This window comes from Pseudomonas sp. URMO17WK12:I6 (genome assembly GCF_003253625.1).
Lineage (GTDB): Bacteria > Pseudomonadota > Gammaproteobacteria > Pseudomonadales > Pseudomonadaceae > Aquipseudomonas.
In genome coordinates this window covers 1-57,282 of the sequence record NZ_QKYZ01000012.1, presented here as the reverse complement: position 1 = coordinate 57,282, position 57,282 = coordinate 1, and the positions used below count along the sequence as shown (strand labels likewise).

General features: G+C 58.8%; 56 protein-coding genes and 2 tRNA genes. 38 read left to right on the top strand and 20 right to left on the bottom strand.

Annotated elements, in window-relative coordinates; genetic code table 11:
- Position 1: 1 nt before the first annotated feature.
- The 4 genes from F475_RS21030 to aroC are packed head-to-tail and all read right to left on the bottom strand — an operon-like array spanning position 2 to position 3,462.
- Positions 2-547, bottom strand: a complete 546-nt coding sequence (locus F475_RS21030; protein WP_111454649.1) for an acireductone dioxygenase — start codon at positions 545-547, stop codon at positions 2-4.
- A 20-nt stretch (positions 548-567) separates the two neighbouring features.
- Entirely contained in the window at positions 568-1,194 is a 627-nt protein-coding gene (locus F475_RS21025; protein WP_018925202.1) for a methylthioribulose 1-phosphate dehydratase, read from the bottom strand.
- Positions 1,191-2,342, bottom strand: a complete 1,152-nt coding sequence (locus F475_RS21020) for an MFS transporter (protein ID WP_177431126.1) — start codon at positions 2,340-2,342, stop codon at positions 1,191-1,193. The genes F475_RS21025 and F475_RS21020 overlap by 4 nt, the downstream gene beginning before the upstream one ends.
- A gap of 28 nt (positions 2,343-2,370) precedes the next feature.
- Positions 2,371-3,462: a chorismate synthase gene (gene aroC / locus F475_RS21015; RefSeq protein ID WP_007940813.1), complete on the bottom strand. Its 1,092-nt coding sequence runs from the start codon at positions 3,460-3,462 to the stop codon at positions 2,371-2,373.
- Positions 3,463-3,547: 85 nt separating this feature from the next.
- On the opposite strand from aroC, the gene F475_RS21010 reads away from it, so the two are divergent.
- On the top strand, positions 3,548-4,546 hold the full coding sequence (locus F475_RS21010) for an alpha/beta hydrolase (RefSeq protein WP_019579707.1): 999 nt from the start codon (positions 3,548-3,550) through the stop codon (positions 4,544-4,546).
- Between the two features lie 87 nt (positions 4,547-4,633).
- Positions 4,634-5,425, top strand: a complete 792-nt coding sequence (locus F475_RS21005; RefSeq protein WP_019648220.1) for a hypothetical protein — start codon at positions 4,634-4,636, stop codon at positions 5,423-5,425.
- A 57-nt stretch (positions 5,426-5,482) separates the two neighbouring features.
- Here the strand turns inward: F475_RS21005 and prmB are convergent, their stop codons facing one another.
- Positions 5,483-6,391, bottom strand: coding sequence for a 50S ribosomal protein L3 N(5)-glutamine methyltransferase (gene prmB / locus F475_RS21000; protein WP_018925197.1), 909 nt, complete (start codon positions 6,389-6,391; stop codon positions 5,483-5,485).
- A 238-nt stretch (positions 6,392-6,629) separates the two neighbouring features.
- On the opposite strand from prmB, the gene F475_RS20995 reads away from it, so the two are divergent.
- The 5 genes from F475_RS20995 (at position 6,630) to F475_RS20975 (ending at position 9,413) form a co-directional block, all read left to right on the top strand.
- Positions 6,630-7,220: a cysteine hydrolase family protein gene (locus tag F475_RS20995; RefSeq protein ID WP_018925196.1), complete on the top strand. Its 591-nt coding sequence runs from the start codon at positions 6,630-6,632 to the stop codon at positions 7,218-7,220.
- A 131-nt stretch (positions 7,221-7,351) separates the two neighbouring features.
- Positions 7,352-7,672 carry a hypothetical protein gene (locus tag F475_RS20990; RefSeq protein WP_018925195.1) on the top strand — a complete coding sequence of 107 codons (321 nt, stop codon included), beginning with the start codon at positions 7,352-7,354 and terminating at the stop codon, positions 7,670-7,672.
- A gap of 87 nt (positions 7,673-7,759) precedes the next feature.
- Positions 7,760-8,317, top strand: a complete 558-nt coding sequence (locus F475_RS20985; RefSeq protein ID WP_008005647.1) for a Smr/MutS family protein — start codon at positions 7,760-7,762, stop codon at positions 8,315-8,317.
- A gap of 77 nt (positions 8,318-8,394) precedes the next feature.
- Positions 8,395-8,940 carry a GTP cyclohydrolase I FolE gene (gene folE, locus F475_RS20980; RefSeq protein WP_007988130.1) on the top strand — a complete coding sequence of 182 codons (546 nt, stop codon included), beginning with the start codon at positions 8,395-8,397 and terminating at the stop codon, positions 8,938-8,940.
- A 101-nt stretch (positions 8,941-9,041) separates the two neighbouring features.
- Positions 9,042-9,413, top strand: a complete 372-nt coding sequence (locus tag F475_RS20975) for a glutathione S-transferase N-terminal domain-containing protein (RefSeq protein ID WP_018925194.1) — start codon at positions 9,042-9,044, stop codon at positions 9,411-9,413.
- 100 nt (positions 9,414-9,513) lie between these two features.
- Here the strand turns inward: F475_RS20975 and F475_RS20970 are convergent, their stop codons facing one another.
- A complete protein-coding gene (locus F475_RS20970) occupies positions 9,514-10,680 on the bottom strand; it encodes a PLP-dependent aminotransferase family protein (protein ID WP_111454648.1) in 1,167 nt (388 codons plus the stop codon).
- Positions 10,681-10,762: 82 nt separating this feature from the next.
- Here F475_RS20970 and F475_RS20965 point away from each other — a divergent pair, with 82 nt between their 5' ends.
- From F475_RS20965 to F475_RS20955, 3 genes are all read left to right on the top strand, one after another.
- Positions 10,763-11,200, top strand: coding sequence for a MarR family winged helix-turn-helix transcriptional regulator (locus F475_RS20965; protein ID WP_111454647.1), 438 nt, complete (start codon positions 10,763-10,765; stop codon positions 11,198-11,200).
- Between the two features lie 377 nt (positions 11,201-11,577).
- Positions 11,578-12,927 (top strand): NCS2 family permease, encoded by a 1,350-nt coding sequence (locus F475_RS20960; RefSeq protein WP_018925191.1) that lies wholly within the window; start codon positions 11,578-11,580, stop codon positions 12,925-12,927.
- Positions 12,928-12,999: 72 nt separating this feature from the next.
- Positions 13,000-13,626, top strand: coding sequence for a LysE family translocator (locus F475_RS20955; RefSeq protein WP_096479757.1), 627 nt, complete (start codon positions 13,000-13,002; stop codon positions 13,624-13,626).
- Between the two features lie 190 nt (positions 13,627-13,816).
- Here the strand turns inward: F475_RS20955 and uraH are convergent, their stop codons facing one another.
- The gene (gene uraH, locus F475_RS20950) at positions 13,817-14,170 is read right to left on the bottom strand and encodes a hydroxyisourate hydrolase (protein ID WP_111454646.1); all 354 of its coding nucleotides are present in this window, start codon (positions 14,168-14,170) and stop codon (positions 13,817-13,819) included.
- Positions 14,171-14,605: 435 nt separating this feature from the next.
- Between uraH and puuE the strand changes: the two genes are divergently transcribed.
- The 7 genes from puuE (at position 14,606) to F475_RS20915 (ending at position 21,835) form a co-directional block, all read left to right on the top strand.
- Positions 14,606-15,532 (top strand): allantoinase PuuE, encoded by a 927-nt coding sequence (puuE, locus tag F475_RS20945; RefSeq protein ID WP_007940832.1) that lies wholly within the window; start codon positions 14,606-14,608, stop codon positions 15,530-15,532.
- Positions 15,529-16,044: a 2-oxo-4-hydroxy-4-carboxy-5-ureidoimidazoline decarboxylase gene (uraD, locus tag F475_RS20940; protein WP_111454645.1), complete on the top strand. Its 516-nt coding sequence runs from the start codon at positions 15,529-15,531 to the stop codon at positions 16,042-16,044. The genes puuE and uraD overlap by 4 nt, the downstream gene beginning before the upstream one ends.
- Positions 16,045-16,132: 88 nt before the next feature.
- Positions 16,133-17,128, top strand: coding sequence for an allantoicase (gene alc, locus F475_RS20935; protein ID WP_007940834.1), 996 nt, complete (start codon positions 16,133-16,135; stop codon positions 17,126-17,128).
- 115 nt (positions 17,129-17,243) lie between these two features.
- Positions 17,244-17,747 carry an ureidoglycolate lyase gene (locus F475_RS20930; protein ID WP_018925187.1) on the top strand — a complete coding sequence of 168 codons (504 nt, stop codon included), beginning with the start codon at positions 17,244-17,246 and terminating at the stop codon, positions 17,745-17,747.
- Between the two features lie 51 nt (positions 17,748-17,798).
- The gene (locus F475_RS20925; protein WP_111454644.1) at positions 17,799-19,100 is read left to right on the top strand and encodes a urate hydroxylase PuuD; all 1,302 of its coding nucleotides are present in this window, start codon (positions 17,799-17,801) and stop codon (positions 19,098-19,100) included.
- A 107-nt stretch (positions 19,101-19,207) separates the two neighbouring features.
- Complete coding sequence (locus F475_RS20920) at positions 19,208-20,566, top strand: nucleobase:cation symporter-2 family protein (RefSeq protein WP_018925185.1); 1,359 nt, start codon at positions 19,208-19,210, stop codon at positions 20,564-20,566.
- 483 nt (positions 20,567-21,049) lie between these two features.
- Positions 21,050-21,835, top strand: a complete 786-nt coding sequence (locus F475_RS20915; protein WP_018925184.1) for an outer membrane protein OmpK — start codon at positions 21,050-21,052, stop codon at positions 21,833-21,835.
- A gap of 51 nt (positions 21,836-21,886) precedes the next feature.
- Here F475_RS20915 and F475_RS20910 read toward each other — a convergent pair whose 3' ends face one another.
- Both F475_RS20910 and F475_RS20905 read right to left on the bottom strand, forming a co-directional pair.
- The gene (locus tag F475_RS20910; protein ID WP_111454643.1) at positions 21,887-23,059 is read right to left on the bottom strand and encodes a patatin-like phospholipase family protein; all 1,173 of its coding nucleotides are present in this window, start codon (positions 23,057-23,059) and stop codon (positions 21,887-21,889) included.
- 35 nt (positions 23,060-23,094) lie between these two features.
- Positions 23,095-24,027, bottom strand: coding sequence for a lipid A biosynthesis lauroyl acyltransferase (locus tag F475_RS20905; protein ID WP_064619271.1), 933 nt, complete (start codon positions 24,025-24,027; stop codon positions 23,095-23,097).
- A gap of 118 nt (positions 24,028-24,145) precedes the next feature.
- Here F475_RS20905 and minC point away from each other — a divergent pair, with 118 nt between their 5' ends.
- The 7 genes from minC (at position 24,146) to F475_RS20875 (ending at position 30,994) form a co-directional block, all read left to right on the top strand.
- Entirely contained in the window at positions 24,146-24,883 is a 738-nt protein-coding gene (gene minC / locus F475_RS20900) for a septum site-determining protein MinC (RefSeq protein ID WP_026331736.1), read from the top strand.
- 201 nt (positions 24,884-25,084) lie between these two features.
- On the top strand, positions 25,085-25,897 hold the full coding sequence (gene minD, locus F475_RS20895; RefSeq protein ID WP_007940844.1) for a septum site-determining protein MinD: 813 nt from the start codon (positions 25,085-25,087) through the stop codon (positions 25,895-25,897).
- Positions 25,897-26,151: a cell division topological specificity factor MinE gene (gene minE, locus F475_RS20890; RefSeq protein WP_007940845.1), complete on the top strand. Its 255-nt coding sequence runs from the start codon at positions 25,897-25,899 to the stop codon at positions 26,149-26,151. Before minD ends, minE begins: the two co-directional genes overlap by 1 nt.
- 91 nt (positions 26,152-26,242) lie before the next feature.
- Positions 26,243-26,878: an RluA family pseudouridine synthase gene (locus F475_RS20885; RefSeq protein ID WP_018925180.1), complete on the top strand. Its 636-nt coding sequence runs from the start codon at positions 26,243-26,245 to the stop codon at positions 26,876-26,878.
- Between the two features lie 273 nt (positions 26,879-27,151).
- A complete protein-coding gene (locus F475_RS20880) occupies positions 27,152-28,441 on the top strand; it encodes a M18 family aminopeptidase (protein ID WP_018925179.1) in 1,290 nt (429 codons plus the stop codon).
- A 145-nt stretch (positions 28,442-28,586) separates the two neighbouring features.
- A complete protein-coding gene (locus tag F475_RS30510) occupies positions 28,587-28,763 on the top strand; it encodes a hypothetical protein (RefSeq protein WP_008005668.1) in 177 nt (58 codons plus the stop codon).
- A gap of 77 nt (positions 28,764-28,840) precedes the next feature.
- Complete coding sequence (locus F475_RS20875; RefSeq protein WP_086945806.1) at positions 28,841-30,994, top strand: mechanosensitive ion channel family protein; 2,154 nt, start codon at positions 28,841-28,843, stop codon at positions 30,992-30,994.
- Between the two features lie 6 nt (positions 30,995-31,000).
- Here the strand turns inward: F475_RS20875 and F475_RS20870 are convergent, their stop codons facing one another.
- Complete coding sequence (locus tag F475_RS20870) at positions 31,001-31,714, bottom strand: UTRA domain-containing protein (RefSeq protein WP_007940851.1); 714 nt, start codon at positions 31,712-31,714, stop codon at positions 31,001-31,003.
- 351 nt (positions 31,715-32,065) lie between these two features.
- Between F475_RS20870 and F475_RS20865 the strand changes: the two genes are divergently transcribed.
- The 6 genes from F475_RS20865 to F475_RS20835 all read left to right on the top strand — a co-directional run bounded on the left by F475_RS20865 (position 32,066) and on the right by F475_RS20835 (position 37,474).
- The gene (locus F475_RS20865) at positions 32,066-33,133 is read left to right on the top strand and encodes an ABC transporter substrate-binding protein (protein WP_018925177.1); all 1,068 of its coding nucleotides are present in this window, start codon (positions 32,066-32,068) and stop codon (positions 33,131-33,133) included.
- Positions 33,134-33,364: 231 nt separating this feature from the next.
- A complete protein-coding gene (locus F475_RS20855) occupies positions 33,365-34,171 on the top strand; it encodes an alkaline phosphatase family protein (protein ID WP_111454641.1) in 807 nt (268 codons plus the stop codon).
- Between the two features lie 5 nt (positions 34,172-34,176).
- A complete protein-coding gene (locus F475_RS20850; RefSeq protein ID WP_167331172.1) occupies positions 34,177-35,013 on the top strand; it encodes an ABC transporter permease subunit in 837 nt (278 codons plus the stop codon).
- Complete coding sequence (locus F475_RS20845) at positions 35,000-35,800, top strand: ABC transporter permease (RefSeq protein ID WP_018925174.1); 801 nt, start codon at positions 35,000-35,002, stop codon at positions 35,798-35,800. Before F475_RS20850 ends, F475_RS20845 begins: the two co-directional genes overlap by 14 nt.
- Positions 35,797-36,786, top strand: a complete 990-nt coding sequence (locus F475_RS20840; protein ID WP_007936172.1) for an ABC transporter ATP-binding protein — start codon at positions 35,797-35,799, stop codon at positions 36,784-36,786. The genes F475_RS20845 and F475_RS20840 overlap by 4 nt, the downstream gene beginning before the upstream one ends.
- A 34-nt stretch (positions 36,787-36,820) precedes the next feature.
- Positions 36,821-37,474, top strand: a complete 654-nt coding sequence (locus tag F475_RS20835; RefSeq protein WP_018925173.1) for an HAD family phosphatase — start codon at positions 36,821-36,823, stop codon at positions 37,472-37,474.
- Between the two features lie 104 nt (positions 37,475-37,578).
- Here F475_RS20835 and F475_RS20830 read toward each other — a convergent pair whose 3' ends face one another.
- Complete coding sequence (locus F475_RS20830) at positions 37,579-38,541, bottom strand: zinc-binding dehydrogenase (protein ID WP_111454640.1); 963 nt, start codon at positions 38,539-38,541, stop codon at positions 37,579-37,581.
- 140 nt (positions 38,542-38,681) lie between these two features.
- Here F475_RS20830 and F475_RS20825 point away from each other — a divergent pair, with 140 nt between their 5' ends.
- Positions 38,682-40,763 (top strand): carboxy terminal-processing peptidase, encoded by a 2,082-nt coding sequence (locus F475_RS20825; RefSeq protein WP_177431125.1) that lies wholly within the window; start codon positions 38,682-38,684, stop codon positions 40,761-40,763.
- Positions 40,764-40,897: 134 nt separating this feature from the next.
- Positions 40,898-42,688 carry a bifunctional diguanylate cyclase/phosphodiesterase gene (locus F475_RS20820; RefSeq protein WP_111454638.1) on the top strand — a complete coding sequence of 597 codons (1,791 nt, stop codon included), beginning with the start codon at positions 40,898-40,900 and terminating at the stop codon, positions 42,686-42,688.
- Positions 42,689-42,913: 225 nt separating this feature from the next.
- Here F475_RS20820 and F475_RS20815 read toward each other — a convergent pair whose 3' ends face one another.
- Positions 42,914-43,237 carry a hypothetical protein gene (locus F475_RS20815; RefSeq protein WP_026286336.1) on the bottom strand — a complete coding sequence of 108 codons (324 nt, stop codon included), beginning with the start codon at positions 43,235-43,237 and terminating at the stop codon, positions 42,914-42,916.
- A 551-nt stretch (positions 43,238-43,788) separates the two neighbouring features.
- Positions 43,789-46,290, bottom strand: coding sequence for a DEAD/DEAH box helicase (locus tag F475_RS20810; RefSeq protein WP_111454637.1), 2,502 nt, complete (start codon positions 46,288-46,290; stop codon positions 43,789-43,791).
- 351 nt (positions 46,291-46,641) lie between these two features.
- On the opposite strand from F475_RS20810, the gene F475_RS20805 reads away from it, so the two are divergent.
- From F475_RS20805 to F475_RS20790, 4 genes are all read left to right on the top strand, one after another.
- On the top strand, positions 46,642-47,628 hold the full coding sequence (locus tag F475_RS20805; RefSeq protein WP_111454636.1) for a hypothetical protein: 987 nt from the start codon (positions 46,642-46,644) through the stop codon (positions 47,626-47,628).
- A gap of 351 nt (positions 47,629-47,979) precedes the next feature.
- Positions 47,980-48,915 (top strand): hypothetical protein, encoded by a 936-nt coding sequence (locus tag F475_RS20800; protein WP_111454635.1) that lies wholly within the window; start codon positions 47,980-47,982, stop codon positions 48,913-48,915.
- Positions 48,916-49,628: 713 nt separating this feature from the next.
- Complete coding sequence (locus F475_RS20795; RefSeq protein ID WP_256597224.1) at positions 49,629-50,072, top strand: hypothetical protein; 444 nt, start codon at positions 49,629-49,631, stop codon at positions 50,070-50,072.
- Positions 50,073-50,473: 401 nt separating this feature from the next.
- A complete protein-coding gene (locus tag F475_RS20790) occupies positions 50,474-50,788 on the top strand; it encodes a hypothetical protein (protein WP_111454634.1) in 315 nt (104 codons plus the stop codon).
- A 234-nt stretch (positions 50,789-51,022) separates the two neighbouring features.
- Here the strand turns inward: F475_RS20790 and F475_RS20785 are convergent, their stop codons facing one another.
- The 5 genes from F475_RS20785 to F475_RS20765 form a co-directional block, all read right to left on the bottom strand.
- Complete coding sequence (locus F475_RS20785; RefSeq protein WP_111454633.1) at positions 51,023-51,430, bottom strand: sel1 repeat family protein; 408 nt, start codon at positions 51,428-51,430, stop codon at positions 51,023-51,025.
- Positions 51,431-51,802, bottom strand: coding sequence for a hypothetical protein (locus F475_RS20780; RefSeq protein ID WP_007898892.1), 372 nt, complete (start codon positions 51,800-51,802; stop codon positions 51,431-51,433).
- A complete protein-coding gene (locus tag F475_RS20775; RefSeq protein WP_111454691.1) occupies positions 51,799-52,140 on the bottom strand; it encodes a helix-turn-helix domain-containing protein in 342 nt (113 codons plus the stop codon). Before F475_RS20775 ends, F475_RS20780 begins: the two co-directional genes overlap by 4 nt.
- A gap of 112 nt (positions 52,141-52,252) precedes the next feature.
- Complete coding sequence (locus tag F475_RS20770) at positions 52,253-52,708, bottom strand: YkvA family protein (RefSeq protein WP_028940036.1); 456 nt, start codon at positions 52,706-52,708, stop codon at positions 52,253-52,255.
- Between the two features lie 294 nt (positions 52,709-53,002).
- A complete protein-coding gene (locus F475_RS20765) occupies positions 53,003-53,716 on the bottom strand; it encodes an FKBP-type peptidyl-prolyl cis-trans isomerase (RefSeq protein WP_018925162.1) in 714 nt (237 codons plus the stop codon).
- Positions 53,717-53,985: 269 nt separating this feature from the next.
- On the opposite strand from F475_RS20765, the gene F475_RS30360 reads away from it, so the two are divergent.
- Together F475_RS30360 and F475_RS20755 are read left to right on the top strand one after the other, a co-directional pair.
- Positions 53,986-55,818 carry a di-heme-cytochrome C peroxidase gene (locus F475_RS30360; RefSeq protein ID WP_018925161.1) on the top strand — a complete coding sequence of 611 codons (1,833 nt, stop codon included), beginning with the start codon at positions 53,986-53,988 and terminating at the stop codon, positions 55,816-55,818.
- A gap of 3 nt (positions 55,819-55,821) precedes the next feature.
- Complete coding sequence (locus F475_RS20755) at positions 55,822-56,958, top strand: catalase family protein (protein WP_018925160.1); 1,137 nt, start codon at positions 55,822-55,824, stop codon at positions 56,956-56,958.
- 143 nt (positions 56,959-57,101) lie between these two features.
- Here the strand turns inward: F475_RS20755 and F475_RS20750 are convergent.
- Both F475_RS20750 and F475_RS20745 read right to left on the bottom strand, forming a co-directional pair.
- A tRNA-Asp gene (locus F475_RS20750) sits at positions 57,102-57,178 on the bottom strand.
- Between the two features lie 19 nt (positions 57,179-57,197).
- A tRNA-Val gene (locus tag F475_RS20745) sits at positions 57,198-57,273 on the bottom strand.
- Between the last annotated feature and the right edge of the window lie 9 nt (positions 57,274-57,282).

Here is a 57,282-nt window from a genome sequence, read left to right as displayed (position 1 = left end):
TTCAGTCCTCAAGACACGGGAAGTGGCTGGCGATGTCATCGCCGGTGAAGTTGGCCACCCAGCCTTCGGGGTTGTTGAACAGGCGGATTGCGACGAAATGCGGGTTTTCACCCATGTCGAACCAGTGCTTTGTGCCGGCTGGCACCGAGATCAGGTCGTTCTTCTCGCAGAGCACGGCGTACACGTAATCGTCGATGTGCAGGGTGAACAAGCCACGGCCAGCGACGAAAAATCGCACTTCGTCTTCGCCATGACGGTGTTCATCGAGGAACTTGGCACGCAACTCGGCTTTTTGCGGGTGATCGCTGTTCAAGCTGACCACATCGACGGTGATATAACCGCGCTCGGTCATCAGCTTGTCGATTTGCTCCTGGTACGCGGCGATCACTTCTTCCTGGCTAGCGCCTGGCTGGATTTTCGCTGCGGCTTGCCAACGGTCGAAACGCACGCCCTGCTCGGCCAGGGTCGAGGCGATGTCTTCAAAGTGGGTCAGCACCTTGTTCGGAATGTCAGGGTTTGAGACGTGGTAAACGGACAGGCTGCTCATCAGGGCAACTCCTTAACAGTTCATGCATTACGGTTAAAGAGCGAGCGCGTCTTCAACTCGCACTCGAACAAAAATTCAAAAGCCTCGATCTGCCGCAGTGCGTCGCTCATGCGCGCGCCCCACGTGTAGAGGCCATGACCGCGAATCAGGTAGCCGACGCAATCAGGGTGGGCGTCGAGCCAAGGCTGCACCTTGGTGGCCAGCCGCGCAATGTCCTGGTCGTTGTCGAAAATCGGCACGCGCACCCGGGACTCGTGGGTCGACACGCCGCTGAAGGCCTTTTGCAGTTCGTAGTCTTCGAACTCGATGAAATCTTCCGGCGTCAGGCGCGACAGCACCGTGGCGTTCACCGAATGGGTGTGCAGCACCGCGCCGATCTCCGGACGCCAGCTATAGAGCTGGGTGTGCAATAGGGTTTCGGCGGACGGCTTCTTGCCTGGCTCCAGGCTGTTGCCTGACAAGTCGGTGGCCAGCACATCGTCCGGGCCCAGTTGGCCCTTGTGCTTGCCGGACACGGTCAGCAAGGCTTCGGTCGGCGACAGGCGGGTCGAGTAATTGCTGCTGGTGGCCGGCGACCAGCCGCGACCATACAGAAAGCGCCCGGCGTCGATGATTTCCTGGGCGAGGTGTTCACGGGTAAGGCTCATGGCCTGTCCTCTTGCATACGTGTGGCAATGATAACGGCAGCGGCAAAGGCTGCGAGGCTGGCAATACTAAAGGTCAATGTGGCGCCGAGGGCATTCCAGCTGTAGCCGGAATACAACGCGCCCAGTGCACCGCCGGTGCCGGCCAGCGCGGCATACAACGCCTGGCCCTGGCCTTGCTGGCGCGCGCCGAAGCTACGTTGCACGAACTGGATGGCAGCGGCGTGAAAGCTGCCGAAGGTGGCGGCGTGCAGCACCTGGGCGAACAACAGCACCCAAAGGAACTCGGCAAACGAGCCGAGCAACAACCAACGCAAAGCCGCCAGCAGGAAACTCGCCAGCAGCACCCGGCGTACCGAGAAGCGCGCGAGAATCTTGCTCATGAACAGAAACATCAAGACTTCGGCGACCACGCCGACCGCCCAGAGCATGCCGATCAGCCCGCGACTGTAACCGAGTCGCTCAAGGTGCAAGGTCAGAAAGGTGTAATACGGCCCGTGACTCATCTGCATCAGCGCCACGCACGCGTAAAACGCCAATACTCCGGGGTTGCGCAATTGCTGGAGGAATCCCTCCCCCGCCAACCGTTCACCCTGAACCGGTTGCGCGTTGGGCACCCAGAGACTGCTGACGACGATCCCGGCCATGATCAGCACCAGTGCCACCGGGTAAATGTCGAGGCTGAGCCATTCGAACAATCGGCCCAGCGCCACGACAGTGATGATGAAACCGATTGAGCCCCACAGGCGAATCTGACTGTAACGCGAGGTCTGTCCCCGCAAATGAGCCAGGGTGATGACCTCGAACTGCGGCAACACCGCATGCCAGAAAAACGCGTGCAAGGCCATGACCATCGCCAGCCAGGCGTAGCTTTTGCTGACGAAAATCAGTGAGAAGGTCAGCAAGGTGCAGGCGGCGCCAAAACGCACGATCGCCAGGCGTCGCCCGGTGTAGTCACCGAGCCAGCCCCAGATATTCGGCGCCACGCAGCGCATCAGCATCGGGATCGCCACCAGTTCGCCAATGCGTGCGGCGCTGAAGCCCAGATGATCGAAGTACAGCGCCAGAAACGGCGCTGTCGAACCGAGCAAGGCGAAATAGAACAGGTAGAAGCTGGAAAGCCGCCAGTACGGGAGCGCCGCCACCGTCATCAGACTGCAGCGGCTTTCAGATCAGCCATTAAAGCTGCCCCAACACCGGAGTGCTCACGCGCACATCGGCGTTCTGCCCGCGGTGACGCAGCAAGTGGTCCATCAGCACGATGGCCATCATCGCTTCGGCGATTGGCGTGGCGCGGATGCCGACGCACGGGTCGTGACGACCCTTGGTGACGACCTCCACCGGGTTGCCATGGATATCGATGGAACGGCCCGGCGTGGTAATGCTCGATGTAGGCTTGAGCGCCAGGTGCGCAACGATCGGCTGACCCGACGAAATGCCACCGAGAATGCCGCCGGCGTTGTTGCTGAGGAAACCTTCCGGGGTCATTTCATCGCGGTGTTCAGTGCCACGCTGGGCGATGCTGGCAAAACCGGCACCGATTTCCACGCCCTTGACCGCGTTGATGCTCATCAGCGCATGGGCCAGTTCGGCGTCGAGGCGGTCGAAGATCGGCTCGCCGAGGCCCGGCATCACGCCTTCGGCGACCACGGTGATCTTCGCGCCGACCGAATCCTGGTCGCGACGCAACTGGTCCATATAGGCTTCCAGCTCCGGCACTTTGTCCGGGTCGGGGCTGAAGAAAGCGTTCTCTTCCACCGAATCCCAGGTCTTGAACGGGATTTCGATCGGGCCGAGCTGGCTCATGTAGCCACGAATGACGATGCCCTGGGTGGCCAGGTATTTCTTGGCAATCGCGCCGGCGGCTACGCGCATGGCGGTTTCACGGGCCGAGCTGCGACCGCCGCCGCGGTAATCGCGCTCACCGTATTTGTGATGGTAGGTGTAGTCGGCGTGGGCCGGACGGAACAGATCCTTGATCGCCGAGTAGTCCTTGGACTTCTGGTCGGTGTTGCGGATCAACAGGCCGATGGCGCAACCGGTGGTGCGGCCTTCGAACACGCCGGAAAGGATTTCGACTTCGTCGGCTTCCTGGCGCTGGGTGGTGTGGCGGCTGGTGCCGGGCTTGCGGCGGTCCAGGTCGCGCTGCAGGTCCTCAAGGGAGATCTCCAGGCCCGGCGGGCAGCCATCGACAATGGCGACCAACGCCGGACCATGGCTTTCGCCCGCGGTGGTGACAGTGAACAGCTTGCCGTAGGTATTGCCGGACATGCAGGACGCTCCGTGAAATCGAACCTAAAATACGTAATGCGCGCCAGTATACGCAGGCTACCCAAGTAGTTCATCCTCGAACCTTATGGGTGCCTGCGAGTCCAACCGGCACCTTGTTGATGATGGCGTGATGATGCTGCGAGTTCTAGCCTTGAGCCTTACCCTGTTTACCGGTTTTGTACAGGCCTCAGTCCTGCAACGCCCGATCACCCTGGACACCGGCAGTGGCGAGCTTTTCGGCTCGCTGTTGCTGCCCAAGTCCGACACGCCGGTACCGGTTGTCCTGATCATTTCCGGCTCCGGCCCTACGGATCGTGACGGAAACAACCCCGACGGCGGGCGCAATGACAGCCTCAAACGGCTGGCGTGGGTGTTGGCCAAACACAACATTGCCAGTGTGCGTTACGACAAACGCGGCGTGGCGGCGAGCCTTGCGGCAACGCCCGATGAACGCAATCTGTCGGTGGAAGCCTATGTGGCCGATGCCGTGGCCTGGGGGCAGAAGCTCAAGGCCGACCCGCGCCTGGGCAAACTGATTTTGCTGGGCCACAGCGAAGGTGCGTTGATTGCCAGCCTGGCGGCGCCAAGTGTCGACGCTGCGGCGGTGATTTCCCTGTCCGGCAGCGCCCGGCCGATCGATCAAGTGCTGCGCCAGCAGTTGAGCAATCGCTTGCCGCCGGCCTTGATGCTGCGCAGCAATGAACTGCTCGACAGCCTCAAGGCCGGCCACACTGACGACAACGTGCCGCCGCAGTTGCAGGTGATTTTCCGCCCCAGCGTGCAGCCGTACCTGATTTCACTGTTCCGCCAGGACCCGGCAGCCGCCTTCGCCAAACTGAAGATGCCGGCACTGATCATTCAGGGCAGCAACGACATCCAGGTCGGCGTGGGTGACGCCAGGGCGCTCAAAGCCGCCAAACCGGACGCCGAACTGGCACTGATCGAAGGCATGAACCACGTCATGCGCATCGTGCCCAACGACGTGAAGCGGCAATTGGCCTCCTATAAAGATCCGCAATTGCCCCTGGCGGCGGAACTCGGCGCACGAATCCTCGGATTTATTGACGGACTTCGCCCCAGTTAAGCTCCAGTCCTGAAAAAAACGGCCGATAAGCCTTTGTCGCCAGCGCTATGACTGGCGGCAACAGGGCTTGGACAGGATCTCGCCGTTATGACTGATACCCAGACTTCACCCGACTCCACCGCTGAAAAAGACACACCGCCAGCGGTCGAGCTGCCGTGGGCGGACGTCCACGTCGAGCACCACAAAATGCTCCGCCTGGCGCCGTTGCAAACCGACCGTAACACCGGCGGCCGACCGCTGCGCTTTGTCGAATTCGGTTACGCCGAACGCAACAGCAAGGAGCACAGCCTGCTGCGCATGGCCATCAAGCTGCCAGGCCAACGGGTACGCAAAGAACAGAATCATCTGGATGTGTGGGTCGATCACGCCGCCAAACGCGTGCATTTCGCTCCGGATAGCGGCTTGCAGATAGAGCCGATGAACCGTGGCATCGGGCGCTATATGGCGGCTCAAGGCATCACTTGGGCGAAGAAACGATGGCCCGCCTACACCGTCGACGGCACCGACCTGAACAACAAGGACGCGTTGAACGAAGACACGCGCCTGCGCCGCGACCACTTTCTGCGGGTGCACGGTTTTGACGTGGCCTACGCCGATGCCCAGCATTTGAAGGGCAGCGTCAAAGAGGTGCAGATCGGTGATTTGCTGGGCGACTGGAACAGCGAAAAGCTGCAACAGGTGGAAATCCTCGAAGCCGCGCAGATGCTCCAGCAAGCCGAGCAGAACCTGGCGGAACAGGAAGTCAAACTGAAGAAACACGAAGAAAAGGTCAGCAAGTACAAGCGTGAAGACGCTGGATTGCGCTTTACCATTACCTGTCTGGTGGCGTTTGCGGTGTTTCAGGCGGGGTTGTTGATCTGGATTGCCACGCATCGGTAACCGACATCAAACCCAATTGTGGTGAGGGAGCTTGCTCCCTCACCACAATATTCGGGGTCAGATGCGAGAAGCGAACAGCGCCTGATGATCGCGGCACTGCTCGGCGGTCAGCATGAACACCCCATGCCCACCGCGCTCGAATTCCAGCCAGGCGAAATCGACTTCCGGGTACAACGCCTCGACGTGAACCTGGCTGTTACCCACCTCGACGATCAACAAACCTTTCTCGGTCAGATGATCCGCCGCTTCGGCGAGCATGCGGCGCACCAGGTTCAAACCGTCGTCGCCACAGGCCAGGCCCAGCTCGGGTTCGTGTTGATATTCGTCCGGCATGTCGGCGAAATCTTCCGCATCGACGTAAGGCGGGTTCGACACGATCAGGTCGAAACGTTGCCCTGGCAAACCATCGAAACCATCGCCCTGAACGGTGAACACGCGCTCGTCGACACCGTGGCGCTCGATGTTCTGGTTAGCCACTTCCAGTGCTTCGAACGACAGGTCGGCCAAAACCACTTCGGCGTTCTGGAACTCATAGGCACAGGCGATACCGATGCAACCGGAACCGGTGCACAAGTCGAGAATGCGCGCAGGTTCGGCACCCAGCCACGGCTCGAAACGTTTTTCGATCAGCTCGCCAATCGGCGAACGCGGGATCAGCACGCGTTCGTCGACAATGAACGACAAGCCGCAGAACCAGGCTTCGCCCAGCAGGTAAGCGGTCGGAATGCGTTCTTCGATGCGGCGCTTGAGCAAGCGTTGCAGATTGACCAGCTCATCGTCCTCCAGACGGCAGTCCAGATAGCTGTCGGCGATTTCCCACGGCAAGTGCAGCGCACCCAATACCAGTTGACGGGCTTCGTCCCAGGCGTTGTCGGTCCCATGGCCGAAAAACAGATCCTCCCCATGGAAGCGGCTGACGGCCCAACGGATATGGTCACGCAGGGTACGAAGGCGGGAAGTGATCACGGGGTAAACTCCAGAAAAAACGACTGACGATTCTAACAGCCAAAAGGCGCCGCGACGACGCAGGAAAAACACCGGATCAGATGTAGGACTCTTCTATTTTTTCAGCGAGCTATTGAACAGAACGAGTATCTTGACAAGGCTGCGAGCCAGCAACGGCGGTGCCTGCGATGGAAGCGATTCACAGAAGCGCTCAGCCAGAGGACAATGCCGCAAAAGCCCCACCCGAAGGAGCCCCAGAATGTCCGTTCCAAAAACGATGTTTCAACTCAGCGGCCGTGGTTATGCAGCGGCCAATCTGGGTCATGCGACCCTAGTCATCATCGATGCCCAGAAAGAATACCTCAGTGGTCCGCTGGCCCTGAGCGGCATGGATGCTGCCGTCGCGAACATCAAACACCTGCTGACCGCTGCCCGTGCAGCCGGTCGGCCAATCGTGCATGTGCGTCACCTCGGCACCGTCGGTGGGCTGTTCGATCCCCAGGGCGAACGCGGTGAGTTCATCCCGGGCCTGGAGCCACAGGGCGACGAAACCGTCATCGGCAAATTGCTGCCAAGCGCGTTTCACGGCACCGAACTGTACGATCGCCTGCAACAACTGGGCTCGCTCGACCTGATCGTTTGCGGTTTCATGAGTCACTCCAGCGTCAGCACCACCGTGCGTGCGGCGAAGAACCTGGGCTTTCGCTGCACCCTGGTGGAAGACGCCTGCGCGACGCGGGATTTGCCTTGCAAGGGCGGGATCCTCAGCGCCGAACACGTTCAGCAGACCGAAATGGCGATCATGGCGGACAACTTCGCCACCCTCGCCCTGACCCGCGATCTGATCTGATCGACCGTCGATGAGCGGCCCAAACCGCCGCTCATCCGCAAAAGCCTCTCATTTGCCGTAATTGCCCTAGCCTCAGGAACATCCCGGTCAACTCCCGGTCGAAGGGCCGATACCCATTGAGGAAGGTCGGAATGAAGTTATCCGATGGTTTTGATGCACGCCGCTTGCGGCCCAAGGGCCAACGCAACTGGCGATTTCGTTTCGGCGCAGCGTTCGCTGCCCTGCTGGCGATGTGCGGTGTATTGCTGGCGATGGCCGGCGCGGCCAGCCTGCTCGGGCGGCCACCGGCGTTGGGCGAGTTGAATGCCAGCCCGCTGGGCTCGTCGATCATTCTGGCGGTGGGCGTGTTCGTGCTGTACCTCGGCGTGTCGCTATGGCGCCGCTGCCGTCGCCGTTCGCGCCAGTCGCGAGAGCTGAACATAGCCCCGCACCTGATGAAAAAACACGACTGAATCAAAGGCCTGGCGTTTTGACGGGCCTCAATTGTTATGGATAGCGCTCCGACTTGGGTAAACTGCCCCCCCTTCGCGGAGGCTGACATGCAAGACGACGATTTTTCCCTGTTCAAAAGCGCGATCCAAGGCGTCAAGCCGATCAAGCACGATCGCGCTGAAACCGGCAAACCCAAGGCCGACCGCGCGCAAATCGCCAAGCTGCGCCAGGCCGCCACTGTGCGCACCGATGCGACCACCGTTGACGGGCTGTCCGATCAGTTTGTGATTGATGTCGGCCCGGAAGACGAGCTGATGTGGGCGCGTGACGGTGTTCAGGAAAGCCAGATGCGCAAGCTCAAGATCGGACAGATTCCGTTCGAAGGCAGCCTCGACCTGCATGGCATGAACGTGGAAAAGGCCCGTGAAACCCTCTGGGCGTTTCTGGCCGAAGCAACTAAATTCGAAATCCGCTGCGTGCGCGTCACCCACGGCAAAGCCGTGCGTCTGGACGGCAAGCGGCCGATGATCAAGAGTCACGTCAACACTTGGCTACGTCAGCATCCACAAGTGCTCGGCTTCACCTCGTGCCAGCCGAAACACGGCGGCGCCGGAGCGGTTTACGTGATGCTCAAACGCACCATGATGGAAGGTCGCGACGAGTAAAGCTGTCGCTTCACGCTTGCAGCGCCGTGTTTGCCACCGTACCCTTGCCCTTTGCGTAAAATCCCACAGGTAGTTTCATGTCCCTGGAACAGAATTACACCGCGATTCTCGGCCAATTGGGCGAGGACGTGTCCCGCGAGGGCCTGCTCGACACGCCAAAACGTGCCGCCAAAGCCATGCAGTACCTCTGCCGCGGTTATGAACAGACGCTGGAAGAGGTCACCAACGGTGCCTTGTTCAGCTCCGACAACAGCGAGATGGTGCTGGTCAAGGACATCGAGCTCTACTCGTTGTGCGAGCATCACCTGCTGCCGTTCATCGGCAAGGCGCACGTTGCCTATATTCCGAGCGGCAAGGTACTGGGACTGTCGAAAGTCGCGCGGATCGTCGATATGTACGCCCGCCGCCTGCAGATCCAGGAAAACCTCAGCCGCCAGATCGCCGATGCGGTCCAGCAAGTCACCGGCGCCCTGGGCGTGGCGGTGGTGATCGAGGCCAAGCACATGTGCATGATGATGCGCGGTGTGGAGAAACAGAATTCGACGATGATCACCTCGGTGATGCTCGGTGAGTTCCGCGAAAACGCCGCCACCCGCAGCGAGTTTCTCAGCCTGATCAAGTAATTCGCAGCACGAAGAAAACCGGCACTGATCGCCGGTTTTTTTTCGCCTGCGAAAAATCAGGTAAGCTGCGCGCCTTCTGTTTGCCCTGAGAGACTTATACCGTGTTCGTAAAAGCGCTTCGTGTCGGCCTCGGCCAACTGATCATCTTCATCGATTTCATCACCCGTCCAGGTAAGAAGCAGCGCCCCGCCGCCGCTCAGGCCCAAGTGGAAGCGGCCGCCAAGGACCTGACGCTGTATCAGTTCCACGCCTGCCCGTTCTGCGTGAAAACCCGCCGCACCCTGCGTCGCCTGAACGTTCCGGTGGCCTTGCGCGATGCCAAGAACAACGAACAGGATCGCCAGGCCCTGCTGGAGCAAGGCGGCAAGATCAAGGTGCCGTGCCTGCGCATCGAAGAGAATGGCCAGACCACCTGGATGTATGAGTCCAAGGTGATCATTGATTATCTGGATAAGCGGTTTGCTGCGGTCTGACACTTCTGTGGCGCCGGTATAAACACCGCAAAACCCGAACAAAAATAAACCGGCCAATTGGCCGGTTTATTCGTTTCTACCCCCTCTCCCACCAACAGCCTCAGGCTGCTTGCGCCGCTTGGGCCTGACGCACCACCGCTGCCAATCGCTTGAGCCCTTCGTCCAGCCGTGCCGGATCAATGTGGCTGAAGTTCAGCCGCAGATGGCCGGGGTTGTTATCCGGCTCAGGGAAAAACGGTTCGCCCGGCATGAACGCCACATCTGCTGCCAGCGCCGCTTTGAGCAGCGTGCGGGTATCCAGCGGCTGCTTGAGCGTCAGCCAGAAAAACAGCCCACCCTGCGGCACGTTCCAATCCGCCAGATCGGAAAAATGCCTTTCCAGTGCCAACTGGAACGCATCCCGACGAACCCGGTAGAAGTCCCGCAACTCGCCTAGATGCTGCTGGTATTTTTCAGTACCGATCCATTGCAGCGCTTGCCACTGCCCGATGCGGTTGGTGTGCAGATCGGCCGATTGCTTGAGCCGCAGCAAATGCGGGAACAGGTCCGGACTGGCAATCAAATAACCAACCCGCAGGCCCGGCAGCAGGGTTTTCGACACGGTGCCGGTGTAGATCCAACTGGCCTTGGTCAAGCGGCTGACGATCGGTGTGGCGCTGCCGCCATCGAAGGTCAGTTCGCGATAGGGTTCGTCTTCGATCAGGGTCACGCCGAACTCGTCGAGTAACGCCGCCACCGCATCGCGCTTGGCTTCGCTGTAGCGCACCGCCGACGGATTCTGAAACGTCGGGATCAGGTAGATGAACGCTGGCTTGTGTTGTTCCAGACGGCTGCGCAGTTGCACCAGGTTCGGGCCATCAGCCTCCAGCGGGACGGTGATGCAATCGGCGCCAAACAGCTGAAAAATCTGCAACGCCGCCAGGTAGGTCGGCGCTTCAAGCAGGATTTCGGTGCCTTTGTCGATGTGGAGCTTGGCCGCCAGATCGAGGGTTTGTTGCGAACCGCTGACCACCAGCACCTGACTCGCCTCGCACGGCAAGCCCAACGCCCGGGCTTCGGCCGCCAACGCTTCACGCAGCGCCGGCTCGCCTTCGCTCATCCCGTATTGGCCCACGGACAGCGGCATCTGCGCCCATTCGACTTTCGGCAGCATGGCTTCGGCCGGCAAACCGCCGGCGAACGACATCACTTCCGGGCGCTGGGCGGCGGCGAGGATTTCACGGATCAAAGAACTTTTAAGGCGCGAGACACGTTCGGAAAAAGCCATGGGGGTCACCGGTAGCGAGGCCTGAGGAAAATGAGTCAAACTGATTGACCGAAATTACGACAGACCGAGCGGATACGTCAACATGCTTGACCTTAAAAACCCCACCACCCAGCAACAAGCCATGGAAGCGTTCTTCTTCGGCTATCAGGCCTTCACCGCCAAGGCTGATGAAATGCTCGAGCGTCGCGGCTTGAGCCGGGTGCATCAGCGCATCGTGTTTTTCATCGCGCGTTATCCGAACCTGAGCGTCAAGGAGTTGCTGGCGTTGCTCGGCGTGACCAAGCAGGCGCTGAACATTCCGCTGCGGCAGTTGGTGGAAATGCATTTGGTGAACAGCGTCGCGTCCCAGACCGACAAGCGTAAGCGGCTGCTGGAACTGACTGTGGAAGGCGCGCGGTTCGAGCAGTCGTTGCGGCGCGAGCAGGTGAAATTGCTCGAGCGAGTGTTTGCCGAGGCTGGGGAAACGGCGGTGAATGGGTGGTTGGCGGTGAATCTGGCATTGGGAAGTAACCAGAGTTGATCGGGACGACACCTGACTGTGGCGAGGGAGCTTGCTCCCGTTCGGCTGCGCAGCAGTCGCAAAGAACGATAACGCCGGTATGCCTGAAAAATTGCCACCGCCTGAGTCGGGCCGCTGCGCGCCCCAGCGGGAGCAAGCTCCCTCGCCACAAAAAGCTCGCTACACATCACATTTCATATCTATATACCCCGCCTGCCATTTTTTTCGTCTACAAAATCAAAAACATTATTTGCTTTATTTGTATACAAAAGCATAATTCGCTTCGTGCGAGTTCCTGACCATCAGGTCAACAAATTCGCAAGCACCTCAAAGGGTCGCTGCCACCCTCATGGGTCCGGCCCTGGAAATAACAATAAAACTCTTGAGGAGTACTCGCTGTGGAAAGCCGCAAATCCGAAGCCTCGACGCTGGAACTCTCGCCGCCGTTACGCAATGGCTGGCTGGAGCGCATCTTCAAACTCAGCTTGCACGGCACCACGGTGAAGACCGAGCTGATCGCCGGTCTGACAACCTTCATCACCATGGCCTACATCATCTTCGTCAACCCCAACATCATGGCCGATGCCGGGATCGATCACGGTGCCGCGTTCGTGGCCACCTGCATCGCCGCCGCGCTGGGTTGCCTGTTGATGGGCCTGTACGCCAACTGGCCGGTGGGCCTGGCGCCGGGCATGGGCCTGAACGCGTTCTTCACCTACACCGTGGTCGGCACCATGGGCTACAACTGGGAAACCGCTCTCGGCGCGGTGTTCGTGTCCGGTGTGTTGTTCATGTTCCTGACCTTTTCCCGGATTCGTGAATGGCTGCTCAATAGCATTCCGGTGAGCCTGCGCTTTGCCATGGGCGCGGGTGTGGGCCTGTTTCTGGGGCTGATCGGCCTGAAAACCTCGGGCATCGTCGTCGATAGCCCGGCCACCCTGATCAAGCTCGGCTCCCTGCGCGAGCCCGGCCCGCTGCTGGCTGCCATCTGCTTCCTGATGATCGCCGTGCTCAGCTACCACAAAGTGTTCGGCGCGATCCTCATCAGCATCATCACCGTGACCCTGGCCGGCTGGGGCCTGGGCCTGGTGCACTACGAGGGCATCATGTCGGCCCCGCCGAGCCTGGCACCGACCTGGATGGCCATGAACATCGCCGGCGTGTTCAACGTCAGCATGATCAGTGTGGTGCTGGCCTTCCTCTTTGTGCACATGTTCGACACCGCCGGCACCTTGATGGGCGTCGCCCAGCGCGCCAACCTGGTGAACGCTGACGGCCGGATCGAAAACCTGTCCCGTGCCATGAAAGCCGACAGCGCCTCCAGCGTTTTCGGGGCGGTGGTGGGTGTTCCGCCGGTCACCAGTTATGTGGAAAGTGCCGCTGGCGTAGCGGCGGGTGGTCGGACTGGTCTTACCGCCGTGACCGTAGGTGTGCTATTTATTGCCGCAATGTTTTTCGCACCGCTGGCTGGCATGATCCCCGCTTATGCAACCGCCGGTGCGCTGATTTATGTAGCGATGCTGATGATGGGCGGCATGGCGCACATCGAATGGGACGAAGCGACCGACAGCATTCCAGCGATCGTCACCGCGATCATGATGCCGCTGACCTTCTCGGTCGCCGACGGCATCGCGCTGGGCTTCATCACTTACGTGGTGCTGAAGGCCGGCACCGGTAAGTACAAGGAAATATCCGTCAGCCTGTGGGTGCTCTGCGCGATCTTCATCGCCAAGTTCATCTTCTTGTAAGCGTCACGCGGTACGCGTTTCAAACCAGCCTCACCCCGTCGGGTGGGGCTTTTGTGCATAGGGAGGAAAGTGATGAGTCTGGAAACCTGGCTGCTGTTCAGCGGCGCTGCGCTGGTGGTGATCCTGATCCCGGGGCCACTGTCTTTGCTGATGATCAGCAACAGTCTGAATTACGGTTTGCGCCGTTCTTACCCGGCGTTTCTCGGGGGTGTGTTTGCTTCGATCTGCCTGCTCAGCGCTTCGGCGCTCGGCCTGGGTGCATTGCTGCTGGCGTCGGAACAGCTGTTCAGCGCCCTGAAAATCGTCGGCGCGCTGTATCTGTTCTACCTCGCCTGGCAGAGCTGGCAGCAATCACGCCAACCCTCCCTGGGCGCCGAAGTGCCCCAGGCTGCGCCGGTGCCACGCTTTCGTGCACTGTTCGGGCGCGCGTTCATGCTCGGCGCCAGCAACCCGAAAGACATTTTGTTCTTTGCCGCGTTCCTGCCGCAGTTTTTGAGTGCCGAACAACCGTTCCTGCCGCAGTTGCTGGTGATGATTGCCACCTGGACCGTGCTGGATCTGCTGTGCAAGCTGGCTTATGGGCTGGGGGCTCATGGCGCGGCGCGGTATCTGCGTAGCGGCAAGGGGCAAAGCTGGTTTAACCGGGTCAGTGCCGGGTTGTTCAGCGGTGCGGGCGCGGCCTCATTGTTGAGCCGCTAAGGGCAAAAGATCGCAGCCTCGTTGCACTCGACAGCTCCTACAGGGGGAATGCGTTTCCATGTAGGAGCTGCCGAAGGCTGCGATCTTTTGACTTTCCACCAGGCGAAAAAAAGCCCGCAGTGTGAGCGGGCGAAAGACCAAAGAAGCTATATGCGCAGTCGCTTCCAGGTTGAGGCAGCTGCTTGGGGGATCAGCTGCCGCGATACGTGGAATAACTGTATGGCGAAATCAGCAAAGGCACATGGTAGTGATCCTGTTCGGCAGAAATGCCGAACCGCAGCACCACCACGTCGAGGAACGCAGGCTCAGGCAACTGAACGCCATGGGCGCGGTAGTAATCGCCCGCATGAAATTGCAGCTGATAGACCCCGGTACGGTAGTCATCGCCTTGCAGCAGCGGCGCATCGACCCGGCCGTCGCTGTTGGTGAGCACCGTGGCGACCAGCTCCAGCTGCGAGCCTTCGACGCGGTACAGCTCGACCTTGATCGAACTGCCCGGGCAACCGTGTGCAGCGTCCAAAACGTGTGTAGTCAAACGTCCCATTGGTTCTGCGCGCCTGCCTGCGTGGAGCAGTCAGACCTCGCACCTCCCGAAGTCAGTTGAAAAGGACACCGCACCGTTCCGGAGCACGAAAAGTTGCGGCGAGCGACTGATTAAGACATTTTTCAAAAAAATTGTACACAATAAAAACGACATTTTTACGACCACCAACGGCATTCATGGTTTGCGGGCGAATCTTGCGCCAAACCATAAGATCAGTGGACCTTCTATCCATTAGCTGACCAGTCAGGCAGGTTTCTTGCAGTACCCTCCAATGAGAGCAGTCAGTGAAAAATGCAAAAAATCAGGCTTACAAAGTGAATATAAAGTTGTATACAATCACTCCATCGCTGTGACGCCAGCCTGCCCTCTCATCGCCAGGCCGCCACACACACCCTGACTTTGAACAAGTCGACACGAACAAGAAGGAAGACTGCAGTGAGCGCTGACTACCCACGCGACCTGATCGGTTACGGCAGTAACCCTCCTCACCCACACTGGCCGGGCAATGCCCGCATCGCCCTGTCCTTCGTGCTCAACTACGAGGAAGGTGGCGAGCGCAATATCCTTCACGGCGATAAAGAGTCCGAAGCCTTCCTCTCGGAAATGGTCTCGGCGCAGCCGCTGCAAGGCGAGCGCAACATGAGCATGGAATCCCTTTACGAGTATGGCAGCCGTGCCGGCGTCTGGAGGATTCTGAAACTGTTCAAGGAATTCGACATCCCGCTGACCATCTTCGCCGTGGCCATGGCCGCCCAGCGTCACCCGGACGTGATCCGCGCGATGGTCGAGGCCGGCCACGAGATCTGCAGCCACGGCTATCGCTGGATCGACTACCAGTACATGGACGAAGCGCAGGAACGCGAGCACATGCTCGAAGCGATCCGCATCCTCACCGAAATCACCGGCGAGCGCCCGCTGGGCTGGTACACCGGCCGCACCGGCCCGAACACCCGCCGGCTGGTGATGGAGGAAGGCGGTTTCCTCTACGACTGCGACACCTACGACGACGACCTGCCCTACTGGGAACCGAACAACCCGACCGGCAAGCCACACCTGGTGATTCCGTACACCCTGGACACCAACGACATGCGCTTCACCCAGGTTCAGGGTTTCAACAAGGGCGACGACTTTTTCGAATACCTGAAGGACGCCTTCGACGTGCTGTATGCCGAAGGCGCCGAGGCACCGAAGATGCTGTCGATCGGCCTGCACTGCCGGCTGATCGGCCGCCCGGCGCGCCTGGCCTCGCTCAAGCGCTTTATCGAATACGCTAAAAGTCATGAACAGGTGTGGTTCAGCCGCCGCGTCGACATCGCTCGCCACTGGCAGCAAACCCATCCGTACCAAGGGGCTGCCAAATGAGCCACTTCCTGACACTGAAGCCATCGACCCTGAGCCGCGACGCATTTATCGCCGCCTTCGCCGACATCTACGAACACTCGCCATGGGTGGCCGAAAAAGCCTTCGACCTGGGCCAGGACGCTTCGATCGACCAGATCGAAACCCTGCACCAGCGCATGAGCGACATCCTGTTGAGCGCCGATCACGCCAGCCAACTGGCCCTGATCAACGCGCATCCGGACCTGGCCGGCAAAGCTGCCGTCCAGGGCCAACTGACCGAAGCCAGCACCCATGAACAGGCTGGCGCCGGTATTCACCAATGCACGGCCGAAGAGTTTGAGCGCTTCACCGAGCTGAACGACGCCTACAAGGCCAAGTTCAAGTTTCCCTTCATCATGGCGGTAAAAGGCAGCGACCGGCATCAGATCCTCGCAGCGTTCGAAACGCGCATTCACAATTCGGTCGACACCGAATTCAAATGCGCGCTGGCGCAGATCAACAAGATCGCGTTGTTCCGATTACTGACCCTATAGCGAGCTTTGCCCGAGTGTTCTCAAACGCAAACAGCACCCAGGGCACTGCAAGCATCCCAAGCCAACTTATTAAAGGCAGACAAGAAGAATGAAAGCTTACGCCGTACCTTTCGAGAAGTTCGTCAACCTGGCCGACGCCCGTCTGGGCACCAAAATCATCTCGGTCACCGATGACTGGTTCGCAGACGCCAACCGTCTGTTCCAGCCGACCCCGGCCGTGTGGAAAGAGGGCGTGTTCGATGACAACGGCAAGTGGATGGACGGCTGGGAGTCGCGCCGCAAGCGCTTCGAAGGCTACGACAGCGCGGTGATCCGCCTGGGCGTACCGGGTTCGATCAAAGGCGTGGACATCGACACTTCATTCTTCACCGGCAACTACCCGCCATCGGCCTCCCTGGAAGCCTGCTTCCTGGCCTCGGGCGAGCCGGACGAAAACACCCAGTGGACTGAAGTGCTGTCGGCCGTCGAGCTGCAGGGCAACAGCCACCACTACCACGAAATCAATAACGACCAGGCGTTCAGCCACCTGCGCTTCAACATCTATCCGGATGGTGGCGTGGCCCGTCTGCGCGTGTACGGCATTCCGTTCCGCGACTGGTCGGCCGTTGGCGACAACGAACAAGTCGACCTGGCTGCAGCCCTGAACGGCGGTCGCGCCCTCGCCTGCTCCGATGAACACTTCGGCCGCATGAGCAACATCCTCAACCCGGGCCGTGGCATCAACATGGGCGACGGCTGGGAAACCGCACGTCGTCGTACCCCGGGCAATGACTGGGTGATCGTCGCGCTGGGCCATGCGGGTGAAGTCGAGAAAGTCATCGTCGACACCCTGCACTTCAAGGGCAACTACCCGGACAGCTGCTCGATCCAGGGTGCCTTCGTGAAGGGCGGCACCGACAGCCAGATCGAAACCCAATCGCTGTTCTGGCGCGAACTGCTGCCAAGCCAGAAGCTGGAAATGCACGCCGAACACACCTTCGCCGAACAGATCAAGGCGCTGGGCCCGATCACCCACATCCGCCTGAACGTGTTCCCGGATGGTGGTGTGAGCCGCCTGCGCGTTTTGGGCAAGGTCGCGAAGTAATGCTGAGCCTGTAGGAGCCGGCTTGCTGGCGATAGCGCCCTCACTGACGCCATCGCCAGCAAGCCGGCTCCTACAAAAGCAGTACCCCAACACATTCGAGATTAAGAAGACCAGCATGCGCACATTGACGATTGAACCGCTGACCAAAGAAGCCTTCGCCCCTTTCGGTGACGTGATCGAAACCGACGGCAGCGATCACTTCATGATCAACAACGGTTCGACCATGCGCTTCCACAAACTGGCGACGGTGGAAACCGCCACGCCAGAGGACAAGGCGATCATCAGCATCTTCCGCGCCGACGCGCAGGACATGCCGCTGACCGTGCGCATGCTGGAGCGCCATCCGCTGGGCAGTCAGGCGTTCATTCCGCTGCTCGGCAACCCCTTTCTGATCGTGGTCGCGCCACTTGGCGATGCACCTGTATCAGGCTTGGTCCGCGCCTTCGTCACCAACGGCAGGCAGGGCATTAATTACCATCGCGGCGTCTGGCACCACCCGGTGCTGACGATCGAAAAGCGGGATGACTTCCTGGTGGTTGATCGCAGTGGCACAGGCAATAACTGCGATGAGCATTTTTTCCAAGAGGATGAGTGTTTGATCCTCGCCCCCCACCAATAAGAGAAGGTCTGATCACTCGACAACAAGGGTGACAGGCGAGAGGTAAAGACTGTGGAAGCACATCTGTTGGAATGGCTGAACCTGAGCGTGCGCTGGGTTCACATGATCACTGGCGTGGCCTGGATCGGCGCGTCGTTCTATTTCGTCTGGCTGGAAAACAACCTCAATCGGGTCAACCCGAAAAACGGGCTGGCGGGTGATTTGTGGGCGATCCATGGCGGCGGTATCTACCACCTGGAAAAATACAAACTGGCTCCGCCGACCATGCCGGACAACCTGCACTGGTTCAAATGGGAAGCCTATTTCACCTGGCTGTCGGGGATCGCGCTGCTGTGCGTGGTGTTCTACTCCAACCCGACGCTGTACCTGCTGGCTCCGGGCAGCACCCTGAGCGGACCTGAAGGCGTGGCCATCGGCCTCGGCTCGTTGTTCATCGGCTGGTTCATCTACTCCTTCCTCTGCGACTCGGCCCTGGGCAAACGCCCTGCCCTGCTCGGCTTTATTCTGTTCGTGCTGATCATCGGCGCCGCCTACGGCTTCAGCAAAGTGTTCAGCGGTCGTGGTGCGTACCTGCACGTCGGCGCGATCATCGGCACTATCATGGTCGGCAACGTGTTCCGCATCATCATGCCGGCCCAGCGCGCCCTGGTGGCGGCGATCGCCGAAAACCGCACGCCCGATCCGGCGCTGCCGGCCAAAGGTTTGCTGCGTTCGCGGCACAACAACTACTTCACCTTGCCGGTGCTGTTCATCATGATCAGCAACCACTTCCCGAGCACGTACGGCAGCCAGTACAACTGGCTGATCCTGGCCGGGATCGCGGTGCTGGCGGTGTTGGTGCGTCACTACTTCAACACCCGTCACGACAGCCACAAATTCGCCTGGACCCTGCCCGTTGCGGCGGTCGGCATGATTTGCCTGGCCTACGTGACCGGCCCGGCGCCGATGTCCAGCGCACCTGAAGTGGCCAAGGCACCTGGGACCATCGAGTACCAGCCGCTGCCGGAAACCGCCCTCGGCGGTGGTGCCAAACCTGAAGCGGCGAAACCTGATGCGCCTGCCGCTGCACCGGCCCAGGCCTCGAATCAGGGCCCGACGTTCGACAAGGTTCACAGCGTCATTCAGGAACGTTGCGCGGTCTGTCACTCGGCCAAGCCCACCAGCCCGCTGTTCAGTGCCGCACCGGCCGGCGTGATGTTCGACACGCCAGAACAGATCCGCCAAAACGCCGCTCGCATTCAGGCTCAAGCGGTCACCAGCCAGATCATGCCACTGGGCAACATCACCCAGATGACCCAGCAGGAACGTGACCTGATCGGCGCGTGGATTGTTCAGGGAGCTCCGACCAAGTAAGTAAAAACTTGATGGAGACAGGGCTTGTGTGGCGAGGGAGCAAGCTCCCTCGCCATAGGTCTGCCTGATACAAAAATCACAAGAATAAAAAAGATCCGAGGTGTTGCATGTCCGAGCTATCCGAAGCGCGCATCCCCGACGCACCCGCCATTCAACGTTTACCCCTTGTGCAACTGATTCTGGTCGGTCTGCAACACGTTCTGCTGATGTACGGCGGCGCCATTGCAGTGCCGCTGATCATCGGGCAGGCCGCCGGCCTGAACCGTGAAGAAATCGCCTTCCTGATCAACGCCGACCTGCTGGTGGCTGGCATTGCCACCATCGTCCAGTCGCTGGGCATCGGCCCGATGGGCATCCGCATGCCGGTGATGATGGGCGCCAGTTTCGCCGCGGTCGGCAGCATGGTGGCCATGGCCGGGATGCCCGGCATCGGCCTGCAAGGGATCTTCGGCGCGACCATTGCCGCCGGTTTCTTCGGCATGCTCATCGCACCGTTCATGTCCAAGGTCGTGCGCTTCTTCCCGCCGCTGGTGACCGGCACTGTCATCACCTCGATCGGTTTATCGCTGTTCCCCGTAGCCGTGAACTGGGCCGGTGGCGGTGCTGGCGCAGCCCAATTCGGTTCGCCTGTCTACCTGGCCATCGCCGCACTGGTGTTGGCCACCATTCTGCTGGTCCACCGCTTCATGCGCGGATTCTGGGTCAACATCTCGGTGCTGATCGGCATGTGCCTGGGTTACGCGATTTGCGGCGTGATCGGCATGGTCGACCTCAGCGGCATGGACCAGGCGCCGTGGCTGCAAATCGTCACCCCGCTGCATTTCGGCATGCCGAAATTCGAGCTCGCACCGATTCTGTCCATGTGCCTGGTGGTGGTAATCATCTTCGTCGAGTCCACCGGGATGTTCCTCGCGCTGGGCAAAATCACCGGCCAGGACGTCACGCCGCGGATGCTGCGTCGCGGCTTGCTGTGCGATGCCGGTGCTTCGTTTTTCGCCGGCTTCTTCAACACCTTCACCCACTCCTCATTCGCTCAGAACATCGGCCTGGTACAAATGACCGGCGTACGTTGCCGCTCGGTGACCATCGTCGCCGGTGGCTTACTGATCGTGCTGAGCCTGCTGCCCAAAGCCGCGTTCCTGGTGGCATCGATACCTCCGGCGGTACTCGGCGGCGCGGCGATTGCGATGTTCGGCATGGTCGCCGCCACCGGGATCAAGATTCTCCAGGAAGCCGACATCGGTGACCGGCGCAACCAGTTGCTGGTGGCGGTGAGTATCGGCATGGGGCTGATCCCGGTGGTGCGCCCGGAATTCTTCGCCCACCTGCCGATGTGGATGAGCCCGATCACCCACAGCGGCATCGCCATGGCCACGCTTAGCGCCCTGGCATTGAACCTGTTGTTCAACATCCTCGGCGGTCACGAACGCGCAGCCGTCAACGACTGCCACGCCCACACGCACTGACACAGTACAAAGCACACACCCTGTGGCGAGTTCCCACAGGGGTGACTGCCTGCACCTCAAACAATAAAAACAAGAGGGAGCAACAGATGATTCGTACCCAGACAAGTCTGTCGTTCAGCAATGCCCCACACCTGTCGCCAGTGCTCTGTTGCGGGGCACTTGAGACCTGGCCAAGGAGTCAGTATTCTCCGCGGCCGCCCGAATCCGGTCTAAAAAAAAGCCCGGATTTAATTCCTGACCGGAAAGCCAACTTACCCCGGCTCCGGGCAGTATCAAGGCTTCCCGAAAAGACGCTCAATCGACTGTTGTAGAACAGCCGAACGGGCATTTTTTGGCTTTTTGAAAGCCTTGGCTCAGCTCTTGCTAACAGCACCAAAGCTGACCGAATGGATGATTTTTTTACAGCAGCAAGAAAAGGCGCCACACCAGAGCGCCGACCTTAGAAAAATAACGTGGAACCACCTACTTTTTGGGAGCAACCGAATGAAACGTACGTGCACCAGTCTGATGCTCGCGGGATCCTTGCTGGCCGGGGGCCAGGCCATGGCCGGCGACTTGCTGCAATGGCAGAACAACAGCCTGACCTACCTCTATGGCAAGGACTTCCAGGTCAACCCGCGCATTCAGCAAACCGTCACTTTCGAGCACGCCGATGCATGGAAATACGGCGACAACTTCATGTTCGTCGACAAGATTTTCTACAACGGCAAGGACGACCCCGGCGTCGGTTCGAACACCTACTACGGCGAAATCAGCCCGCGCTTGTCGTTTGGCAAAATCTTCGACCAGAAACTGGAGTTCGGCCCGGTCAAGGACGTGCTGCTGGCCATGACGTACGAGTTCGGTGAAGGCGATACCGAGTCTTACCTGATCGGTCCGGGTTTCGACCTGGCGATTCCTGGTTTCGACTACTTCCAGCTGAACTTCTACCAGCGTCACACCGAAGGCAGCCGCCCTGGTGACAACGTCTGGCAGATCACCCCGGTCTGGTCCTACACCATTCCGGTGGGCGATTCGAACATCCTGATCGATGGCTTCATGGACTGGGTGGTCGACAACGACAAGAACAGCAAAGGCACCTACCACGCCAACCTGCACTTCAACCCGCAGATCAAATACGACTTGGGCAAAGCACTGAACATTGGCGAGAAGCAGTTGTATGTGGGTGTCGAGTACGACTATTGGTCGGACAAGTACGGGATCAGGGACAGCCAGTACTTCAAGACCGATCAGAGCAACACGAGTTTGCTGGTGAAGTTCCACTTCTGATCGTAAAAGCTTCGCGGGCAAGGCTTGCCCGCGATTGCCACACCACAAACCTCAAGCCGGAACCGCAGGCTCCACCAACCCCAGAAACCGGCACAGCTCATCGCGCTTGGCCAACGCATCGCGCCGCCCCAGATCAATCAATTCGCTGCAATACCCCGCCTCGAACAGCAGATAACTCAGCACCCCTGCCCCGCTGGTCTTGGTCGCCCCCGGCCCGCGTAAAAACAGGCGCAAGGCTGCCGGCAGTTCCTGGCGATGCCGCGCGGCAATTTCATCGATCGGCTGACTCGGTGAAATCACCAACACATCCACTGGCGCCGCTCCCAATGCACGACTCGAGATGCCATCGGGCAGCAGATGGCTGAACTGGTTCAGACGCTGCAACAACTCGATGTCACTTTCCAGGCTGTCAATGAACGTACTGTTGAGCAGGTGCCCACCGACTTGCGCCAGGGTCGGCTGCTGACCGGTGTAGGCACGTTGCAGCGGCTGTTGCGGATCGATCCCGCGCGGGTTGCCGCTGACGCCCACCACCAGCACGCGACTGGCGCCCAGGTGCAGGGCCGGGCTGATCGGTGCCGATTGACGCACCGCGCCATCGCCGAAATATTCTTCGCCGATTTTTACCGGTGCGAACAGCAACGGAATCGCGGAACTGGCGAGCAGATGGTCGACAGTCAGTTGGGTCGGCACGCCGACTCGCCGATGGCGCAACCAGGATTCGATGGTGCCGCCGCCCTGATAAAACGTGACGGCCTGGCCGGACTCGTAGCCGAACGCTGTAACCGCTACGGCCCGCAATTGCTTTTGCGCAATCGCTTCGGCGATCCCGGGCATGTGCAGTTTGTGATTGAGTAGGCGGCGCAGCGGCGAACTGTTAAGCAGGGCCACCGGCACCGGCGAGCCAATGCCCATCAGGTTGTGACTGACAAAACGGGCGGCCTGATGAATCACCCCCGGCCAATCGCTGCGTAATACCAGATGGCTGCGAAAACCTTGCCAGAAGGCCGTCAGACGCTCGATCGCACTCCGAAAATCCATCGCCCCACTGGCCAGGCTGACCGCATTGATCGCACCGGCCGAGGTGCCGACGATCACCGGAAACGGATTCGTCGCCCCCATCGGCAGCAGCTCGGCAATCGCTGCCAGCACGCCTACTTGATAGGCCGCACGAGCCCCACCGCCGGAAAGAATCAACCCTGTAACCGGTTCAGCAGGACTCATTGCAACACTCCATGGTGCTTAAAGGGATCGGTGACTCAACCGCGTTTGGCGTACAGTTTCGGCTCGCCCGGTGGGCGGCTCTTGAAGCGGCGATGCGCCCAGAGATATTGCTCCGGACATTCGCGCAACGCACCCTCCACCCATTGGTTGATCCGAATGCAATCGGCCTCTTCCGTCTCGCCGGGAAAGCCTTCGAGCGGGGCATGAATCACCAGTCGATAACCGCTGCCGTCAGCCAGGCGCTCCTGGGTGAACGGCACCACCAGCGCCTTCCCCAAGCGTGCGAATTTGCTGGTGGCGGTGACAGTCGCCGCCTGAATCCCGAACAGCGGCACGAAGATACTTTGCTTGGCGCCGTAGTCCTGATCCGGTGCGTACCAGATCGCTCTCCCTGCGCGCAGCAGTTTGAGCATGCCCCGCACGTCATCGCGTTCCACCGCCAGCGAGTCAAGGTTGTGCCGCTCGCGGCCTCGGCGCTGGATGAAGTCGAACAGCGGATTCTTGTGTTCGCGGTACATGCCATCGATGGTGTGTTGCTGACCGAGCAACGCTGCGCCGATCTCCAGCGTGGTGAAGTGCACAGCCATCAGAATCACGCCCTTGCCTTGCGCCTGAGCCTGTTTCAAATACTCCAGGCCTTCGACATGGGCCAGTTTCGCCAGACGCTTGCGCGACCACCACCAGCTCATGGCCATCTCGAAGAAGGCGATGCCGGTGGACGCGAAGTTTTCCTTGAGCAGGCGTTTGCGCTCGGCAGCGGATTTTTCAGGGAAACACAGCTCAAGATTGCGCTTGGCAATGCGCCGTCGGTCGCCGGCCACTCGGTACATCAATGCGCCCAGGGCGCGACCGATCGCCAGTAACGCCGGATACGGCAACTGCACAATCAGCCACAACAGCCCCAGGCCACACCACAGCGGCCAGAAACGCGGAGAAAGAAATGCTGTTCGAAATCGCGGGCGTTCCATTAAAGGTTCCGGAAAGTTAATGGCCGCGCATTCTACATCGTTCGACCCGGCTTGCGGCCTGCGGGCGTTCTCGTTATAAGTCTCGGCACTTTTAGTGACAAGCCGTTGTATGCCGACCATGAGCCAAACCGAACCGCTAGACCAAGATCCCGTGTTCCAGTTGAAGGGCAGCATGCTGGCCATTACGGTGCTGGAACTGGCCCGTAACGACCTCGAGAACCTTGATCGGCAACTGGCCGCCAAGGTCGCCCAGGCGCCCAACTTCTTCAGTAACGCGCCGCTGGTACTGGCCCTGGACAAACTCCCGGCCAGCGAAGGCTCGGTCGACCTGCCGGGATTGATGCGCATCTGCCGCCAGCATGGCCTGCGCACCCTGGCGATCCGTGCCAGCCGCATCGAAGACATCGCAGCGGCCATTGCGGTCGATCTGCCAGTGCTGCCGCCGTCCGGCGCGCGGGAACGCCCGCTCGACCCGCTCGAAGGCGTCGTAGCGAAAAAGCCGGAAAAACCACCGGAGCCGACCATCAAACCGACAAAAATCATCACGTCGCCAGTACGTGGTGGCCAGCAGATTTATGCCCAGGGCAGCGATCTGGTGGTGATTTCGTCGGTCAGCCCGGGGGCGGAACTTCTCGCCGACGGCAACATCCATGTATACGGCGCGATGCGCGGTCGTGTGCTGGCTGGCGTCAAAGGTGATACGAAAGCCAGGATTTTCTGTCAGCAAATGACCGCTGAACTGGTCTCCATCGCCGGTCACTACAAGGTTTCCGAGGACCTGCGCCGCGATCCATTGTGGGGCGCCGGAGTACAAGTCAGCCTGTCGGGTGACGTGTTGAACATCATTCGGCTTTAACGGATACTGCCGCATTTTCCAAGCATCTCTAAAACGTAGCGAAAACGGCTCAAACGAAGTAGGAAAAAGGCTAAAAGCAGTGTTTACCGGGGGTAGATACCGCTCAAAACCGGATTCCAGCCAAGGCTGTCCGACTGCAGTAGTTTTTCAAGAGATGTTTTTCAGGGGCTAAACGTCCTTTTTCCTTAGGGGTAAAACACCTTGGCCAAGATTCTCGTGGTTACATCCGGCAAGGGTGGTGTGGGTAAGACCACCACCAGCGCCGCTATCGGTACCGGCCTCGCTCTGCGTGGTCACAAAACAGTTATCGTCGACTTCGACGTCGGCTTGCGTAACCTCGACCTGATCATGGGTTGCGAGCGCCGCGTGGTGTATGACTTCGTCAACGTGGTGAACGGCGAAGCCAACCTGCAACAGGCCCTGATCAAAGACAAGCGCCTGGAAAACCTCTACGTGCTGGCCGCCAGTCAGACCCGCGACAAAGACGCGCTGACCCAGGAAGGCGTAGAAAAAGTCCTGATGCAGTTGAAAGAAGATTTCGAATTCGTGGTCTGCGACTCCCCGGCCGGTATCGAGAAAGGTGCCCACCTGGCCATGTACTTCGCTGACGAAGCGATCGTCGTGACCAACCCGGAAGTCTCCTCCGTACGTGACTCGGACCGCATGCTGGGCCTGCTGGCCAGCAAGTCCCGTCGCGCCGAAAACGGCGAAGACCCGATCAAGGAACACCTGTTGCTGACCCGCTACAACCCTACGCGCGTCGTCAACGGCGAAATGCTCGGCGTCGAAGACGTCAAGGAAATCCTCGCGGTGACCCTGCTGGGCGTGATTCCAGAATCGCAAGCCGTCCTCAAGGCCTCCAACCAGGGCGTGCCGGTGATTCTCGACGACCAGAGCGACGCCGGCCAGGCGTACAGCGATGCTGTCGATCGTCTGTTGGGCAAGACCGTGGACCATCGTTTCCTCGATGTCGAGAAGAAGGGATTCTTCGAGCGACTTTTTGGAGGTAGGTAATGAACCTTTTTGACTTCTTTCGTGCCAACAAAAAGCCCAGTACCGCCTCGGTAGCGAAAGAGCGTCTACAGATCATCGTGGCGCATGAACGCGGCCAACGCAGTACGCCGGACTACTTGCCAGCCTTGCAGAAGGAACTGGTGGAAGTGATCCGCAAGTACGTCAATATCGGGTCCGATGACGTGCACGTCGCTCTGGAAAACCAGGGCAGCTGCTCGATTCTGGAACTCAATATCACCCTGCCCGATCGCTGAGTCGATCCGGCGGGAGCCACGGCGGCTCAGGCCCCTTCCATGACTGGAGGGGGCCTGAGTCGCCGTTGGCGTTTGTTACGAGGCTGTTTTAATGCCGTTGTCCAACATCCGCATCATCTATCAGGACGCCGCCGTACTGGTGGTGGATAAACCGACCCTGTTGCTCTCCGTCCCCGGACGGGCCGATGACAACAAGGACTGCCTGATTACGCGCCTGCAAGAAAACGGCTACCCGGAAGCGCGAATTGTCCATCGGCTGGACTGGGAAACCTCCGGCATCATTCTGCTGGCCCGTGACCCGGACACTCATCGCGAGCTGTCTCGGCAATTTCACGACCGCGAAACCGAAAAGGCCTACACCGCCCTGTGCTGGGGACAACCGGAACTGGACAGTGGCAGCATCGACTTGCCCCTGCGCTACGATCCGCCGACCAAGCCACGTCACGTGGTGGACCACGAATTCGGCAAGCACGCCCTGACCTTCTGGCGCGTACTGGAGCGTTGTGGCGACTGGTGCCGCGTCGAGTTGACGCCGATCACCGGCCGCTCCCACCAGTTGCGCGTGCACATGCTCTCCATCGGCCACCCGCTGCTGGGTGACGGGCTCTATGCCCATCCGCAAGCCCTGGCTGCCTGGCCACGCCTGTGCCTGCACGCGAGCATGCTGAGCTTCACTCATCCGCAAAGCGGCGAACGCCTGCGCTTCGAGTGCCCGGCACCGTTCTAACGGTGGTGCCCAGGCTTCGGTGTCGAGGGAGCTGTTGTGGCGAGGGGGCTGTTGTGGCGAGGGAGCTTGCTCCCGCTGGAGTGCGGAGCACTCCCAAAACCAGCGACCGTATTCTGTCGGGCACACCGCGCAAGCAGGATTTGCGGCCGCTGCGCCGCCGAGCGGGAGCAAGCTCCCTCGCCACATTAAATCTCACGCGCCGCCAACATCAGGCCCGCCGCACTTTGCGCTTTCAATACGTTAAACTGGCGCCACTGCTGTCTGGAGCTTCTTATGCGCGAAGAGTTGAACCAAGGCCTGATCGACTTCCTCAAGGCCTCCCCTACCCCGTTCCATGCCACCGCCAGCCTTGTCCAGCGCCTGGAAGCGGCCGGTTTTGTGCGCCTCGACGAGCGCGAGCCATGGACCACCGAAGCCAATGGCCGTTACTACGTCACCCGTAACGACTCTTCGATCGTCGCGTTCAAAATGGGCCGTCATTCGCCCCTGCACGGCGGCATTCGCCTGGTTGGCGCGCACACCGATAGCCCGTGCCTGCGGGTCAAACCCCAGCCGGAACTGCAACGCCAGGGCTTCTGGCAATTGGGCGTCGAAGTCTATGGCGGTGCACTGCTGGCGCCGTGGTTCGACCGCGATCTGTCGTTGGCCGGCCGCGTGACCTTCCGTCGCGATGGCAAGGTCGAGAGCCAGTTGATCGACTTCAAGGCTCCCGTTGCAATCATTCCGAACCTGGCCATTCACCTCAACCGTGAAGCCAATATGGGCTGGGCGATCAATGCCCAGACCGAACTGCCGCCGATTCTCGCGCAATTCGCCGGTGACGAACGCGTGGACTTCCGCGCCGTGCTCACCGATCAGCTGGCCCGCGAACATGGCCTGAACGCCGACGTGGTGCTTGATTACGAGCTGAGCTTCTACGACACCCAAAGCGCCGCGGTCATTGGCCTGCATGGCGATTTCATCGCGGGCGCTCGCCTGGACAACCTGTTGTCGTGCTACGCCGGCCTGCAAGCATTGCTGACGACCGAAACCGACGAAACCTGCGTGCTGGTCTGCAACGATCACGAAGAAGTCGGTTCCTGCTCGGCCTGTGGCGCCGACGGTCCGATGCTTGAGCAAACCCTGCGTCGCCTGTTGCCCGAAGGGGATGAGTTCGTACGGACCATTCAGAAATCCCTGCTGGTCTCGGCCGACAACGCCCACGGCGTACACCCGAACTACGCCGACAAGCACGACGCCAACCACGGCCCGAAACTCAATGCCGGCCCGGTAATCAAGGTCAACAGCAACCAGCGCTACGCCACCAACAGCGAAACCGCCGGGTTCTTCCGTCATTTGTGCATGGCCGAAGAAGTACCGGTGCAGAGCTTCGTGGTGCGCAGCGACATGGGCTGTGGCTCGACCATCGGCCCGATCACCGCCAGCCACCTGGGCGTGCGCACCGTGGACATCGGCCTGCCGACGTTCGCCATGCACTCGATCCGCGAGCTGTGCGGCAGCCATGACCTGGCACACCTGGTCAAAGTGCTGAGCGCGTTTTACGCCTGCCGCGAATTGCCATAACCCTTGTGATTAAAAGGCAACTTTTGTGGCGAGGGAGCAAGCTCCCTCGCCACAATGATCTTGCGATCCATTCCTGCCACACATCACCAACGCCCGCCCGAAAGCCGCCTAGACTTGCAGTAACCCCTCCGACAAGGCTGTCACCATGATCTCGATGTCTTCGTTTCACGCCATGCTGATCCCGATTCTTTCCGGGATGATCATGCTGGCCATCGGTTTCAACTTTCGCGACAAGAACGCCGGTGTGTTCGCGATGTGGGTCGGCATGCTGATGATCCTCGCCACCGTGATCTACAAGATCCTCGCCAAACTCAACGAATAAATCCTCGCGCCCGGCTCGCATTGATTTTGACGGGCTCGTACACTCGGCCGATTCGCTCATCCGAGGTTGACCGCCTAGTGTTCGCTCGTCTTTTTGCCCTGCCCTGTTTGTTCCTTGTCTGCCTGATGACGCTGCTGCCGCTGACGCCTGCCCAGGCGGCCGGCTTGCCGGGGCTGCTCAGCGGCTCGGCAAAAACCCAGCCCGAAGCGCAAGCTCCACTGGGACAGTCGCTGGACGAAGTCATCAAGTCGCTGGAAAACGATCAGCAACGGACCAAACTCCTGGCGGACCTGAAAAAGCTGCGCGACGTCAGCAAAAAAGCCCAACCGACCACAGAAGAAGGCGTGCTGGGCCTGATCGGCGGCACCCTGGCCAGTTTCGAAAAGCAATTTTCCGGCGCCGACAGCCCCCTCACTCGCTGGTCCGAAGAAGTTAACCTGGCCAAGGATGAACTGGTGGCACTCATGCTGCCGGCCAATGAATGGCTGCCCATCATCTTTGCCTTCGCCATGATCCTGATGGTCTGGAGCCTGCTGGCCGCCGCCCTGATCTGGCTCGGCCACCGGGTGCGCATGCGCTTCGGCCTCACCGAAGAACTGCCGCAACACCCCAAGGCCCTGGACATGCTGCGCTTTGCCTTGCGCAAACTCGGGCCGTGGATGATCGCCCTGGTCATGACGGTTTACATGACCTACGCCCTGCCCTCGTCACTGGGCAAAAGCCTGGCCATGGTGCTGGCTTATGCGCTGGTGGTCGGTACCTGTTTCTCGGCGATCTGCGTCATCGCGTTTTCCCTGCTCGATGGCCCGCATCGTCATCGCGCCCTGTACATCCTGCGGCATCAGGCCTTCCGCCCGTTGTGGCTGATCGGCAGTTTCGCCGCCTTCGGTGAAGCCCTGAACGACCCGCGCCTGATCGCCAGCCTCGGTGAACATCTGGCCCATACGGCGGCGACGTTCGCCAATGTACTGGCGGCGATCTTCACAGGTTTTTTCATTCTGCGTTTCCGCCGGCCCATCGCGCATCTGATCCGCAACCAGCCGCTGTCTCGGCGCCTGACCCGCCGCGCCTTGAGCGACACGATCGAAATCCTCGGGACGTTCTGGTATCTGCCGGCGCTGGTGCTGGTGGGCATCTCGCTGTTCGCCACCTTCGTCTCTGCCGGCGACACCAGCACCGCGCTGCGTCAGTCGCTGATCTGTACCGTGCTGCTGGTGTTGTGCATGGTCATCAACGGGCTGGTGCGCCGTCATTCACTCAAGCCTCAACGCGGCCCCAAGCGCCATGCGCTGTATTCGGATCGTCTGAAAAGCTTCTTCTACACCCTCGCCCATCTGCTGGTATGGCTGGCGTTCATCGAACTCGGCCTGCGGGTCTGGGGCATGTCGCTGATTCGCTTCACCGAAGGCGAAGGGCATGAAGTCAGCGTCAAACTGTTCAGCCTCGGCGGCACGCTGATTTTTGCCTGGCTGATCTGGATCCTCAGTGACACCGCCGTGCACCACGCCCTCACCCGCTCGCGCAAAGGCCTGGCCAATGCCCGCGCGCAGACGATGATGCCGCTGATCCGCAACGTGCTGTTCGTGGCGATTTTCATCATTGCGCTGATCGTCGCCCTGGCGAACATGGGCATGAACGTCACGCCGCTGCTGGCCGGTGCCGGCGTCATCGGCCTGGCCATCGGCTTCGGCGCGCAATCGCTGGTGGCCGACTTGATCACCGGGCTGTTCATCATCATCGAAGACTCCCTGGCCATCGACGACTACGTGGACGTCGGCGGCCACCTGGGCACGGTCGAAGGCCTGACCATCCGCACCGTGCGCCTGCGGGACATCGACGGCATCGTCCACACCATTCCGTTCAGTGAAATCAAAAGCATCAAGAACTACTCCCGAGAGTTCGGCTACGCGATCTTCCGGGTGGCGGTGCCCTCGAACATGGACATCGACGAGGCGATCAAGCTGATGCGCGACGTCGGCCAGAAAATGCGCACCGACCCGCTGCAACGGCGCAACATCTGGTCGCCGCTGGAGATTCAGGGGGTCGAAAGTTTCGAGTCCGGCAATGCGATTCTGCGCGCGCGCTTCAAGACCGCGCCGATCAAGCAGTGGGAAGTGTCCCGGGCGTTCAACCTGTCGCTCAAGCGGCATCTGGATGAGGCCGGACTGGATCTGGCGACACCGCGCATGAGCATTCAGGTGATCACCCCCGGTGGCGAACAATCTGCGTAGGTGGGTTCAGACCACATCCACCCCGACATGAATCGCATCATGGCGCCAAAACTCCAGGTCACAATCGATCAGCCGCTGATGCTGATCGTAGTTGACCCGGGCAATCCGCAACCCCGGGCTGCCCACCGACACCCGTAAAGCCGCCGCGGCGTCCACCGACAACGCGGTCGGCACGATCTCGAAGCGCACCCGTCCGTAGTGCAAGTCGTAATGCCGCGCATACAGTTCGGTCATCGACTGATTCAGATCGAAGTCCAGGATCCCCGGAAAATACTGCGGATTCAGGTAGTGCTCCACATACAGCACCAATCGCCCGTCAATCCGTCGCGAGCGGCAGATCTGGATCACGCTCGACAGCGCCGGCAACTGGAGCCAGGCACATACCGCCGCTGACGCCGGTTGCAAACGCGCGGAAATCACCTCGGTGGACGGCACCCGCCCCTGGGCGCTGACCATCGCGTGAAAGTGGCTGCGTTGCATCAGGTTATAAGCCAGCCGTGGTGGCGACACGAACCAGCCGCGCCGCTCCTCGCGATAAATCTGGCCCTGGGCCTCCAACTGCAACAACGCCTCACGCACGGTAATCCGCGTGGTACCGAACAACTCACTGAGCTTGCGCTCGGCCGGCAACTTGCTCCCGGGCGCCAACAGCCCGTGGTCGAGCTGTTCTTGCAGAACCTGCCCGATCGCTGTCACCGCTTTGGTTGTCTCGATGCGCATCAACGTTACCTATCTGGACTAGACCAGCACTGATTCAGGGCAGAACCGCGATCGAAACCGGGCTCCATCAATTGCCTGCAAGCCTAGGCACTGCAGATGACTGACAGATGACAAAGCCGCCGAACGGTTGCTTCAGACACCTGCAATTTTATGGCCAAGTCCCTTTCATATCAGCCCTTTAGCCATGGTCTACGCTTATCTCGCACCCCGCGTATCCGAGCGCAGGAAATTCAGGCCGACCGGTCGTCGACATCAAAATGTCATCCAGGACGCCTAAATTGGCTCAGGTATTGCTGACCTAGACCAACACAACCGCAATCGCAGCGTTGAAAACGCCCAAAGGAGCTTCGGATGAAACAGTTTTTCCTGGCATCACTGTTAGGCTCGACCATTGCCCTGTGCACTGCCGCCATGGCGGCGGATACCGATCTGAAAACACTCGAAGCCGCTGCGAAAGCGGAAGGCGCCGTCAACAGCGTCGGCATGCCCGATGACTGGGCCAACTGGAAAGGCACCTGGGAAGACCTGGCCAAGAAATACGGCCTGAAACACATCGACACCGACATGAGCTCGGCCCAGGAAATCGCCAAGTTCGCCGCCGAAAAAGACAACGCCACAGCCGACATCGGCGACGTCGGAGCCGCCTTTGGCCCGATCGCGGTCAAGCAGGGCGTGGTGCAACCTTACAAGCCGAGTACTTGGGCACAGGTTCCGGATTGGGCCAAGGACAAGGACGGCAACTGGGCGCTGGCTTACACCGGCTCCATCGCGTTCATCATCAATAAAAAGCTGCTGCACGGTTCCGAAGCACCGACCAAATGGGCCGACCTCAAGAGCGGCAAGTACAAAGTCTCCATCGGTGACGTAAGCACCGCAGCCCAGGCCGCCAACGGCGTACTGGCCGCCGCCCTCGCCAATGGCGGTGACGAGAAAAACATTCAGCCAGCCCTGTTGCTGTTCGCAGACATCGCCAAGCAAGGCCGCCTGTCCATGGCCAACCCGACGATTGCCACCATGGAAAAGGGTGAAATCGAAGTCGGCGTGGTCTGGGACTTCAACGGCCTGAGCTACAAGGCCAAGATGGCGAATCCGGATGACTACACCGTGCTGATTCCATCCGATGGCTCGGTGATTTCCGGCTACACCACCATCATCAACAAATACGCCAAGCACCCGAACGCCGCCAAACTGGCCCGCGAATACATCTTCAGCGACGCTGGCCAGATCAACCTGGCAAAAGGCAACGCCCGTCCAATTCGCGCCGAGCATTTGACTCTGCCGGAAGAGGTCAAGGCCAAGCTGCTGCCTAACGAACAGTACAAAAAGGTCACGCCGATCAAAGACGCCGACGCGTGGGAAAAGACCTCCAAGTCGCTGCCTCAGAAGTGGCAGGAAGAAGTCATCATCAATATGCCGTAAACCTGTAGATCCCCCCATTTGGAACTCCGATGGAGATCCAAATGGGGGAGCGGGCTTGTGTGGCGAGGGGGCTCGCCCCCGTTCGAGTGCGCAGCGCTCGCAGATATTGGGTCCGCTGCGCGGCCCAACGGGGCGATGCGGCGGTCCGACAAGCCCCCTCGCCACACAAGCCCGCTCCCACAAGGGATTGGTTGCGTACTTGAATCATCTGTTTTTGCGGAGTCCCCCCCCATGAAGCACAACGTCATCCTTGTCGTGCTCGACGGCCTCAATTACGAAGTCGCGAGCCACGCCATGGGGCATCTGCAGGCTTACGTTGGCGCAGGACGCGCGGCGCTCTACAAACTGGAATGTGCACTGCCGGCTCTGTCCCGACCGCTTTACGAATGCATCCTGACCGGCGTTGCGCCGATCGACAGCGGCATCGTTCACAACAACGTCTCGCGCCTGTCCAACCAGCGCAGCATCTACCATTACGCCACCGACGCCGGCCTGAAAACCGCCGCCGCGGCCTATCACTGGGTCAGCGAGTTGTATAACCGTTCACCGTTCGTGGCTGCCCGGGACCGTCACACCGACGACCCGAAACTGCCGATCCAGCACGGTCACTTCTACTGGAACGACCAATACCCGGACTCGCACCTGTTCGCCGACGCGGAAAACCTGCGCCTGCGCCATGCGCCGAACTTTCTGTTGGTCCACCCCATGAACATCGACGACGCCGGGCACAAGCACGGCCTCGACACCCCGCAATACCGCAACAGCGCCCGCTCGGCGGACGTCATCCTCGCCGACTACCTGCAAGGCTGGCTCGACGCCGGATACCAAGTGCTGGTGACTGCCGACCACGGCATGAACAACGACCGCTCGCACAACGGCCTGCTGCCTGAAGAACGCGAAGTGCCGCTGTTCGTCCTCGGCGACGCCTTCAGCTTCAACCAAGGCGCTGCACCGAAACAAACCGAACTGTGCGGCACCGTCTGCGAACTGCTGGGCGTGCCCCACGACAAACCTGTGTGCCGGGAGCTGCTCAAGTGAATGCCATGACCCGCGGTAAATGGCTGGCCGCTCTGTGCCTGGTGCCCTTCGCGATTTTCTTCTTCGTGTTCGAGATCGCCCCGCTGCTCTGGGTGATGATCAACAGCCTGCAATCGGAAGAGTTCGGTTGGGGCCTGGCCAACTTCAGCAAAATCTTCAATTCAAAGTTCTATTTGCAGGCGATCCAGTACAGCCTCGAGATCAGTTTCTGGTCCAGCGTATTCGGCATCGTCATTGCCGTACTCGGCGCCTACTCCCTGCGCCGGGTCGACTCGAAACTGCGCAACTTCGTGAATGCCTTCGCCAACATGACCAGCAACTTCGCCGGTGTGCCCCTGGCCTTCGCGTTCATCATCTTGCTGGGGTTCAACGGCACCTTCACCATCATGCTGAAACAGGCCGGAATCATTCAGGATTTCAACCTGTACTCGAAAACCGGGCTGATCATTCTCTACACCTACTTCCAGATTCCCCTGGGCGTGCTGTTGCTCTACCCGGCCTTCGATGCCCTGCGCGAAGACTGGCGTGAGTCCGCCGCCTTGCTCGGGGCCAACGGCTGGCAATTCTGGCGACACATCGGTCTGCCGGTGCTGACCCCGGCACTGCTGGGCACATTCGTGATTCTGCTGGCCAACGCCCTTGGCGCCTACGCCACGGTCTACGCGCTGACCACCGGCAACTTCAACGTGTTGCCGATCCGTATCGCGGCGATGGTGTCCGGCGACATTTCCCTCGACCCGAACCTCGCCAGCGCCTTGGCCGTGGTGCTGGTGGCATTGATGACCCTGGTGACCATCGTGCATCAGCTGCTGTTGAAGAGGAGCTACCATGTCTCGCGCTGAACTGGGGCCCGTCGGTGTCTACCACCGGGTCATCGTGTATTTGCTGTTTGCCATTCTGTTGTTGCCGCTGCTCGGAACCCTGATCTACTCGATCGCCAGCAGTTGGTCGGCGACGATTATGCCCAGCGGCTTTACCTTCAAGTGGTACATCCAGCTATGGAGCGATCCGCGCTTTCTCGATGCATTCGGTCAGTCGTTGCTGGTTTGTATCGGCTCGCTGATTCTGTCGGTGGTGCTGATCCTGCCACTGCTGTTCGTGGTGCATTACCACTTCCCGAAGCTCGACGCGCTGATGAACATCCTGATCCTGCTGCCCTTCGCGGTGCCGCCGGTGGTGTCGTCGGTGGGGCTGTTGCAGCTCTACGGTTCGGGGCCGTTCGCGATGGTGGGTACGCCATGGATTCTGATCGGTTGCTACTTCACCGTGGCGCTGCCGTTCATGTACCGGGCGATCACCAACAACCTGCAAGCGATCAACCTGCGCGACCTGATGGACGCCGCGCAATTGCTCGGCGCCAGCACTTGGCAAGCTGCCTTCCTGGTGGTGTTGCCGAACCTGCGCAAGGGGCTGATGGTCGCGTTGCTGCTGTCCTTCTCGTTCCTGTTCGGTGAGTTCGTGTTCGCCAACATCCTCGTCGGCACCCGCTACGAAACCCTGCAGGTCTACCTCAACAACATGCGCAACAGCAGCGGCCACTTCACCAGTGCGCTGGTGATTTCCTACTTCTTCTTTGTGCTGGTTCTGACCTGGGTGGCCAATATCTTGAACAAGGACAAAAGCGAATGAGCTATGTAAGCGTCCAACATCTTCAGAAAGATTACTCAGGCACCACCGTCTTCAGCGACATCAACTGCGAAATCAGGAAAGGCGAATTCGTCACCCTGCTCGGCCCGTCCGGTTGCGGCAAGTCCACGCTGCTGCGTTGCATCGCCGGCCTGACCTCGGTGGACGGTGGCCAGATTCTGCTGGAAGGTCACGACCTCGTCCCACTGAGCCCGCAGAAACGCGGAATCGGCATGGTGTTCCAAAGTTATGCGCTGTTCCCGAACATGACCGTGGAGCAGAACGTCGCCTTCGGTTTACGCATGCAGAAGGTCAACGCCGACGACAGCCAAAAACGCGTCGCCGAAGTGCTGAGACTGGTAGAACTCAATGACTTCGCCGCCCGCTACCCGCATCAGCTGTCCGGTGGCCAGTGCCAGCGTGTCGCTCTCGCTCGTTCGTTGGTGACCCGGCCTCGGCTGTTGTTGCTGGATGAGCCGCTGTCGGCGCTCGATGCGCGGATTCGCAAGCACTTGCGCGAACAGATCCGTCAGATCCAGCGCGAACTCGGCCTGACCACGATCTTCGTCACGCACGATCAGGAAGAAGCCCTGACCATGTCTGACCGAATCTTCCTGATGAATCAGGGAAAGATCGTACAGAGTGGCGATGCCGAAACCCTCTACACCGCGCCCGTCGACGTGTTCGCCGCAGGCTTCATCGGCAACTACAACCTGCTGGACGCCGACAGCGCCAGCAAACTGCTGCAACGGCCGATCACCCACCGCATCGCGATCCGCCCGGAGGCCATCGAGCTGAGCCTGAACGGCGAACTCGACGCGCAGGTGCGCAGCCACAGCCTGTTGGGCAACGTGATTCGCTATCGGGTCGAAGCTCGGGGGGTGGAATTGGTGGTGGATGTGCTGAACCGCTCGGCGTCCGATCTGCATCCCGATGGTCAGCGCCTGGCACTTTCCATCGATCCGACAGCCCTGTGTGAGGTAGCCTGATGACCTTGCTGATGTTGAAGAGAGAACCGTACTGATGGCCCTGGCAATTTTTGATCTGGACGAAACCCTGATCCACGGCGACTGCGCCTCGCTATGGAGCGAACAGATGGCCCGCCTCGGCTGGGTCGATGGCGAATCCTTCCTGCGTCGTGACAAGGAATTGATGGATGCCTACGGCAGGGGCCACTTGGCGATGGAAGACTACATGGCCTTCAGCCTGGAGCCGTTGATCGGTCGCACGCCGCAAGAGCTCGAACACTTGGTAGCGCCCTGGGTGGAAGACTTTATCGAGCCGATCATCTTCAGCGACGCCACCAAAGCCATCGCCGCCCACCGCAAGGCCGGCGACCGGATTCTGGTGATCTCGGCCTCGGGTACGCATTTGGTCAAGCCGATTGCCGACCGTCTGGGCATCGACGAGATTCTCGGCATCGAGCTGGAAGTGGCGCACGGGGTGTACAGCGGCAACACGGTGGGCACCCTGACCTACCGCGAAGGCAAGATCACCCGCTTGCTGGAATGGCTGGACGCCGAAGAGGAAAACCTTGAAGGCGCGAGTTTCTATTCCGATTCACGCAACGATTTGCCGCTGCTGCTGAAGGTGGATTTCCCGCATGTGGTGAATCCGGATCCAGTGTTGCTCGAACACGCCGAAAAAGCCGGCTGGCCGATCCATATCTGGAAGTAACCAAGAGCCCTTGTAGGAGCGAGGCTTGCCCGCGAATGATGCGACGCGGTGTATCTGTCATACCGCGTCGCATCATTCGCGGGCAAGCCTCGCTCCTACTGGGTTCAGGTCAGGCTGTCGTCAATCACCAACACCAGCTTGCCCGACACCTGATTGGTCGCCAGCTCCGCAAACGCCGCTTCGGCGTCCTCGATCGCAAACGTCCTGGCCAGTTGCGGGCTCAAACGCCCTTCGGCAAACAGCGGCCAGACGTGCTGGCTGAGATCGCTGAACAAATCGGCCTTGAACTGCTCGTCGCGATTGCGCAGGGTCGAACCCAGCAGTTGCACGCGCTTGGCCAGCACCTGCGCCAGATCCAGCTGCGCTTCACGACCGCCCATCAAACCGATCAACACCCAACGGCCATCGCGAGCCAGCAACTTGAGGTTCAGCGCCGCATAGTTACCGCCCACCGGATCCAGGATCACATCGAACGGCCCCAGATCGTTCAGGCGGTCCAGATCCTTATTGCGCACCACTCCACCCTGGGCACCCAGCGCTTCACAGTAGGCCAGACGATCCTCGGAGCCGACGCTGACCCAGCACGGGTTACCAAACGCCTTGCACAGCTGAATGGCAGCTGAACCGATTCCACTTGCTCCGGCATGCAGAAGAACTTTCTCACCCGGTTTTAGCGAAGCCAGTTGAAACAAATTCAGCCAGACGGTCGCATACACTTCCGGCAACGCCGCGGCCTCGGCCAGGGACAATCCTTCGGGAACCGGCAACACATGCCGTCCGTCGACAACTACCTCTTCGGCCATCCCACCCCCGGCCAGCAAGGCGCAAACCCGATCTCCGACCTGCCAGGACGAGCCCGGACCGACCTCGCTGATCACCCCCGAACACTCAAGACCCAGTGCTTGACTGGCTCCCGGCGGCGGCGGATACAGGCCCGCTTTCTGCAACAAATCGGCTCGATTGAGTCCCGCTGCCGCCACTCTGATACGAACTTGTCCTACATCGCACGTAGGACTCGGCTCCTCAACCCACTCCACTCGCCCTTCAACGCCTTGCAATGCTTTCACAGTGCCTCCATAGTGAGTCTGGACTGAGCCCGAAGCTATAGCGCCGGGCTTTCTTGCATTATGCGACCGGCCCTTGTGGGAACCGGCGACTTCAAAGACGGCCTAATATGCGTGATCAATTGTCCCCGCGTCGAATCAGCATGAAGCATTTTTTCCCCAGCACCGCCCTCGCTCTTGTCATTGGTCTCGGTCTTTTGCCGATGTCGAGCAATTCGTTCGCAGCCAACAGCTGGGACAAGCTTCAGCCCGATCGCGACGAAGTCATCGCCAGTCTGAACGTCGTCGAATTGCTCAAGCGTCACCATTACAGCAAGCCGCCGCTCGACGATGCGCGCTCCGCGATCATCTACGACAGCTACCTCAAGCTGCTGGATCCATCGCGCAGCTACTTCATGGCCAGTGACATTGCCGAATTCGACAAATGGAAAACCCAGTTTGACGACTTCCTCAAGAGCGGCGACCTGAACGCCGGGTTCACCATCTACAAGCGCTATCTGGATCGCGTCAAGGCGCGTCTGGACTTTGCCCTTGCCGAGCTGAACAAGGGCGTCGACAAGATCGACTTCACCACCAAGGAAACCTTGCTGGTCGACCGCAAGGATGCCCCTTGGCTCAAGACCACCGCCGAGCTCGACGACCTGTGGCGCAAACGCGTCAAGGACGAAGTGCTGCGGATGAAGATCTCCGGCAAAGAGCCAAAGCAGATTCAGGAAACCCTGACCAAGCGTTACAAGAATCAGCTGGTGCGTCTGGACCAGACCCGCGCGGAAGATATCTTCCAGGCGTACATCAACACCTTCGCCATGTCGTACGACCCGCATACCAACTATCTGTCGCCGGATAACGCGGAGAACTTCGACATCAACATGAGCCTGTCCCTGGAGGGCATTGGCGCCGTGTTGCAGAGCGATAACGATCAAGTCAAAGTCGTGCGCCTGGTGCCTGCCGGCCCGGCCGACAAGACCAAGCAGGTCGCTCCGGCCGACAAGATCATCGGCGTGGCCCAGGGCAACAAAGAGATGGTCGACGTGGTCGGCTGGCGCCTGGACGAGGTGGTCAAACTGATTCGTGGGCCGAAAGGCACCGTGGTGCGCCTGGAAGTGATTCCGGCCAGCAATGCGCCGAATGACCAGACCAGCAAGATCGTGCCGATCACCCGCGAAGCGGTGAAGCTTGAAGATCAGGCGGTGAAGAAGTCGATCCTCAGCCTCAAGCAGGATGGCAAGGACTACAAGCTCGGCGTCATCGAGATCCCGGCCTTCTACCTGGACTTCAAGGCCTTCCGTGCCGGCGATCCGGACTACAAGAGCACCACCCGCGACGTCAAGAAGCTGCTGACCGAACTGCAGAAAGACAAGGTCGACGGCGTGGTCATCGACCTGCGCAACAACGGCGGCGGTTCCCTGCAGGAAGCCACCGAACTGACCAGCTTGTTCATCGACAAAGGTCCGACCGTGCTGGTGCGTAACGCCGACGGCCGGGTCGATGTACTGGAAGATGAAAACCCGGGCGCGTTCTACAAAGGCCCGATGGCGCTGCTGGTCAACCGTTTGTCCGCCTCGGCGTCGGAGATCTTCGCCGGTGCGATGCAGGACTACCACCGTGCACTGATCATCGGCGGCCAGACCTTCGGCAAAGGCACCGTGCAAACCATTCAGCCGCTGAACCATGGCGAACTGAAACTGACCCTGGCCAAGTTCTACCGGGTTTCCGGTCAGAGCACCCAGCATCAGGGCGTACTGCCGGACATCGATTACCCGTCGATCATCGACACCAAGGAAATCGGCGAAAGCGCCCTGCCGGAAGCCATGCCGTGGGACACCATCCGTGCGGCCATCAAGCCTGCGGTCGACCCGTTCAAGCCGTACATCACGCAGCTCAAGTCCGAGCATGACGTGCGCACGGCCAAAGACGCGGAGTTCGTGTTCATTCGCGACAAACTGGCCCTGGCCCAGAAGCTGATGGCCGAAAAAACCGTCAGCCTCAATGAAGCCGACCGTCGTGCACAACACGCCGATATCGAAGCCAAGCAACTGGCCATGGAAAACATCCGTCGCAAGGCCAAGGGTGAAGAGCCGCTCAAAGAGCTGAAGAAAGAAGACGAAGATGCCATCGCGGCCGAGCCGGACAAGACCAAGCCAGAAGACGACGCCTACCTGAGCGAGACCGGGCGGATTCTGCTGGATTACTTGAAACTCAACACCGCGGTCGCCAAGCACTAAGTGCTTACAATCAGGATGATGGCAATTTAGTGCTGATGCTCCCCGGAGTGTCATCAAATAGACATCATTCTGTCGTGAAATAAAGGACTGGGAGCTTTGCGCTCCCAGTCCTTTTTTTATCGCCAGAGATCGCCATGACCACAACCGAACAGCTGAGTGCCTTGAGCTCAATACTGACTCAAAGCGGTTTGCACAGCCTGTTCCAGCCGATCATTTCTCTCTCCGAACGACAAATCATCGGCTACGAAGCCCTCAGCCGTGGCCCCTCCAACAGCCCGCTGCACTCCCCCATTGCCCTGTTCGCGGTAGCCCGCCAGGCCGGTCGCCTCAGCGAACTGGAGATCGCTTGCCGCCAAAGCGCTTGCCGACGCTTCAATGAACAGCAACTGCCCGGCAAACTGTTCCTCAATGTGTCCCCGGAATCCCTGCTCGAAGCCGCCCACCAGCCCGGACGCACCCTGCAACTGCTGCAGGATTTCGGCATACCGCCGAGCCAGGTGGTGATCGAACTCACCGAACAGACCCCGACCGACGATTTCCAGTTGCTGCAAACCGCCCTGCATCACTATCGGGCGATGGGTTTTTCGATTGCGCTGGATGATCTGGGTGCGGGTTATTCGAGCTTGCGGCTGTGGTCTGAATTGCGGCCGGATTACGTCAAGATCGATCGGCACTTCATCGACGGCATCCATCAGGACGCGCTCAAACGTGAATTCGTCGGCTCGATCCTGCAGATCGCCAAGGCGTCGCGGGCAAAAGTGATCGCCGAAGGCATCGAATTGTCAGAAGAACTCGCCGTGCTGACCGAAATGGGCGTCGATCTTGTGCAAGGCTATCTGCTCTGCCGGCCCCAGGAGCATCCGCCCCGCGATGCCCGAACCTTGATGCCCAAACCAACCAGCGCCGCAGCGATGCTGAACGAGGACGCCAGTGACCTCAGCGCCCTGCTCAAAGACCAACCGGCGATGGCCAGCGATACCCCGACCGCCACCGTACTGGAAGCCTTCCGCCGCCAGGCCAACCTGAACTCCCTGGCAGTGCTCGACAAGCAGGGCCGGCCGTGCGGCATCGTTCACCGTCATTCGCTCTCGGACGCCCTGCTCAAGCCGTTTGCCACCGACCTGTTCGCCCGCAAACCCATCAGCCGCTTGATGAGCGACGACTTCCTCGCCGTGGAACTAAGCCAGTCGCTGCAACAGGTCAGCCGCCTGATCACCAGCCGCGCCCGCCAACGCATCGAAGAAGACTTCATCATCACCCTCAACGGCGGCTATCTGGGCCTGGGCCGAGTGATCGACGTACTCAAACTGATTACCGAACTGAAAATCCAGCAAGCCCGCTACGCCAACCCACTGACCCTGCTGCCAGGCAACGTGCCGATCCAGCAATGCCTGACACGCCTGCTACAACAGGAACGGGAGTCGGTGATCTGCTACGTGGACATCGACAGCTTCAAACCCTTCAACGACATCTACGGCTACGGTCGCGGGGACGAAGTCCTACTGTGCCTGGCGCAATGCCTGAACGACCGCGTCGACCCATCCCGCGACTTCGTCGGCCATATCGGCGGCGACGACTTCCTGCTGGTGCTCGGCCCGGAAGACTGGCGCAAACGCCTGAACCAACTGCTGGACGACTTCCACAGCCAATGCCGACGCTTCTACCGCAGCGAACACCTGGAAGCCGGCTGCTTCATCGCCCCCAACCGCCAGGGCGTACGCCAGGAGTTTCCGCTGCTGTCGCTGTCCATCGGCGTGGTGCATCTGCATCCACAGGCCTGCGGACAGCTCGACGCGAGCCAGCTAGCGGAAATGGCCTCCCAAGCCAAACACCACGCGAAGAATGTGCCGGGGTATAGCGTGCATGTGATTGATAGTTTGGCGGTGCCGACAACTAAGGAAGCGTTGGTTGCCGGACATCGGTGATTTGCCGTATTTGATCTTGAACGCAAAACCTGTAGGAGCGAGGCTTGCCCGCGAAGAACGATAACGCGTAATACTTGAAAAACCACGGTACATCCTTCGCGGGTAAGCCTCGCTTGTATGTTTGCGGATTTGTTTGCCCCACCGAATCCGTAGGAGCCGCCGAAGGCTGCGATCTTTTGATCTTGCTTTTGTGGCAAGGCCCCTCGCCACAAAAACCACTCGGCTCTAATCCGAAGACCGAGCCCTCAACCGCCGCCCAATCACATCCAGCACATCACAGCCATCCCTCAGTGGAATGGCGCAGAGCAAGGCAAAATCACTGAGAATCATCGAATCGCACTCGACTGAACCACGCATGGACAGGTTTTCAAGCACTTGGGTGACGGCGCGAATTCGGTAGCTGGCGGCCTCGGTCAGAATGTCCAGCGGCGCGTGGGTGTCGACGAATAGGGTGGGCATGTCGGTGCAGTTGCTGGTCAACGCCATGAAGCGGTTTTTGGGGTGGGGAATTGGTTTTTCGTAGGGTGGATCAGGATGAAGTGTTGGCATTTGAGACCTTCCGATGAAAATGGGAGCTGCCAAAAGCCTTCCTACAGGCTTGGGTGGCAGCTATACGCGGGGTAGGAATACCGAGCATCGGAAACTCGACCACGCCGAAGCGTGCCCGCGCACAGCCGCCGCGACAGATATTACGGACGCACATTGACGGCCGCAAATCCGACTTCGATTGCTAACGCATTACCGATGCTTAAAGGGTTCCTACACCCCCTCACTGATATTCAGTGACCACTAAAGCCTATCGATTGAACTCAATGCGCACCAGTTCACGAAAACCGCCACAACTTGAAGGAAACTTCCGAAGACCTTGCCCAGAAATTTCGCTCAATAAGACAAACGTGGCGGAAGGCTTCGCTGAAGCCTGGCTTGATTTCTCCACCGGTTGAATCCCACCCCATAGCTGCCAGTGGCGACAGGCAGAAATCGGCGAGGAGCGGACGTTCGCTCTTGGCCTCTTATGACCGCGAGTTAAAGACATGACGGATGTGTTCGGCATTCCAGCTAAAATCTTCAACCAATTACCCTTTCATGGCGTAACACAGCTAGCCTTCAACGAAGGGCGTCAGGTACGCAATCAACCTATCTGCACGAATCGACGATCGTTCGATCAACTGCTGGCAGTGACCCTCTAGCTCGATGTCGGTGAGCTGAGACTCGCAAAGCTCACCCAGCAGCACGCGAGCATCTGCAACCAACGCAGTGAGGCGATGGAGAGTCAGTGCATAACTGTCGTGGGCCGCGGCTGCCGCGGTCGCCTTATTCGTCGGATGAACGACAACCCGTAAACTGGCATACCCATCATAGTTCTTGTCGAACCATTCTTGAGCAACGAGCAGCTGACCGTGCTCCTCCTTGGTTAATGGGTTTTTGTCCAACTTGCGGCTCTTGGCCTCCAAGATTAGCGCGGTTTTGGTCGGCAGTAGCCACAGCACGTCTGGACCTTCGCCGCCATCGTCATGGCGCTCTGTCGAAAGTCCGATTAGTTCACCGAGATCTGTCAAGGCTTGCTCGAACTGATTAGCGGAGGCGTTGGCATTGAGCTTCGAGGCCACCTGCTCAAAGCGTTGCATCAGGCCGCGTCGGATGTGATACCCACGCAGTTGATACGCGATCGCGGCGCCCTGCGCTCCCGGTATCGACAATGGGCGATAAGGAGGCGTCACACGCGGGCGCAAGAGGTTGCGGTTCGCTGCGAATGCTGAGCGCTGTAGTTCGTCGCTGCGCTCGTTTTGGCCCCAATTGTTCGCGATACGGCCCGCCAACTGGAGCAACCAGCCGCGAGTCTGATCGTCTGGCGCATCCTGGGCATTCGCCACCTGATCCAACTTGGCGATCGCCTTGTCGTGGTAGCCGTCAGTCCAGTTGTTGAACGCCTTACGTTCGGCGGCGGCCACATCAAATCGCTTGGGATCAGGTGTATCTTGCTTAACGTTCTCTGCAAGAGTCGCCGCGTGATATTCGACCCATCCAGCATCCCTGCGGATGCTTAGCGTGATAGTGTTGGCGAGTTCGTTGACGTCCTTAACTTCTTTGCTGACCGTCGAGCCCATTTCAAGCTGTGCGCGGGTCGCGCTTGTGAGCAACTTGAAGTTAGCATCCTTGGCGATCCAGCCTGCCAGGTCCGAGCCAACAAGCAGCACAACGCAGTGGTCACCAGCTCCGCGTGCTCCGCGGCCAATGCCTTGTTCAATGCGTTGAGCCAGCATGCGGCTGATAGTCGCGCCACCATATAAAGTGGCTGCGCGCAATAGTTCATAGTCGGACGTGCCAGCAGGAAGACCTTCCATGACAAGAAACCTGCACGCATCCCCAGGTAAGTCAATGCCATCGTAACGGTTTGCGAAAACAACCGGACCACTAGTCTGGCGCAACTGTAACGCCTCAATTTTTGCCTCAACCTGGTTCGAGCCTTCGGCGAATTCCGCGACGTCTTTCCAAGCGTCGGCTGCATGGTTGGAATGCACGAGAACGACTGCGCCGAGGTTGCTTGCCGCGACTTGCTTGAGTAACTCTTTCGGAACTTTGGTTGTGTTGAAGTCGAACTTCATCAGGCTTGGGATTAAGATCATTCGCTCGCTGATGCCTGCCAGCGATCTCGATGTCAAGGCGTTATTAACATGCCGGGGATCGGCGTCGAACGTACGTACTATCTCGCTATCGTCCGCTATCGTGGCCGACATGTAGATGCGGCGAGGCGCGTCCGCGAAGGTCGGGAAACTATTGACCAAGGGAAGTACCGAAGTAACTGTGAACGCGGTGGTGCTAATAAGCGCATGGCATAGGTGTAGGTTGTCGCGCAATAGCGGCCAGGCGAACGGGGTGTCTTCGCCGTCACCACGCAGTAGATCTCGAGCCGCATCGATCTGTTCGTGCCATGCCCAGTAAGGCACCTCGATTACGACATTGCTGAGGCCGGAAACGGTGTCATCGAAGGTACCCAGCCGGTCCATGTCCTTGAATGCGCCCCGAAACAGAGTACACAGTGCGTCGTACCTTTCCGCGTCTTCCTTGGAAGATATTTCGAGCGTGAACGACTCTCGTACAACGGAGAAGGCCACGTGAGCATCATCGAGAATAACAGCCCCCGTCTTGACAGGCATCCGGCCTCCTCGGACACCGAACTTGCTGAAACCGTTGAACAGCGCCTTGTAAGACGCCACCATGACAGCTTTGCCGTTCACGAAATCGTCCGCCAGCGGCTGCCCTCGGACGTACGGCACTGCTGCGATCCCGAGTGATCGAGCCTTCTCCAAGGTCTGACTGACCAACTGATTTGTCGGCGCAAGATAAAGCACCGGCTCTTTGAGTTCATTCAGCGTCGACTGCGCTATCAGCAGACCTACTAGCGTCTTGCCGCCCCCGGTGTGCAGTTTTACAACGGTGTCGCGTTCGTTCTTACGCTGGAACCATGCTTCCAGTACCTCGGCCTGGCTGATGTATAGGTCGTTGATGCCCTGAGGCTTGGGCATGCGTCGGAAGATCTCCAGTGGATCCACCGGTGCGGGGCGCAGAGACTGCGACCTGAGTTTGTTGAAATCCACCATCCCGTTTCCTCTCTTGTCGTTAAAGCGCCTGCGAAGACGTGATCAAATGCTTCAACCCGACCTTCAGCATGCCGTTTGCTTCGGGCGTCCAAATCTGCCGATCCGTTGGAAAATTAACTATTTCATTGCCAGCGTTACTCACGAAGTCTCCTCTGAAGTCAACGCTGGTCTTGATGTTAGCTTGCTAGTCCCGAAGCTCACATTTGATGAACCTGAATGATGTTGGCTCTTAGCCGTTTGCAGTCTGTACCCACCAACTACAATCGGAGTGGAGTGCTCGGTCGCTGTCGGTTAAGTGTGCTCTATCGGCTACTGCGCCTCAGCCTCATTCAGCCTAGCCTAGGAACGCAAATGAGATGGAAGAACAGGAATATCCGCGAACTCGCCCACATCGTTTGTGGCGACGCTGATCACTTTCGGTATCGTTCAAGCTGTTACATCACTGAATTCTTTCAAGACTGTGACCTAGATTACGCCCACGACGGGTCGACCCGTTGGGCGTGGGTTGCAAGCAGGCTGGAAGAGGTGTTGGCTCTGCCGCATCCAAGCCCTTCGGTTCCCCCCGATGCTTTCGTCCGGATCATTCGCGCAATTCTTGACAAAGGCGAAGCACAGGAAGGTGATTCGGACAGAAATAAAGCTCTTGCCGCACTTAATGCTGTGCTGGCGCGCGAAGGTTGGGAAGCGTTTTACGATGAGCACGGCCTCGGCCAGTTGCGCCACAATGCCACGAACACTATTGCGCAGATCGCAAACCCGCATCGCCCACTGACTCCTGCGGAGGTGGAGCGCCAGGCGCAACTCAACACGTATCTCGACAAGTGCTCTGAAGATGAACTGATTGAGGAGGTATTGCTGCCGCTGTTCCGTCAGCTTGGCTTTCATCGCATCACCGCGGCAGGTCATAAAGACAAGGCATTGGAATACGGAAAGGATGTGTGGATGAAATACACCCTGCCGACCCTCCATGTTCTCTACTTCGGTATTCAAGCTAAAAAGGGCAAATTGGATTCAGCGGGTATCGGCAAGCCTGGTTCAGCAAACGTCGCCGAGATTCACAATCAGGTGAATATGATGCTCGGACACGAGATTTTCGACTCAGAACTCAATCGAAGAGTGCTGGTTGACCACGCATTCATCGTCGCAGGAGGAGAGATAACAAAACAGGCAAGAAATTGGCTAGGCAACAAGCTGGATGCTACGAAGCGCTCTCAGATCATGTTTATGGACAGGCATGACATCCTCAACTTGTTCATTGTTACGAATCTGCCGTTGCCAAAGAACGCTCTGCCTCCCAAGCAGATATTCGCCCCCTTCGACGATGACATACCGTTCTGAAGTGTAGCTTTTTCAGAGCCGTAAACATTAAAAGCGAAGCCATTGATTTGGCTTCGCTTTTAATGTTTACAGATTTTTTCGGAGTAAGAACTACATTTGTTAAGCGTTTACCTCTCGAAGATGTAAATGAGCCATGTCGTTGATGGGTATGACACCGGACTGAGGACATATTCTTGTCGCTTCTCTAGCCTTCGACTATGTTCATGATCGTCTGGGCTGTGCAATGCGCCGTTTGGAACTTTGCTTGGGGCAGTTGCGCTATACCCCTTGCCTACCTGCACTCCTGTAGCCCCAGTCGGTTACATGAGCTTTCACAGTGCAGCAATCATCACTTCAGGAAGGAAGTAATGTATGACATTAATCATCGGTGGACGTCGAGTTTCCAAACCTGACGACGAGCCACAAGCCTCCTCCAGCGTCGGTCCGGGAGACTACGAAGAAGCTGCGCTGGCACTCGAAGTGAAGGAGGCGCTACAGTCGAAAGGGATGCTGGAACAGGCGCATTTGGCTGCAGTGCTCGAACTGCTTAGTCATTATGTGCATAAGTTGAAAGAGGAACGTTTTGCCTCGATAGATGCTTTGGCGACCCATTTTCTCGAACTGCAACAGGCGCAATCCCCTTTGACGCCCAATCATGAAGCTGTACCGGTCTTTGGCAAGGCCTTTGAAGCATTGAAAGACGGCGGGACGCTGTCGGAGTTCGCGGTGGGTGGACAGAAACGTGTCTTTCAGTTGAATACTCACCCCGATATTTTCTTGGCGGTTGCAAAAGACAACAGCAAGGATGAGGCGGTAGCCAGTCAGGCAAAGTTAATGAAGAATTTATCGGCGTCAGGGGTTCGAGCGCTGACGGTCTCGGAGGTTTTTGAGTATGGCGGCAGGAAAGCGTTCTTCTCAAAAAAAGTGGAAGGTGCCAAGGGTGCAAGGATATTGAGTGGGGTCAAGGCCACAAAGCCTTTGACCTTGGCAAACTCCACGCTAGTATCAGCATTGAAGGAAAAAGGAGTATTCACGGATGCTGCCAAATTGGCTGTGACTTTCGCAGATTTGAAGGCCATTGAGGTGTATTCAACCGAAAAGCCGTCTTTTACTTGGGATCTACAATGCATCATCGAATCCACTACTGGGCATTTGATTATTCACGACCCATCTTCTAGAGCCGAGGGTGCATCAGCAAGCGTAGTTTCACAGCAAAAAGAGGCTAAAGCGCTGAAGGAGCTCGCGATGGTTGCTTGTGTGCTGCAAGAGCAGTTGACGAAGTTGGGTGCAGTCAAAAAGACAAAATAATCAGTGGATCCCACCCAATAAAAAGCCCGACATCATCGGGCGGGGTTTGCCAGGCAGGCCGGTAATTCTGGAGGCTTTACTCTACCGCTGACATTACCCGGCTAACATTCATAAATTAAGGGCGCAGCCTGAAAACAGATTTCCCCTCATTTGTGAGTCTTTTTACGTCTTGACAAGAGTGTTTTCTCGGCCAAGAACACAACCGCTTGCTAGCTGTTCTTGAGAGTCGGCTGACATGGTAGAACGCTGGCCTACTCAATAAACAGCCACCCAACCTTCGTATCACTGCATCGAGAACTATCCGTCGGGCCCCGTCCGTAGGCATAACCGTTCTAGCGAATGGTCGTGTTAAGGAGCTGGACAGCTTTGGCTACCAACTGACCGCTTTTGGCCGTTTTCTGCCTCTCGCCGAGGGCAGTAATCGGCCAAAATCGGCTTCGCAAAGCCAAGGGTTACACCCTGTTTCCTCGACACCTATTGATCGTGGTCTGTAATCGGCTAGTGGTATTGACGACGAAAAACAGAAGTTACGCGATTACAGCTGAGAGGGTGGACGTAGATCTATGATTTATATGGACTTTTAAAAAAAGTCGGAATTGGTAGCGCAGAGTTATCTAGAGACCTCTACTATTTCGTTATCGCCGAATTCGCTCTAATCACTGTTATGCGTCAGCGAGAAGCAAACCCTTAATCAATAATCACAGGAGAGCAACATGTCGATAAATAAAAGATCTGTCTTACTCATATTGGCTTTTATTTTTTTCGTAGTAAACGCCGTTAAATCGAGTGAAAATCCTGTCAGTCAGGACTCAAGCCAGGCTGCGACTGCGGCTAAAAAAATCGATAAAAATTTAAGAGGCATTGCCAGTTCATCGGAGCGTTTGAAGGATGGTACCGTTAAAAACGACGAACCAAGTTATGACGCCAGTGAATATATAGCCGCCTCGGAACACTATCAACCTCAAAACGAGGTGGAGGCGGAGCAAGAAAGAGCAATGGATGAATGGGTGGAAGAGGAAAAAGCAAAGTTACAGGGAGGGACTGGTAATGCCGCTTCACGTACCGGGTATACGGCCGCGCCGGGACGCTATCAACCTCAAGACAAGGTAGAGGCAGAGCAAGAAAAAGCAACGGATGAATGGATGGATGAGCAATAAATAAAACTCCGGAGGTGACTCCAAATAGTGTGTGTGTGTCGGAAATCGGATTGACAGTATTGGCTATATTTAAGGCTTGTCTGCGCAAATTATCACCGCGTGCTGCGTAACAAAGGCCTCCGATGTCCATAGAAGAACTAAAAACGCATTACAAGCAAAGGCGGCGGGCACGTTCCGCACCGCTGCTTTGAATGTTATGGGGCGTAATATTTATTAAAATTTCAGTATGTCAGTATGCCCCCTAGTTTCGTAGGCGTTTGCGAGCGTCGGCTTTGGGTCGATTGCGAACCTTCGCCAAAGACAGCATTCGGCCAACGCCAGTCTTTCGCTTTTGCCAATAAAAAAACTTATATAACCTCGCGAATCCGTTTTTATCCTCGTTGTAGTATCCAGGACCTTTTATGCAGACTGACCAGACCAAGCTCCTCGCCCTCGCATTGATTGAGATCAGGACGTTGCTTGCGGAATATCTGGGCAACGATGTGGATGCACCAATGAGCGTTCGCGTCGCGGCCCATATGGCCTATGCACTCCACAATGAAACGGAGGCCGCATGCAGCAATGCAGACTTTCGGATTGACTATGCAATCCAGAAAATCGCTGCGATCGATCAGATTCTCAGGAGCAAGGATGGTGCCGCGTTATTGAGCCGGTTTACGCCCAAGCGAAAATCATTCCGGAAAACGCTCCCCCCGAATGACTACTTTTGGCCCTGAGTATGTAAAAAAGCTTCGCCAAAGTTGAAGTGCGCGCGTCTACGTTAAATCTGAAATTTATCGGCACGTCAGCAGGTGTAGATTTCGCGTAGAAGCGCAATTTCCAGTCCGGTTTTGAGTACCTGTCGCGCTCAAAAAACGTTTACACAGCCTCGGCCGAAAGCAGCTCGCCATAGAATTTATAATTGATCGTCAGGATCCCTCAACAACGCTTGCTCATCGAACGATATCGAATCACTGCTCAGCATCACCACTCGCCAACCCTTTCAACTTAATCTCAGCCAACGGATGCCCGGCCTTCAAGGCAATACGCCAAAACCGCGCCGCTTCCACCGGATCCGGCGCCTTGCTCGGCGTACCGGCCAGGCTGATCACCCCAACCTGATACGCCGCCTTGCCATCCCCAGCCAACGCGGCCAGGCGCAGTAATCGTATGCCCTCCTCGCGAGCCCCAAGACCGACGCCGCGAAAGGTCAGGATGTGGCCGTAGAAGCTCTGGGCGCCGACATCGCCCAGGTTCGCCATGCGCGCGAACTGGCCCTCGAGCCAGCGCCAGCCTCGCGGCTGGCGCACAAACCACGACCAGTGGAACATCCGGCGGGCCAGCCAGTAACCGACCCGCGCCTTGAGTCGTAGGAACACTCAGGCTTCTGCCGACTCGGGGTACTCGTATTCGAACACCCGCACCACTTCCGAGGCATGCCAGGACGCGGCAGCCACGCCATCGGACGGTCCGGAGAAGCGCCCGAGGCGCTCGACACATTCGAAGAAGCCGGTGCGCGGCAAACGACTGGCGCCCTGGCTGATCACCAGCGAGCTGCGCAGTGGCTGCTCGGCCCTGGCGTCCAGCGCGGCCAGGTGCTCAAGGGCGGCGGTCAGGGTTTGCATGGCGGGCGTGGGTAGCTGCAATCGCTCCAGCAATGCCCGATAAGTCAGAAGATGGCGCTGACGGCGCGCCTGATCCAGTTCCCCCAGCAATCCATCCCAATGTTGACGACTGATGCGTACGCTCACGATTCATCCCTCCATCCCGGCACCGTCAATTCCCAGGCGAGGCTGCGGCGAATAGCAGCGTCAGGTTGACGCTCACCGCTTTCGATCAAGGTGAGATATGACGGGCTGATGCCTACCGTGCGGGCAAGCGCCTCAATGGCGATGCCCTTCCCTTCGCGCAAACTGCGTAGTTGATCCAGACCCGGAAGAGTCTGGTCTGATGTGGCCGCGGGACGCACTGTGGCTTCGCGCGGTGGTTGTTCGTTGATGCCTGCTGCTTTCAGTAGAGCCTGATACTGAGCCCATGGCAGAACCGCATATTCTGGTTCGCCTTCGCGTGTAATTATCTGAATATCCATGACTACCCCGTAGGACAACGACACGTAGCGAGTCGGCACTTTTCCTTAGAAGTGTAATCCTAACAGCGGCCAAGGTCGCGGGGGGTATGAATATGGATGATCCTGAATCGGTTCAGTTTTTTTTCGGGCCCTGAAGTTGCAGCTGTTCCGGGGTATCGGGCAGGCGTTCAACCACTGCGAGTTTTTCCGGCGCCTGACGCTTGCGCCAAGCGCGGAAGGCGTTGAGTTCGTCATCGAGGACTTTCATCAGCCAGGCCAGGACGGCAATGTCGTCGAGCATGCCGAACACTGGGATGAAATCCGGGATCGCATCCACCGGGCTCAGGAAATACATCAGGCCGGCCACTACCGAAACCATCGCTTTCGGGCTGATGGCCCGGTACTCGCCACGCCAGTAGGCCAGGCAGAGTGCCTGCAACAAGCGCAGATCGTCCTTAAGTTTGCCCAGACGATTACCTTGGCTCGCACCTTTGCTGGCAACCGCGAACAGCAGGGTTGGCAAACGACCACGGGCGAGCAGGCGCCCGGCCATTGGCAGGAAGCGGGCGAAATTCCAGGGCATTTTCATCTTTTCCTCCCACTGAAATGTTATCCACACAAATTGTGGATAACCTTGTGAACAGAGCTGCATTTCACCGCTGGAAGCCCCGTTTCACAAGGGTCTTGCTCAGATCGGGCGTTTTTTACTCACATAAAAAAACCCAAGATTTCATTGACTTGGCGCACCGGTCCGTCTAGCTCGGGCACTCTCACTGGCTATGACTGCAGCGTACCGCATCCGTTCGCTTTGTTTACCTTCACCAAACCCCAGATGCAACAACGCCCCGCATAAGCGAGGCGTTGTTGTCAGAGCAGACGCGGATTACTTGGCGTCGTCTTGTTTGGCTGGATCCTTGATGCCCAGCAGCTCCAGGTCGAATACCAGCACCGAGTTGGCTGGAATCGCCGGGCTAGGGCTTTGGGCGCCGTAAGCCAGGTCGCTAGGGATGTACAGTTTGTACTTCTCGCCAACGTGCATCAGTTGCAGGCCTTCGACCCAACCCGGAATCACACCGCTGACCGGCAGATCGATCGGGCTGCCGCGCTCGACGGAGCTGTCGAAAACGGTGCCGTTGGTCAGTTTACCGGTGTAGTGAACAGTCACTACGTCGGTCGGCTTAGGCTGTGCGCCATCGGCCTTCTTGACCACTTCGTATTGCAGGCCGGAAGCCGTGGTGACGACACCGGCTTTCTTGCCATTCTCTTCGAGGAATTTCTTGCCGGCGGCTGCCGACTCTTCGCTCATCTTGGCCAAACGCTCTTCGGCACGCTTCTGCAGCGCTGCGAAGGCTTCAACCAGTTCCTCATCCTTCAGTTTCTGTTCTTTCTTGCCGACGGCATCTTCGATGCCTTGGGCTACGGCTTTGGAGTCCAGATCATCCATGCCTTCCTGAGCCAGACTTTTGCCCATGTTCAGGCCAATGCCGTAGGAAGCTTTTTGCGCCGGGGTTTTCAGCTCTACGCTGGTCTGCGAATCACAACCCGCAAGTACCAGGCCAACCAGGGCCACCGCCGCCGCCAACCGATGCTGTTTCATGCTATTTCCTTGTTCATGCGCCTAAAGGGCAATCGAGTAAAGCCGCGAGCTTATCAGGCGGCCACGACCAATGGCTACCGGCATGAGAGCAGGAAACTTCCGATAAGTTCAGGTGTTTAAACGCATTTCGGGATTAGAACGATGAAGCTTCTGTCATCTGGCTCTCACAGCCCCCGATGCCGGTTCCCACAGCCCTTGGCGTAATGGCCTCTTGCCGCACTTCATCAGCTGAGGCATAAGAGAGCTACAAATTGACAAGGATGTTTATCGTGCGCCTCATAATCCGCTTGCTGATTCTGATCGCAGTACTACTGGGGCTGGGCCTCGCCGTGGTGCTGTACTACGTCGCCAACCCGAAATTACCGGCCTGGTCACCGGCGCAACAGGTGCATTACCTGGAGCAATGGAGCGCCGCAGACCGCCAGGCCTACTACTTCACGCCCCAAGGCACCCAGGTCAAAGGCTTGCGCTATGACTGGTTCAACGCGCTCGAACTGCCGTTCTCGCAAAAACGATTCGCCGCCCCCGAATACCTCGCACGCTTTGGTTTTCTGATCGATCCGAGCCAGAAAGCCACGCCAGACAACCCTGGCAACCTGCCCGTCGGTTTCGCCCGTCATCAGAATCCGGGCAGCCAGGAAGAGTTTCTGGACATCACCTGTTCCGCCTGCCACACCGGCGAATTGCGTTTCAACGGCCAGGCCGTGCGCATCGACGGTGGCTCGGCCCAGCATGTGTTGCCATCCAGCGTCCCGACCCTGCGCGGCGGCAGTTTCGGCCAGGCACTGGTGGCCAGCCTCGCCTCGACTTACTACAACCCGTGGAAATTCGAACGTTTCGCGCGCAATGTCCTGGGCCAGGACTATGACGCCCGGCATCAACAGCTACGCCAGGACTTCAAAAGCTCACTCGATACCTTCTTGAAAGTGGCCTGGAACGATACCCATCGCGGGCTCTACCCCACCGAAGAAGGCCCCGGCCGTACCGACGCCTTCGGGCGCATTGCCAACGCCAGCTTCGGCGACGCCATTTCGCCGGCCAACTACCGTGTGGCCAACGCGCCGGTGGACTACCCGCAACTGTGGGACATGTGGACCTTCGACTGGGTGCAGTGGAACGGCTCGGCGCAGCAACCGATGGCCCGCAACATCGGCGAGGCCCTGGGTGTCGGCGCCACGCTGAATTTCTTCGACGCCAGCGGGCAGCCCCTCAAGGGCGACGATCGCTACCCGTCCAGCGTCCGGGTGCGCGATCTGCACCGGATCGAACAAACCCTGCAACGACTCAAGCCGCCCGTCTGGCCGGAAGCCTTGCTGGGCTCCATCGACAAACCGTTGGCCGCAAAAGGCCGCGCACTATTCGCTGAAAACTGCGCCGGGTGCCACGTCCCCCGCGTCACCCAAAGCGACGGCAGACCGGTGCACCACCTGAACTTACTGCCCGTGGAGGTGATTGGCACAGACCCCGGCGCCGCCAACAATATTGCCGACCATCGCTTCGATCTGACAGCCCTGCAGTGGGATCCGGCAGAGCTTGCGCAACTGGACGTGCAATTGCATCCAAAACCCACGGAGCCCTTGGATTTGAGCCAGTTGTCAGTGGCCAAGGGGCTGGCCTACGTCACTGCTTTTGTGGGGAACCAGGCCTATCGCGCTGCCAATGTGACACCGGCGGAGCGGCCAAACCTGGACGGTTTCGGCTTGCCTATCGGCGTCCAGGAATTACGCAGCTATAAGGCCCGGCCGCTGGCGGGCGTATGGGCCACGCCGCCGTTTTTGCACAACGGTTCGGTGCCGAGCATTTATCAACTGCTCTCGCCCCAGGATGAACGTGCAACAACGTTCTACAAGGGCACCTTCGAATACGATCCCAAACACCTGGGCTATCGCACCGAAGCCTTCACCAACGGTTTTGTGTTCGACACGCGTATTACCGGCAATCACAACAGCGGCCACGAATTCCGCGACGGCGAGCGCGGTAATGGCGTGATCGGTCGCCTGCTGCAACCGCAGGAGCGCTGGGCACTGCTGGAATACCTGAAAGTGTTGGGCGGCCCGCTGGAGTCGCAATTGCCAGACCACCTCATCAGTCAAAAGGATTGACCCATGCTGATCACGCTCTGGCTACGTCTGGGTGCCTTCCTTGGTAAAACCCTGCTGTGGATGTTGGGTTTGGGGGTCCTCGGCTGGGCGCTGACCATGGCATGGCTCGCCTGGCAACATCGCGGCCCGGTATCGGCTGAAGAACTGATTCCGGACGGCGAAGCGGCGATGACCCGGGACATCATCCAGACAGCGGTGCGGATCGTCGATCAACACCGCGAAAGTACTCGCTATCTGCGCGACGCTCACGCCAAGGCCCATGGTTGCGTGAAGGCCGAGGTTCAGGTGCTGCCGGATCTGGCGACGGCGTTGCGCCAAGGCGTGTTCAGCGAACCCGGCAAAACCTGGCAAGCGACGATGCGTCTGTCCAACGGCAATGCCTATCCGCAGTTCGACAGCATCCGCGATGCCCGGGGCATGGCGATCAAGTTGTTCGATGTGCCGGGTAAACAGTTGCTGAGTGATCGACAAGGGCGCAACGAGCAGGATTTCGTGATGTTCAACCATCCGAACTTCTTTGTCAGCGATGTCGCCGAGTATCGTCAGAATGTGGCCGCTCAGGCTGACGGCAAAACGATAATGGCGTTCTTCCCGGCTTGGGATCCGCGCACCTGGCAGGTTCGTCATCTGTTTATTGCGCTGGCGACACTCTCCCCTGCCCCGGCAAGTCCGACCCAGACCACCTACTTTTCGGTTTCGCCGTACAAGTTTGGTGAGGCCAACGTCAAATTCCGGGTAATCCCGGATCCGGAGAGCTGCCCGACCTACACGCTGCCCACGCAAAATCAAAACCTGCCGAACTTCCTGCGCAGTGCGCTGAACCAGCAGCTGTCGACTGATCGGGTGCCGGCCTGTTTCGTGTTACAGGTCCAGCGTCAGGATCCGGGCCAATATATGCCGATCGAAGACACCAGCATCGAGTGGCGTGAACGAGACGCGCCCTTCGAAACCGTGGCCAGGATCAAGCTGCCTGCCCAGGATTTCGACACCCCGGCGCTGAACCTGCAATGCGACAACCTGTCGTTCAATCCATGGTTCGGCCTTGAAGCCCATCGGCCGATTGGTGGGATCAACCGGTTGCGCAAAGCGGTGTACGAGGCCGTCAGCGACTATCGACACAGCCGCAACGGCGAACAATAAGTAAGGCAGAAACGAAAAAAGCGACCTGAACAGGTCGCTTTCTTCAGTGAATCCGGCAAAAAGCCAAATCCCAGACAGCAAAAAGCCCGCATTAAGCGGGCTTTCTGTGGTGATCTGGCGTTCAGTGTTCCAGATACCGAATATGGCGCAGCGGACGGGACTCGAACCCGCGACCCCCGGCGTGACAGGCCGGTATTCTAACCGACTGAACTACCGCTGCGCGAAACGCTTGAAACGAATGGTGGGTGATGACGGGATCGAACCGCCGACATTCTGCTTGTAAGGCAGACGCTCTCCCAGCTGAGCTAATCACCCTTCGCTTCG

Coding starts and splice junctions, on each gene's coding strand:
- F475_RS20905 (WP_064619271.1), bottom strand. CDS start 24,027: ATGGAACGCCCGCGATTTCGAACAGCATTTCTTTCTCCGCGTTTCTGG.
- F475_RS21025 (WP_018925202.1), bottom strand. CDS start 1,194: ATGAGCCTTACCCGTGAACACCTCGCCCAGGAAATCATCGACGCCGGG.
- F475_RS20870 (WP_007940851.1), bottom strand. CDS start 31,714: ATGCGCATCGAGACAACCAAAGCGGTGACAGCGATCGGGCAGGTTCTG.
- F475_RS20815 (WP_026286336.1), bottom strand. CDS start 43,237: ATGCCAACACTTCATCCTGATCCACCCTACGAAAAACCAATTCCCCAC.
- minC (WP_026331736.1), top strand. CDS start 24,146: ATGAGCCAAACCGAACCGCTAGACCAAGATCCCGTGTTCCAGTTGAAG.
- F475_RS21030 (WP_111454649.1), bottom strand. CDS start 547: ATGAGCAGCCTGTCCGTTTACCACGTCTCAAACCCTGACATTCCGAAC.
- F475_RS20885 (WP_018925180.1), top strand. CDS start 26,243: ATGCCGTTGTCCAACATCCGCATCATCTATCAGGACGCCGCCGTACTG.
- F475_RS20825 (WP_177431125.1), top strand. CDS start 38,682: ATGAAGCATTTTTTCCCCAGCACCGCCCTCGCTCTTGTCATTGGTCTC.
- folE (WP_007988130.1), top strand. CDS start 8,395: ATGTCCCTGGAACAGAATTACACCGCGATTCTCGGCCAATTGGGCGAG.
- F475_RS20805 (WP_111454636.1), top strand. CDS start 46,642: ATGAGATGGAAGAACAGGAATATCCGCGAACTCGCCCACATCGTTTGT.
- F475_RS21005 (WP_019648220.1), top strand. CDS start 4,634: ATGACTGATACCCAGACTTCACCCGACTCCACCGCTGAAAAAGACACA.
- F475_RS20770 (WP_028940036.1), bottom strand. CDS start 52,708: ATGAAAATGCCCTGGAATTTCGCCCGCTTCCTGCCAATGGCCGGGCGC.
- F475_RS21020 (WP_177431126.1), bottom strand. CDS start 2,342: ATGACGGTGGCGGCGCTCCCGTACTGGCGGCTTTCCAGCTTCTACCTG.
- F475_RS20765 (WP_018925162.1), bottom strand. CDS start 53,716: ATGAAACAGCATCGGTTGGCGGCGGCGGTGGCCCTGGTTGGCCTGGTA.
- F475_RS20790 (WP_111454634.1), top strand. CDS start 50,474: ATGCAGACTGACCAGACCAAGCTCCTCGCCCTCGCATTGATTGAGATC.
- alc (WP_007940834.1), top strand. CDS start 16,133: ATGAAAGCTTACGCCGTACCTTTCGAGAAGTTCGTCAACCTGGCCGAC.
- F475_RS20880 (WP_018925179.1), top strand. CDS start 27,152: ATGCGCGAAGAGTTGAACCAAGGCCTGATCGACTTCCTCAAGGCCTCC.
- uraD (WP_111454645.1), top strand. CDS start 15,529: ATGAGCCACTTCCTGACACTGAAGCCATCGACCCTGAGCCGCGACGCA.
- F475_RS20840 (WP_007936172.1), top strand. CDS start 35,797: ATGAGCTATGTAAGCGTCCAACATCTTCAGAAAGATTACTCAGGCACC.
- minE (WP_007940845.1), top strand. CDS start 25,897: ATGAACCTTTTTGACTTCTTTCGTGCCAACAAAAAGCCCAGTACCGCC.
- F475_RS20970 (WP_111454648.1), bottom strand. CDS start 10,680: ATGGCTTTTTCCGAACGTGTCTCGCGCCTTAAAAGTTCTTTGATCCGT.
- F475_RS20835 (WP_018925173.1), top strand. CDS start 36,821: ATGGCCCTGGCAATTTTTGATCTGGACGAAACCCTGATCCACGGCGAC.
- F475_RS20755 (WP_018925160.1), top strand. CDS start 55,822: ATGCTGATCACGCTCTGGCTACGTCTGGGTGCCTTCCTTGGTAAAACC.
- F475_RS20855 (WP_111454641.1), top strand. CDS start 33,365: ATGAAGCACAACGTCATCCTTGTCGTGCTCGACGGCCTCAATTACGAA.
- F475_RS20865 (WP_018925177.1), top strand. CDS start 32,066: ATGAAACAGTTTTTCCTGGCATCACTGTTAGGCTCGACCATTGCCCTG.
- F475_RS20965 (WP_111454647.1), top strand. CDS start 10,763: ATGCTTGACCTTAAAAACCCCACCACCCAGCAACAAGCCATGGAAGCG.
- F475_RS20955 (WP_096479757.1), top strand. CDS start 13,000: ATGAGTCTGGAAACCTGGCTGCTGTTCAGCGGCGCTGCGCTGGTGGTG.
- uraH (WP_111454646.1), bottom strand. CDS start 14,170: ATGGGACGTTTGACTACACACGTTTTGGACGCTGCACACGGTTGCCCG.
- F475_RS20800 (WP_111454635.1), top strand. CDS start 47,980: ATGACATTAATCATCGGTGGACGTCGAGTTTCCAAACCTGACGACGAG.
- F475_RS20775 (WP_111454691.1), bottom strand. CDS start 52,140: ATGGATATTCAGATAATTACACGCGAAGGCGAACCAGAATATGCGGTT.
- F475_RS20850 (WP_167331172.1), top strand. CDS start 34,177: ATGACCCGCGGTAAATGGCTGGCCGCTCTGTGCCTGGTGCCCTTCGCG.
- aroC (WP_007940813.1), bottom strand. CDS start 3,462: ATGTCCGGCAATACCTACGGCAAGCTGTTCACTGTCACCACCGCGGGC.
- F475_RS20795 (WP_256597224.1), top strand. CDS start 49,629: ATGTCGATAAATAAAAGATCTGTCTTACTCATATTGGCTTTTATTTTT.
- F475_RS20915 (WP_018925184.1), top strand. CDS start 21,050: ATGAAACGTACGTGCACCAGTCTGATGCTCGCGGGATCCTTGCTGGCC.
- F475_RS20910 (WP_111454643.1), bottom strand. CDS start 23,059: ATGAGTCCTGCTGAACCGGTTACAGGGTTGATTCTTTCCGGCGGTGGG.
- F475_RS21010 (WP_019579707.1), top strand. CDS start 3,548: ATGGGTGCCTGCGAGTCCAACCGGCACCTTGTTGATGATGGCGTGATG.
- F475_RS20930 (WP_018925187.1), top strand. CDS start 17,244: ATGCGCACATTGACGATTGAACCGCTGACCAAAGAAGCCTTCGCCCCT.
- F475_RS20985 (WP_008005647.1), top strand. CDS start 7,760: ATGCAAGACGACGATTTTTCCCTGTTCAAAAGCGCGATCCAAGGCGTC.
- F475_RS30510 (WP_008005668.1), top strand. CDS start 28,587: ATGATCTCGATGTCTTCGTTTCACGCCATGCTGATCCCGATTCTTTCC.
- F475_RS20845 (WP_018925174.1), top strand. CDS start 35,000: ATGTCTCGCGCTGAACTGGGGCCCGTCGGTGTCTACCACCGGGTCATC.
- F475_RS20920 (WP_018925185.1), top strand. CDS start 19,208: ATGTCCGAGCTATCCGAAGCGCGCATCCCCGACGCACCCGCCATTCAA.
- F475_RS20820 (WP_111454638.1), top strand. CDS start 40,898: ATGACCACAACCGAACAGCTGAGTGCCTTGAGCTCAATACTGACTCAA.
- F475_RS20995 (WP_018925196.1), top strand. CDS start 6,630: ATGTCCGTTCCAAAAACGATGTTTCAACTCAGCGGCCGTGGTTATGCA.
- F475_RS20990 (WP_018925195.1), top strand. CDS start 7,352: ATGAAGTTATCCGATGGTTTTGATGCACGCCGCTTGCGGCCCAAGGGC.
- F475_RS20810 (WP_111454637.1), bottom strand. CDS start 46,290: ATGGTGGATTTCAACAAACTCAGGTCGCAGTCTCTGCGCCCCGCACCG.